The sequence below is a fragment of the Lentzea sp. NPDC020367 genome (assembly GCF_044387305.1).
GTDB lineage: Bacteria > Actinomycetota > Actinomycetes > Mycobacteriales > Pseudonocardiaceae > Lentzea.
On sequence record NZ_JBIRVV010000002.1, the window covers coordinates 1 to 57,671 of the forward strand.

Below are 57,671 nucleotides of genomic sequence, written 5' to 3' on the forward strand. Positions count from 1 at the left end.
CACACGCGCCGTTCTTTCTGAAGACATCTGATGTCTGGAGGCAGCGGGCGTCGTACGGCAGCCGGCAGTCCTATCCCTACGACACGATTAGGAGGTCGTGATGATCCACGACGGTGACCGGCCCGGACCGGCTGGTCAGGAAGACGAGCAGCGGCCGACGCCCGGCCCGCGATCCCCCTCGGGCGCGCGGCGCTACCAGACGCCGCCGACGCAGGCGCGCCGCAGGCCCGCCCTGCTGGCCAGCGCCGGGCTGGTCGCCGTCGCGGTGTTCGTGGCCGTGTTCGGCCTCATACTCACCCGGCCGACCGCCGACGAGCAGCACATCGACCCGCTCGGAGGGAACGACACCGCCAGCCCGACTTCCACCGTCGAGGCGGCGCCGGTCGTGGCACCGCGGGCAGTGAGCGCTGAGCAGCTCGCCGCGCTCCCGCAGGCCACCACTTTCACCACGACCCCGGCCGCGCCGCGCGACCCCGCGCCCGACCAGCCGCCAGGTGGGCTGGTCGCTCACCCGGCCATGACGGTGCCTGTGTTCGCCGCGCCCGGTGGTGACCCGGTCGCCGTCGTCCCGGCGACCCAGCCACTGGGCATCGAGCCGAACATCACCCGCACCGACACGTGGCTGTCCATCCTGGACACCCAGCCGGGGTGGGCGCTGGTAGCGCTTCCTTCGCGCCCCAACAACTCCGTCGCGTGGATGTACACCGACATCCCGGACGTCACCGTCGCCGCGAGCCCCAGCGTGATCACCGTGGACCGGGCCGCGTTCGAAGTCACGCTCACCACCCGCGGCACCGTCACCGGTCGCTGGAAGGCCGGGATCGGCAAGCCCGGCGCGATCACCCCGGCTGGCAGGACTTTCCTGCTGGCGGCGCTGCGCGACACCGGCTCCACGTTCTCCAAGGTCGTGCTGCCGCTGGGCACGCACTCCGACACCCATCAGACCTTCGGCGGCGGCCCCGGAACCGTCGGCCTGCACACATGGCCCACACCCGAGGTCTACGGCACGGCTTCTTCCGACGGCTGCGTCCGTATCCCGCCGGACGCGCTCTCCAGCCTCACCGAGGCGATGAATCGCGGCGACCTGCCGCTCGGCACCCCGGTGTTGATCAAGTGAATACCCATACCCGGCCCCAGGGCCACACCACATCAAGGGGGGACCACGTGGTCCGCACAACCACCCACTCCACATGCCTGTTCCTCGCCGCGGCCGGCATCGGCGCGCTCGCGGCGGCGGGCTCGGCGTCCGTGCTGGCACCGGCGAACGCGCAAGTCCACGGCCTCGCCGGTGCCCAGGCGAGTACGTCGACGGCGTACGGCGTTTCCGCGTCCGGCAACGAGAACAAGGCCGCGCAGCCCTCGATCACCTCCGATGGCGAAGTCAAGGCGGCGTCGGGCTCGGTGTCCGGCATGGGCTGGTCCGCGACCGGCATCACCGTCAAGGCCGGCAACGGGATCGCCGAGGCGACCGTCGGCAACGTGGTGGTCGCGGGCAAGACGATCGGGTCGGTGTCGGCCAAGTGCGCCGATGGCGCCGTCAGCTACGCCCACGGCGGCGGCGCGCCCAGCGACCCGAAACTCAAGGTCAGCTTCGGCGGCGGGGCGGGCGCGACCATCCAGATCCTCGGTGCGGGCGACAAGGTCGCCCAGACGATCACCGTCGCAGTCGTCAAGTGCGGCAAGGCCACCATGCCTCCCACCAACCCGCAGACCAACCCGCCCACGGGCCAGCCGACCGGCCGGCCGACGGGGCAGCCGCCGACCGGCACGCAGAAACCGACGCCCAAGCCCGGCACCACACCGCAGCCCGCGCCGACGCCGCAGCTGCAGGACGGCCACCACCCGGTCACGGGCTGACCGAGGCCAGGAGCGGTTCGCGGACCCAGATCCGGCGTCCCACCCCCACTTCCCCGGGGGTGGGACGCACCAGCCCCACACCACCAGCCCCAGCCACAAGCGATGTGAAAGAGGACCAGGTGATTCCCCTCAAATCCGGTGCGGCCGCCGATGAGCTCACCGATCGAGTCGCCCGGCTCGCACGCGGGATCCGGGTGGCACCGAAGTTCTCCACGATCCTGAGCTGGTGGACCGGTTACCCGCTCAAGCGGTTGCCGGTGGAAGCGGACCGGCTGGACGTGGTCGACGAGCACGAGGGCATGCTGCTCGGCCTGCCCACTGGGACAGAAGTGCTACGCCGCAACGGCGTCTTCGTTCCGCTCAACGCAGACGGTCCGCACCTGGCGTCGATCAAGGCGCTCATCCACGTGCCGCGCCTGGGTCTTACGCCCGAACAGCTCGTCTTGCTGCGCGACGGTGAGGTCCCGATCGGCGAACTCATCCCCGACGCGCCGCGCGGAACCCACTACGCCATCGAGATCGACGGCCCGCGTGAACCCCAGGCCGCGGCGATCATGTCGCGCGGCACGCTCTACCCCGGCGGCATGCCCGCTGTTCTCGCGGACGAGATCGTGTTCTGGCGGGTGCTGCGCGACCGCGCCCCGCAACACGGTGCCCTGTTCCCCCGCCCTGTTCCGACCTCTGTACCCGTGTGGTGATCACGAACATGCAAACGATCTTGACGCCCTCGCCTTCGGCCCCTTCGCCCTCGAGTTCAGGGTGGCTCGCGCGGCACCGCAACGGATCCAGACCAGCACGGCACACGCTGGTGGCGTTCCCCTGGTCCGGCGCTGGTCTGACCGCCTACAACTCGTGGATTCCGCTGCTGCCCCAAGGGATCGACCTGGTGACCGTGGCGCTGCCCGGCCGCGACGACCGCCGTGATGAGGCCCCGGTGACCAAGGTAACCACCGGGCTGGTGGACGCGATCACCGACGACCTGCTCGCGCACACCGACGACACCGCAACGGTGGCGTTGTTCGGCCACTCGTTCGGCGCGCTGCTCGCGCACGCTGTCGCAGTCCGGCTGCAGGAGCACCAACGCACCCCGCAGGCGGTCATCGTGTCCGGCAGCCGCGCGCCGATGGTGCGCCCACAGCAACCGCTGCACCTGCTCGGCGACCGGGAACTGCTGGCGAAGCTGATCGACATGGGTGGTCTCCCGGCCCGGTTGCAGCGCCACGAACAGTTCCTGCGCACATGGTTGCCGCGCGTGCGTGCGGACCTCACGGCGTGCGAAACCTACTGGCCCACCAAGCCCACTGTTCTCGACTGCCCGCTCTACGCGTGGTCTGGCGCGGCCGACTGGTACGCGCCGCCGTGCACCGCGCAACGGTGGCTGGAGCTCGCGACCGACGCGACGCACACAACGTTCCCCGGCGGGCACTTCTTCATCAGCGGCCAACGCGGCACGACCGCCCTGCTGCAGACGTTGCAGTGGCCCCGGCCTGTCGCGGCGCGTCCGTTGCGGCTGCTGCAGTCTCAGCCGCTGCTCGCGCGGAGGTGGGGAACGTGACCACCTTCGAGGTGTTCGACGTCCACTCCGACGACGACGCGGCCATGCGGGAATTGCGCGGATCGCTGGCCCGCTGCTCGGACTCGACGCTGCGGTCCCGCTGCCACGGCGGGACGCCCAGCGCGGCACGGCTACTGCTGGAGGCGCTGCCCTCGCGCGCCGATCAGCTCACCGTCGCCGCGTGGACCGAGCAAAGCATGGTCGGCGTCGGCTCCATGCTCTTCGACGCCGGCGGCATCGAGATCGCCGTGCTCGTCGAGGACGCCTGGCAACGCCACGGCGTCGGGACCGCGCTCACGACCCGTCTCGCTGAAGAAGCCGCCCGTGACGGCGCGCTCGCAGTCACCGCATCGGTCAGCACGACCAACACGGCCGGACTTGGGTTGCTGCGCAAGGTGTTCCCCGCGCTCGCGGTCGCGGCACCGCGCGACGGGCTGATCACCGCGGTGTGTCCGGTCGTGACGGGAGCGGGTCGATGATCACGAACGTGCCGGCGCGGACGTGCCGGCTGGGGTTGGGCACGTCCGCGTCCGGCGCCTCCGCCCACCAGTCCCCGGTCTCCAACCCGAGCTGGAGGGCCCGTATGCATGATTTCGGTCCTGCGCCATGAGTTTCGTTCCACGCGACGTGCTCTCGCCCCTCCCTGACGCGCCTGGTTGTACCGGGCCACAGCGAGATGTCACGCCGCACCGCCTCGGCGCGCCGCACCCGCCTCATCGGGTGATCCGGCCCGCCCCGTCCGTGATCTACCACCGTCAGGGAGACCTTGTGCATTTCTATACACGTCAGCTGCAGATCCACGCCGAGCACCTCGCGGGAACCGGTGCACGCACGGTTCGCGAGCGCATGGCACGGCCTGGGGCCACGGACGCGACCACCAAGAGCAGCGAGACCGACTACGTCACCGACTGCGACCCGGCCTCCGAAGCCGCGATGCGCCAGGAAGCCGCCGAGATCTGGGGCGACGCCCCGCACTCCTTCACCGGCGAGGAAAGCGGTGTGGCGCAGGCACGTCCAGGCGAGCTGCGACTGATCGCGGACGGCGTCGACGGCACCGCGAATCTGCACGCCGGTGCCCCGGAGTACGGGGTGTCGATCGCCATCGAGGTCGACGGCGTCGTGCTCGCAGGCGCGGTCGCCGAACCGGTCAGCGGCCGTGTCTACTCCGCCGGGCGCGGCAACGGAGCCCGCTTCTACGACCCGGCCGTGCGTCACCAGTGGATCCCGCTGGACGCCCGCAAGGACAAGCCGCTCGCACAGCGTCTGCTCGCCACCGGCTTCAGCTACCAGGCCGCCGAGCGCGGACCGCAGGCCGCCGTGGTCGCGCGGATGATCGAGCACGTCGAGGACATCCGCCGCGTCGGCAGCGCTGTCATCGACTTGTGCCGGGTCGCGCAAGGCACGTACGGCGGCTATTTCGAGCACTACCTCAACGAATGGGACTGGGCCGCCGGGCTGCTGATCTGTGAGGAGGCCGGGTCGGTCGTCAGCTGGCCGGGCACCGGCGGACCAGCCGCGCACCTGGGCGACCCGATCTTCGCGGCCGCGCCGGAGGTCGCCGAAGACCTGCTGGTGCTGCTGGAGAAGGCCGGGGCCGCCGCGCTCGACCGCCGCACGCCGGTGCAGCAGCGCGAGTGGGTGAGCGGTCATGCCCACTGATCCCGCACACGACCGCTCCGCCAAGGTCAGCGGGTCGCGGCCATTCGTGGTGAGGCTGGGCCAGGTCATCGTGGGCAACGCGCTCATGGGCGTCGCGGTGGGCATGCTCGTCGCCGCCGCCTTGGGGCTGCTGCCGCTCGACGTGTTCCACCGGGCTGTGAGCGACCGGTGCGGGTGGACGATCGGCGGCGCGATCATCGCCGTGCAGTCGACGTTGTTGGTGCTCAACCTCGCGCTGCGCGTCAAGCCCGGCATCGGCACCGTCTCCGCGGTTGTCATCCCCGCCGTCGTCGCCGACCTCACCCTCGCGGTGCTGCCCGCGCCGCAGGTGGTGTGGCTGCGGGTGATGGCGATGCTGCTCGGCGGCGTCATGTTCGCCGTCGGCACCGGCCTATACCTGTCCGCCGAACTCGGCGCGCTGCCTCGCGACGGCCTGATGGTCGCGATCGGCCGCCGTACGAACTGGAGCCCGGCACGCATCCGCATCGGCGCCGACGTGCTGTGCCTGCTCACGGGCGTACTCATGATCAACCCTGCGGTCGCCGTCGCGAACGGGTCGCTCGGGGCCGGGAGCGTGCTGCTCGCCGTCGCACTAGGCCCGTCGATCGCGACGCTCGTCGCGCTGTTCGCGCACCGTCCACAAGGGAACGCACGCGTGCGAGGTGAAGCCTGATGCCACGAAACACTTCCAGGCCCGAACGCATGATCACGCAGAACCGGTGGCTGCGGCCTCACGGCATCCACAACTTCTCAATTCCTGCGCTGGCAGGGAAATTGCCCGACGGCCGCCGGTACGTGACGTGCGAGCAGGCCGGCGTCTGTGCACGCGCGTGCTACGCCCGAACGGGAACGTTCCGGTTCCCGCAGGTGCTCGCCAAGCACGAACGCAACCTGGCACGCATCCTCGACGACCTCGAGCAGTGGACCGCCGACATCATCGACGAGCTCCGCGCACCGAAGTTCGACGGGGCGGCCGTGAGGGTGCACGACGCCGGCGACTACTTCAGTGATTCGTACCTGTCCGCCTGGCTGGACGCCGCGCGAGCGACACCGGGAACGCTGATCTACAGCTATACCAAGGAAATCTCCCGATTCGAACGCATCGCCGTGCCCAGTGCGCCGGAGAACTTCCGCTGGGTCTACAGCTACGGCGGCCGCGAGGACCACCTCATCGACCCTTCGCGGCACCGCGTCGCCGACGTCTTCCCGACCGAGGAAGCGATCGCGGCCGCCGGGTGGCACACCAACGCCGCCACGGACCTCGACGCCGTGCTGGGCCCGTCGCCGGTCGGCATGCGGCAGAACCACATCCCGCACATCCAACGGCTCATTGGCGACCGCACCTTCCGGGAGTGGCAGGCCTCCAAGCCGCGCGGCCGCGGTGCCGGCAACCGCGGCCCCGCCGACACCCGGCCGCCCAAGAGCGGCCCGCTGTGACCGAGCGGCGCGAGCAGAGAACGCAGCCCGGCGCGCGCCGTCCGCACCCGACCTGACCGATCGCACACCCGACTCTGAAAGGAGCAAGCCCATGCGCACCTGGAGCTTGACCGGCCTGGCCGCCGCACTCGCCGTGGTGGTGTGCGTGGGCTGCTCCTCCCCCGCGCCTGAGCGGGAGGCCCCGACACCGACCTGGCCGGCGCTGAGCGCGTCGACCGCGGCGACCAGCCCGTCACCGTCGCCCCGATCGGGTCTGCGGCTGCCGAGCGTCTCGCCGATCACGCCGTCCGCACCCGCCGGGACGCCGTCGACGGTGCCGCCGCCCCCGACCGCGCCGACCGCCGCGACCACAGACTTCACGGACCCGGTCGCGGTGACGCGAGCGTGGATGACGCAGTGGTGCGCCTCGGACTACCGCCAGCCCCGCAACAACAACGTCGAGCGAGCAACCGTGTTCGCCACCACGGCGGGCAAGACCGCGGACCTGCAAACCGGAGACAGCGAGGCCTCACACCGTGCGGTGGTCGAGCAGAAGCTGTCCACCCGCTGCGACCGGATCACCGCCGAGCTCATCCCCGAGGCGCCGCGCGGCGAGGACCAGGTCTACGTGCGGGCGACGGCGAGCCGCACGCTGCTCGCGGCCGACGTCGCCTTCCAAGCCGAGCAGGTGTTCACCACACGCACGGTGCTGCGCCAACCCGACGGCCGGTGGCTCGTCGACGTCCACGTCGAGGCCGGCTGATGGCGAAACTCCTGCTGATCCCCCTCGCCGCGCTCGCCGGCGCGTTGCTGCTCGTGCTGGTGCTGCTGCAACCCCGCCGCGCCGACGCCGGCGCGATCCTCCCGCCCGCAACCTGCCAGGTGCCCGGCACCGGGCCGAGCACTCCGGCGCCACCGCAGGGTGGCGGCTCGTTCGCCGGGGTGACCCTCTCGCCGACGCAGACCGCGACAGTGCAGCAGATCCTCGGGGTCGCCAAGGCCATGAACATCACCCGCCGCGGCGCGGTGATCGCGTTGCAGGCCGGGATGCAGGAATCGACGCTAAACCCGTTGGCGCACAACGGAAACGCTGTCGGCGTGTTCCAACAGATCGCGCCGGGACCCTGGAATGTATACGTCGGTTACGACCGCACCGACGCCGCCGCTGCGTCCAAGGGCTTCTTCACGGTGCTGCTCAAACGTGCACCGGGCTACGAGACCGACGCCCGGTCGAACCACGAGCTCGCCGAGGACGTCGAGCGCAGCGGTGAGGGCTGGCGCTACCAGCGGCACCAGCCGTTCGCCGAGGCGGTCGTGGCCGCGCTCTACGACAGTTCCGGGCCGCCGCTGGACTGCGCGGACAGGTCGTTCATGGGCCGGATCCAGGTCACCGTGACCGGCTCGGACGTCACCCTGCCGCCGGAGGCCGGTGTCGCTGGCGTCGTGCGCGCGACCTCCCCGCAGGTCGCCACCGCGATCGCGGCCGGTCTGTCGTGGCTCGGCATCACCTACTCCTGGGGCGGCGGCAATGCCGACGGCCCCACGAAAGGCGTGCGCGACGGCGGTGTCGCCGACACGCACGGCGACTACAACAAAGTCGGATTCGATTGTTCGGGATTGACGCTGTACGCGTACGCGCAGGCCGGAGTGCAGATCATCCGGCCCTCGGACGCTCAGCTCACCCGCGCGAAGCTCGTCGTCCCGTTCGCTCAGGCCAGAGCAGGTGACCTGCTGTTCTGGGGCACACATCACGTCGCAATGTACTTGGGGCAGATCAACGGACAGCACCTGATGCTGGAAGCCCCACAAAGCGGCGACGTCGTGAAGGTCTCCAAAGTCAGAACCGGCGGAGACTTCCGGAATGTCGGTGCCCGCCCAATTCCGTAGACGCCAGCCGAAGAAGGAGTTCGCGAATGAAAGCACAGAAAAAGTTCGAGCGACACGAGCTCAACACGAAGGGAGACGTGGAATGGAATTCCGCCCGATAGATAAGCCGGACTCCTGGACTGTTCACACGGCCCCGACTACGGCCATGGCACGGGACGCTGCCGAACAGGGCCATCAGCGCCGCTTGGTGCGCTGGGACCTACGCGGAACGAATTGGTACTTCACCAACACAGACACCTTGCTCCTGGGGGGTGGGCAGGCACGCGAGACACCCGATACGGCAGGGTCTCTTCGCGAGGTCACGAACGAGATCCTCGCGGCCGTGCGCCCGAAACGCGTGCCCGCCCAGGACATCGCGGGACCACGGCAAGGGCTCTCGCACGGGGGCCTGCAGTGGTGACCGGCAACGGCTACAACGCCGAGGAACCCGTCGATCTGCACGACGCTGCCCCGCCGCGCCCAGCCGCAGCGCCCAGTGCCGTGCTCACCGAACGCCCAGGGCCCGAGCAACTGGCGGCGGTGCAGCCGCCGGTGACGGCCGATCCGGCGACGTGGGGGTGGCGTGCCCGGCTGAGGAAGGTGACCGGCGGGCTGTTCAAACCCGGTCCCGGCCGCGAGGAGGCGCGGCACCGGCAAGCCGAGGTCGCGGTGCGCCAGCACCTCGGGGGCGGCCGGCTGGTGATGGTCGCCAACCCCAAGGGTGGCGCACAGGTCAGCACCACCACGTTGATGCTCACGCACACCTTCGCCGCGTTGCGCGGCGGACCGGTCGTGGCGTGGGACAACCACGAGGCGCGCGGCACCCTCGCGCAGCGCGCCGAGGTCGCCACGCCCAACACCCACGTGTGGCATCTGCTCGGCGCCGCCGAGCAACTCACCGCCGTCGGCACGGCGGGCGACCTCACCCACTACCTGCGCTCGCAACCCTCGCGCGCCGAGGTCTTGGCCAGCGACACCGACCCGGGCCGTGCACAGCAGATCAGGCCCGGCGAGTGCGGCCGGATCTGGTTGCTGCTCAGCCGGTACTTCGGGCTGACGGTGATGGACACCGGCGACAACGTCCGCGCGGGGAACTGGCAGTGGGCCGCGGGCATGGCCGACCAGCTGGTCGTACCGATCACGCTCGAGCCCGATGTCGCGCAGAGCGCGGCATGGATGCTCGACCACCTCGACGCCCGCCGACCGGACCTCGTCGCCGGCGCGGTCACCGTCGTCGGCCCCGCCACCGCCGCGGCGCCCCCGGCGTTGCGGCGGCAGATGCTCACCTACTTCGCCGCCCGCACCGCCCTGGTGGTCGAGGTGCCCTATGACCCGCAGCTCGCGGGCGGGCGGCCGATCGTGCACGCCCGGATCAGCGAGGCCTCCCGCCGTGCGTGGGTGGGCGCTGCGGCCGCAGTCGCCGACCGGCTCGCTGCCCAGCGGACCCCACGCCCGGACCAACTACCACCCCGGGCAGGCACCTCCGCTCCCGCACAGGAGCACCACGAATCCGAGCAGCCCGCCGGCACCGCAACACCGCCTCCCAGCGACGCGCACGGGTCGGTCACCGAGCTGCATCTGCGAAGGGCCACATGATGTTCCACCGCAACAACCCGGAGGTGAGTTTCCTCGCCCAGGACTCCGGCCCACCCGGTGCACCGACCGGCTCACCCAATCCCTTCGACGGCGTCCAGCCCGATCTCGGGGTGTGGGGAGATGCGTTCAACTCCACCTGGAAAACACTGCTCGGCGGCGTGTGGGGCATCGCGTTCCTGATCGTGGCGTTCGGGTTCATCCGGGCCACGGTCGAGCTTCAGCGCGCCAAAAAGGGTGGCTACTCCGCAGACGTGCACGAGCACACGGAATCCGCGAAGAAGTCGGTATTCGCTCTGCTCGCGCTGGCCGGTCTGGGCATGATCTTCGGTGCAGTGATCGCGATCTTCTAGCGGAATCGGAGAACACGTTGTCCCGCAACACGCCCACGAGCACGCAGGCCGGCCCCCGGTCTGGTGCCGTGCGCCCGCTTGTCCTGGTCCTCCTGCTCATCGTCGCGCTCGGCGGCGGCGTGCTGATTGGCCGCTTCGCGCTGCCCTCGTCCGGCGAGCAGGCACAGCCCGGCCAGACGCAGCCCAGCGACGTGCCCAGCGGTGCGGGGGCCCGCGAGCACGGGCCGACGAGGATCACAAAGGGGGTGCCGAACGGGTTCACCCGCGACCGTGAGGGCGCAGCGAGCGCGGCGATGATCGCTGTGCAGCTGCAGCCCGCCGTCGCGCACGGCCACGCCGACCCCGAGGTCGTGAAGACCACGTGGATCGCCAGCAGCGCCGACCAGGCCACGCGCCAGCTGTTCTCCCAGACCAAGGCGAGCAGCGCGGACGACCGAACCTCCAAGGCGCCGGCCGACTTCACGGTGAAGGACTTCACCGGCGACCAGGCGGTCATCGAGCTGTGGGTGTCCTCGGTAGGCATCGGCCCAGGTCTGGGCGGCCGAGGCGTTCTACGCGCGCAGCGGTGGTCGACGGTCACCTACCGGCTGGTCTGGGAGGCCGACACCTGGAAGGTCGCGACGGTCAAGACCGTCGACGGCCCCCAGCCCGGCACCGACGACACCGCCCCGGCGCCCGAGCGCAAGCAGGTCGCCTTCTACAGCTTCTTCATCACGATCGAGTAAGCAATAAACCTATGGGGGGAGCATGTTCCGACGCTTGACCGTCCTCTGTGGAACGGTTCTGGCGCTACTTCTCACACTCGCGCCCGCGGCGCTCGCGCAGCCACCGACGAACGGCAAAATCCCGCAAGGTTTCCCTCCCGACCTTGTGAAGTACGTCGGCGACACCAGCGAGTTCCGCAAAGGACCCTGGTTCAGCACACCGGAGTGCAAAGACAAAGGCGGCGACCTCAGCCTCTACCTCAACGAGGTCATGAAGGTCGAGTCGCGGCTGCTGTACTGGGCCACGCCGCCCAGCGAACGTGCCAAGTTTTGGCCTGACCAGAACACCGCCGACGTCAACCGGGAACCGCCGGAACTCCCGGCGACGTTCCCCGCGGTGTTCGGCCCCGACCACTCCTTCAACGTGGCGTTCCGCTACTGCGCCGACGAGATCCGCGAGTGGACCGCCCCCGTGCGCAACACGTGGAACCTCACGTGGGCGGCCAAACCGGACGCCGAGTCGCTGGAGCGGATGAAGCCGTACGCCGCCGGCGACAGCAACCTGATCAAGAACTTCAGCGACCCATGTGCTGATGCTGTGTCGTCCTACTGTCAGAAGGCGTTCTTCGTCGACTGCGGCCGGGCGGTCATGGTGCCGGACAAGAAGGAACGCTGCATCCAGTGGAACGAGTCCATCGCGAACTTCTTCCACGGGTTGTCGCAATTCATCTCGAACAACACCCACTGGCTCGACAAGATCGGCGCGTTCTTCAAGATCATAGGTGAGGCGCATCTTGCCGCCGGGCGCATGCAGATCGATGCGTTCGCCTCGATCCTGTCGGTCGCCGTCGACATCGCGAAGTTCGTCGCCAACCCGACCGGCGCGATGGACGAGCTGGCCAACTCTCTGCACGCCTCGGCCGTGGACTTCACGGTCCGGGTGCTACTCGAAGGCCTGGCCACCGTCGGGAACTTCGACCCCGGCTCGCCGTGGTTCCTGGCCACCTATGGCGCGTCGACCGGACTCGGGCTAATGGTCATGGCGCTGATGTCGGTGCTGATGATCTCCCGCGCCGCCTCCAGGGGCGGTGGCCGGGAGGACCTGCAGGAGGCACTGTTCAAACAGTTGCCGCTCGGGGTGTTCCTGGCTGTGTTCGCGCCCGCGATCGCCACGGTGCTGCACGCGACCGTGCGCAAGATGACCAGCGGGATCGCCGCGTGGCAGTCCGACTACATCGGCAGCGCCATCACGAAACTGGCCGCGCTGTCGCAGGTGACCGCCGTGATGATCCCCGGTGGCGCCGGGGTGGGCAGCATCGTGTTCGGGCTGCTGATCTTCGGTACCGGCGCGGTGTTCGTGGGTTTCGCGCTGCAGTCCGTCGCCCTCCCGTTGTCCGGGCTGGTGGCGGGGATCGCGTGGGGCATGCGTGTGCACCCGAAGTGGCGGCCGAAGGCGGCCCGGCCGGTCTACACCTACATCGGGCTGCTGCTGTCCAAGCCGCTGCTGTACTTCTTGCTCGGCGCGGTGTTCGCGCTCATCGACGGCAACCTCTCGATCCCGGCGATGAAGGTCGGCGGAATGCCGCTGCTCGGCCAGATCGTGGTCGTGATCGTCGCGTTGATCGTAGTCGGTTTCGCTCCGTTCGCGTTGTTGAAGTACGCGCCGTTGCTGCCGACCGCCGAGGACTCACACGACTCGCAGCCGTCCGCCGGGTTCGGCACTGCCGCGGTGGTCGGCGCGGGCATGGCCGCCTTCGAACGTCACCGGCACAGCCGCTCACAGAGCGAGGACAAGGACGGCGGGCCTGGGCAAGACGGCGCCCACTCCATCGCGCAGACCTACAGCGCAGGCCAGAAGCCGAAGCCACGGCAGCAACAGCCGTCATCGAAACCGCAGGCGTCCGGCAGCCAGGCCAGCGGCAGTTCTGGCGGCAAGTCCAGCTTCCCGCAAATGAAGGGCAGCCTGAACAGTCCTTTCTCCGCCGCAGGCTCGGGCGGCTCCGCGTCGGGCATCGGGGCGGGCAAGCCAGGAGCGGCGGCCGGTCCCGGTGGCCATGCTCCGGCGGGCACCACCGCGCAGGCCTCGCAGGCGGGATCGGCGGCCGGCGGCGCGATGGGACCGATCGGGATCGCCGCGCAGGCCGCGCTCGCGGCCGGAAACAAGATGCGCCAGGGCGCGCACCGGGCCGTCAAGGCCGACGAAGAGACAGTCCGGGGGGACGACAAATGAGGATTTCCGTACTGGGCGGCGAGATCAGCCGCCGGGGTCTGCTGGGCTCGCTGAGCACACCCGCCTACGTCGCGCTCGGCGCGGCCGGTGCAATCGCGTTCATCCTGTGGCTGACGGTCGGCGACCTCGCCGGGGCGATCAGCGGGTTCGCCGTGCTCGCCGGCACCTACGGGCTGGTGCGGCCGTGGGGCCGCCGCTCGATCGCCGCGCAGGTCCTGTGGTCGTGGAGGTGGCGCCGCCGCCGGATCCGCGGCGAGACCACGTTCATAGCACCGCAGCTCGCCCGCGAGTCCGATCCAAGCGACCTGTTCGGGCCACTGTGGACACTGCCAACGCCGCTGGGCCGGGTCGAACCGCTCGACCTGCGGGGCACACCGTGGGAGCACATGTTCATCCTGTGGCACCACAACCCCGGTGAATCGCCTTACCTGAGCGTTCTCATGGAGGTGCAGGGCCAGGCGTCAGGACTGCGCGCCGAACGCGCCTACGAGGTCGCGTCCGTCCGCTACGGCGTGCTGCTCTCGCAGCTGGCCAAGGCTGGGTCGTACCTGCGCGGCTTGCAGCAGATCAACAGGATCCTCCCGCATGACGCCACACCACACCGCGAGTTCATCTCCCAGCGGCTCTCGACCCGGCCCGGTCTGGAACCTCTGATCGAGTCCTATGAGGAACTCGTCGACCTGACCGCGAGCACTGCGGAGCAACACCGAAATTATCTCGTGGCCCGGTTCCCGCTGACCGGCGAGTTCTACGAGGAAGCACGCAGCCACGCCGATGGTCCCTCAGGGTGGGCGGGCCTGGTGCGCGACGAGCTGGCGCGGCTCGCGGACCTCGCGGTGCGCGCCGAACTCACCCGCCCGCAGGTCCTCGGCGAGCAACGCACCTGCGCCGTGCTGCGGTCGCTGCAAGATCCCAGGTGGCCGATCGACCAACACGAAGGCGTGCGGTGGGACACCTGCTGGCAGAGCTACACCACAGAGCCCGACCACATGGTCGTCAACGAGGAGTGGCACACGCGCACCGCGTTCCTTCCACGCGACGGGATCGCCCCGGCGCCGCTCGGGCCGCGGTGGCTGGCACCGCTGCTCACGGCGGTCACGCCGTCGGTCATTCGGACCTTGAGCGTCCGTATGGAGTTCGTGCCGGACAAACTCGCCCGCGCACGGGCGCGCGCCGACGTCGCCCAGGACGGCGCGTCGATTCTGGCGGACGCGAAGAAGGGCCGCGTCGACGACGGCACCGACAGCACGATGCTCTCAGCCTCGCAACGCCGCCTGCACGACCTCGCGCCCGGTTCGGGGCATCAGGGCGTCGACTGGTCAATGGCGATCTCGGTGACCGCTGCCGGCGCGGCCGAACTTCGGCGCGCGTGCATGCGGGTCGCGAACGAGGCCGCCCAGTCCGCGCTCACCGAGCTGGACTGGCAGGACCGTGCGCAGGACGCGGCCGTCATCGCGACCTACCCGCTCGCGCGCGGGATGGCGGTGGCGTGATGCGCAAGCCGACGATCTTTCACTATGCCCGAATCGCCGAAGCGCTGCGCCATGCCGGCACCGACTGGCAAGTGCTCGACGAGCTGATCGGTGCGGTGCCTGACCTTCCCTGCCGCAGCAGCGATCCGGATGTTTTCTTTCCTGGCGAAGGAGCTCGGTTCGCCGGAAGGCGAGCGATACAAGATGAACGAGCTCGCGTTGCCGGGCTGTGCAGTGGATGTCCGGTCCGCACGAAGTGCCTGGCAAGTGCGCTACTGCGAGGCGAGACCTACGGTTCCTGGGGCGGCGTGTGCCAGCCAGATTTTCAGCTGCTGCAACAACTCTGGGAGGAACGCGTTCCCCCGAGCGCTCGGCCGCTGGCGGGTAGTGCCGCGGTGAAAGAGACCCGATGATGTCTCGCCGAGCCAGCCAGTGGACACGTGCTTTTGGTCGCGCGCGGCCGGCTCCGCTGGTCGGATGGCGGCCGCCGGAGCCAGCCGCGCCACCACCGCGGCTGGACTTCCTGCCGCCGCCGTCCCGTCGGCGGTGGCTGGATCGGTGGGGCTGGTACGAACCGCGCAACGAGCCCATGTCGACGACGACCCGGCAGGCTGAGGCGCTCAATCTCGCGCTCAGCTCGCCACCGACGAGCAGCCGGGGACTGATCGTCGGCACAGATCTGTTGTCGGGCCAACTCGTTGTGCACGACCCGTTCGTCAGCTACGAGGACAAGCTGATCAGCTCGGTCAACGTGGTGGTGGTCGGGGACGTCGGCAAGGGCAAGAGCTCCCTGCTCAAGACTTGGGCCTGCACCCGGCAATTGCTGCTGCGTGGCCGGCGCGTCGTCGTGCTCGACAAGAAGCTGCAAGCCGGGCGTGGCGAATACACCGCTCTGGCCCAGTATCTGGGAGCGCCGAGCATCCGGTTCACGGTCGATGGCACCGGTAGTCGCCTCAATCTCCTTGATCCCGTCATCGCGCTGGGAAGCGAGCAGATCGATGACTCCGGTCAAACGATTGACCGCACCGATCGGCCGACCGGGCAGATGATGCTGCTGCGCGCTGTGCTGGCTGAAGCGCTCGCGCGGCCTGTCACCGAACGCGAGGGGAAGGCCCTGCGCCTAGCGCTGGTCAGCGCGACCCGCGATGCCCGCGAGCGCGACCGTGTGCCAGTGATCGGCGATGTCGTGCACCACCTGCTGCACCCTGGAACCGACGAGGCTCAGACACTGAACCGCACGGTGTCTGAACTGCAGGAGTGGGGTCTGGATCCGGCGTTCGGCTTGGAGCGGATGATCGAGGAGGACCTCGCGGGCCTGGTCGACGGCGAGACCAGCGCGGACGTCAACCTCGATCATCCCAGCGGCCTCACGCATTTCGACATCAGCGCTCTGCCCACCGAGGGGCCGGCTCTGCGGGTGGTCATGGCGCTGATCACGACGTGGCAGACCAACATGCTCGCGGCGCGTTCCGAACGCGCTGAGCAAACGGTCGACATCATCGAGGAGGCCTGGCACGTCGCGGAGGGCTCGACCGGCAGGATCCTTCGCCGCAACGCCAAGCTTTCCCGTGGACTTGGTCTGTCGACCGTTGCGGGATTCCAGCACCTCGTCGACCTCGACGCCGACAGCCCCGGTCGTGCGCTGCTACAGGAAGCAGAGACCAGGTTCATCTACTGCCAGGGAAGCTACGCGGACGCGGCTGCCTGCGTCGCGCTCTACAACCTCCCGCCCGGCACCGAAGAAACCATCATGACGATGGCTCAGGGCACCTGTCTGCTCCAGATCGGTTCCCGTGACCCGATCCTCGTGCGGCACGAGCGCTCACCTCGCGAGATCGCACTCACCGACACCGACAGCGCGTTGACCGGGATGCTCTGGCGCGAATGAGTGGGCCCGGTCAGCAGCACCAGATCCCGTCGTCGCCCAGGCCGCTCTACGGGGTCTTCTACCCCTTGCTCGGTGCGGCTCTGGCGACGACCCTGCTGGCTGGTCTGGTCGGCGCCGCCCTCTCGGGCTGGCTGGTCGGGCATGGCTGGGCCTGGCCGCCGCCCCGGCTCCTACCGTCCACGATCATCGGCTGGGCCACACACCTGTCCGACCCCGCTGCCGGCTGGCCCACAGATCCCCGGCCCGGGCCAGCAGTCCTCACCTACGGCGCGGTGCTTGTCGTGCTCGCCGCGGAGCTCGCGTTGTGGATGAGGGTGTTCGCCTGGCGAAACCGGATCTATCGGCGCCGCGCCGAACTCCGTTCCGGCCTGGCCGACCGCCACACCGTCCAAGAACGTCTCGGTGCCACGGCTGTCACCAAAGACGCACCGCGGCTGCGCCCTTCGCTGGCCAACTTCCTCGACATCAGCGCGGACGACGCGGGCGCGTTGTTCGCTCGCTGGCCGGGCACGGCCGAGGGGATCTACGGAACCCACGAAGATTCGAAGCTCGTTGTCGCTCCAGTCCGGATGGGCAAGACCGCACGGCAAGCGGTGTCCGACGTCCTGCGAGCCCCCGGCGCGCTCGTGGCCACCTCGACCCGGTTCGATCTGATCGAACTAACGATCATGGAACGCGCCAAGCGCGGTCTCGTCTGGGTTTTCGATCCGGAAGACCGCGTCCCCTGGCCGGACAAGCTGCGGTGGAACCCGATCCGGGGTTGTGACGACTTCGACGTCGCGCTGCGCCGAGCCGTCGCGATCTGCAGCGCCCGGCCGCTGGAGGACACCAAGAACGGCGGGTACTTCAGCGGCAAGAGCGAGGGCGTGCTCGCCGCCATGCTGCACGCGGCCGCGCTGAGCGGCTCCGACCTGAGCACGTTGTGGCTGTGGACCACCAGCCAGTCCTACCGACCCGCTCAGATCCTCGAGACCGACGACCGGGCCGCACCCGCGATCGCCGACGGACTCCGCAACCTGCTCGACAGTCTGAAAAGCACCTCAGACACCTCTGGCGCCGGCGGCATCTACTCAACACTCGAGCTCCTGCTGCGCCCGCTCACGTCGCCGACGATCATGCGGGCGCTCACGCCCCAGCCAGGCGACCAGCAGTTCGACATCGACGCATTCATCCGCAGCGGCCGAGACACGCTCTACATGGTGAGTCGCGGCAAAAAGAACTCCGCGGCGCCAATGGTCAACGCCTTGATGGTCGAGGTGCTGCACCGAGCGGACATCCTGTCTCAGCGTCCGACCGCAGAGCAGCTTCGTGCGCCCGCTTATGGAGACCTGAGGCTGGATCCGCCGCTTCGGATCGTGATGGACGAGGCCGCCAACATCACACCGGTCGACGACCTGAGCAGCCGCCTGGCCGACTCAGGCGGACGCGGGATCCAGGTCTACGTCTACGTGCAGAACTTCTCACAGCTGCGACAGCGCTGGGGCATCGAGGAGGCAACCGAGATCTGGGACTGCGCCTCGATCAAGCTCGTCCTCGGAGGCTTGAGCAACTCGAAAGACCTACTGGCCCTTTCCGACTTGCTGCCTGAACGCATAATCGACCAAACCAGCGTGTCGACCGGTTCCGCCGCACGCGACCAAGTCACGGTTTCCCCGTGGAGGCAGCGTGCCTTGACCATCGACGAGATCCGGGAACTCCGCGACGGCGAGGGCTTGCTGTTCTACCGCAACCTGCGTGCGGCGAAGGTCGATCTCCCAGGTTGGTGGGAGACCCCGGACCTGGCGGACCTCGTCACCCAGAGCCGAGCCGAAGTGCGCAAGGTGCTCGCTGCTTCCCTGTCGGGACGGGCTTCAGCTTCCGAGACGCCGGCCGACGATGGCTGAGAACCCCCTCGAGCCTCTCGAATCCGGCGACGACCTGCAGGCCCGCGCGGGCAGAACACGTCCGCCAGCCCAGGAGGTACCGGTCCTGGACGTGGAGTTCCTGCCAGAGGTGGTCTCGGATCTCGCCTCAACGAGCGAACTGCACGACCACCAGCTCGCCGAGCTCGCGGGCGTCGTCTCCGAGCTTGGGGGCTCCGTTGCGACGGTCCGCGACGAGACTCAGTCACTGCGCGAATTCCTGTTGGAGTTGCAGGAGAGCCTTGTCGAACGAGTGAACCTGAGGCGCCCCAACAGGTGGGCTTGGGGGTTCCTCGCGCGTGATGAGGCAGCGCAGCTGTGGAGTGAGCTGCGGTGGTTCGTTGACTACCTCATCGCGCGGTATCCCTTGTCGTCGGACATGAGAATCCCGCCGTGCTGGTACTGCCACACCGTCGCCGTCGACGAGCTCACTGCTCTGTACGCGGCATGGCGTCACGCCTACTGCTCGGGAGACCAGCCATCAGACGAGATGATCGCGTGGCGCAACCGATGGCTATGGCCGACCTTGCAGAACCTTCACGCCCACGCGGATTGGAGAGAATGCAAGGCACAACGCCAGCACGTAGCGCCAGCCGCACGCCAAGAGCTCACCGACGACAGCTTCCACGACTTCGTCACGCACGACCTCGACGAGCGGACAGACGAACGCAGCACACCGCTTCCTTGGTCAACCGATCGCTAGCCTCCTTCCAGCCGATCCAGAACGAGGCCTAGCCAGAACTGTTGTCCTCTCGAACATCCGCTTCCACGGCAACGGAGAGAGCGCGGTTAAGGCGGTACATGACCCAGCGCATGCGCAACCTGGCCCACTTGCTCGTCATCGCGCGCAGGGTTTCTGCCTCGAAGCTCTTGCAGCCAGCGATCAGTTCCATGTTGGTGCGGTCCACCAGAACTTGAATCGTGCGAAGGGAGATCACCGCGTGCGCCTGCCGTGGGTTGATACCGAACAAGACCAGGCTGGTCGTGCAGTGCTGCAAGAGCAGGAGGGCCAGATTGGCCGGTTCAACCAAGCTGGTCGTGTTGCCGCCTGTCGGCAGCAGCTGCTCGTCGACCGGGAGCAGCGCGGTCCGGATGCCCGCGGCGTCAGCGTGAATCTCATGGCTGGCTCGACGGTAATAGGGCTCCAGATGTCCCAGTTCGGCGAGCCTGGTCAGGTCCGCGAACTCCATCCGGTTCTGGCTTTCGCCCCGGAGGTCGTGGGCCCAGCCGTAACTACCTCGATAATGTGGACCGAACCGGCTCACCAACGCATCGTGTTCGGAACGCAGGCTGTCAAGCTCGTCGGCGGCAATGGGTGTTTGTCCCAGCGTCGTCGCATGCTTCTGGTGGCGTAGCGCGTCGTTGTAGGCGAGCACCTTCTCGTGCAGCACATAGCGCTCAGCTAGATCCGGATGCTCCGGATCGCGGCCGTACTCGCCGATCACTCGCGCGATCACCGCCAACTCGTGCAGTGTGCGGCAGCGTCCAAGCGCAGCACCAAAAGCTCCACCGCGTACGTCGGCGTACACCTCGTACGCCACACGACACGCTCGGGTCTGCAGTCGCAGCAACGCCTCTAGTACGTGATCGATTTTTGTAGTCGCATCCGCTTCACGCTGCTGGAGAGTGCGCACCATCAGCGTGTTCGTCTCATGCCACGCGAGCAAGTAGAGCGTGAGTGCCCTTCCCCAGTGCCGCTGCAGCCACTTGCGGAAGCGCTTTTCTTCTCGGGCGTAGCCGGCGGCAAGCCGACCAGCGGTGGGGAGCAAGCTGGCGGCGCGGCGGGCTGCTACAGCATCCACATCTACGGTGATCCGGGAGCCATCGGCGGTCTCGATGACGGCGGTCATGACACTCCAAGTGCAAGATGAAAGGTGCGGGCCTGAACCGCGGAGGAAGAAGGAAACGAGCACGCTGCGGGGAGCCGAAGTCGGCTACCTACCCGCGGTGTTTCAGCACCGACGCGCACGGCAACGTTGCCTGCATCGCGTCGTTCTGGAGGCGCTTCACGTCGGCAATCTTGGCACAGGTGATCTCGGTCCACGACGAACAGGGACATTGATCGGCTTTGCATTCTCCGGAGTTCACCCAGCCAGGCGACTCCATGCGAACCTCAGCGCTCGCCCGTCCTGTGGTCTACAAGCCTGGTCGTGGTCCAGGACGCGGATCACGCGGCTGGTGATCGAGCTCGCGACGACGTCGAGCGGCGGACTCCCGCTGTTGCTGCTCGACGAGCCTTAGTCGATCCACTGTCTCCTTCGGATCGATCGGCCCAGCAGGTGCTCGGCTCTGCAGATCAGTCGCTGAGCTGGATTCGATTGCCATGGCGGCCCTAGACGCTGTGGCATGGCGAGCCTGCTCTTCAGCGCTCCGAGCTGCCTCATGTTCGGGACGGATCTGATCGTTGCGGTTCGCTTCTCCGAGAGGTTCAGGGGTGGTGATTCCGTGTTGTTCTCGGTAGGCGGCGAGGATCGCCAATGCTGCGAGGTAGCGGGCTGTCTGGGCGGCGCCTTCGGGTGCGGGTCCGAGTTGTTCGACCCATTCTGGCCGGTCTCGGGCGGCGTCGCGGGTGAGCGTGACGACGCGTGCCTGGATTCGTTTGGCGTCTGCGGTTGCCGCTGCGGCGAGCGCTCGGTCGCGTCCTTCCAACGCGGCTGGTTGTGGAGGACGTGGCAACCACGATGGCCACATGCCGTAGGTCTTGACTGGCTGAGGTGGGTCTATGTTCGCACTTGGGTCATCCTTGGTGACCGATTCGAGGCGCGCCATCGTACGTTGGTAGCTCGGGATCAGAAGGTTCAGGCGTGGTGCAGCGCCCAAGAAGGCGCTCTCCTGGTCATCGGTGGTCGCGCGAGTGCTGGCGATCGTTGAGGTGCGGATGCGCCATGCGACGAACGCAGCTGGGTTCTCTTCTTCTTTGAGTGTTTGGGGATCGATCGCCGCGAGCACGTCCCGCGGATCGTGGCCCGCGTCGGCGGCGCGGGCGAGGTTCTGTGCGAGCGCGCCGAAGGCTGAGCCGGTGATGACGAGTTCGGCGCCTGGATGGTCGTTCCATGTTTCGCGTAGCAGGTCTGCCGTTTGGTCCCGCAGCTGCGCTTCCTGCGTGAGAGCTGGTGCACCGTCTCCTTGGTCTGCGGCCTTGGACGCCTTGGCTACTCGTTTGAGGGCAGCACAGACGATGCGACTGGCATCTCGTACGGCGGGGCGAACCATGATGGTGGGGTTGATGCGCACGAGTGCGTCGCGGGGATCGGTTGAGCTCGAGCTCAACCGATCGATCAGGCGGGCTATGGAGTCGAAGGCGCTCCCGTTCGTCACGGCGTCGACAGCCGTGTGGTTTTGCCAGACATCACGGAGCAGCTCTTCGGCTGTTGCTCGTTGTTCTGCGCTGGCTGCGTGGCGTCCGGCTTGGGGCGTGTCGAAGCCGGACGGCTCCGACTTGGGTAGGGGATCCTTGAGTTGCTTCAGGTCGACCAGTACGGGCCGGTCGTTGGCATTGATCTCGGTGGCTACGGCCCGCTCCACCATTTTGGTGATGACGCGGCGTCTGCGTGTGAAGGCGGAGTCAGGTTCGCCGAGCATGTACGTGTCATGTGGAGTCTCGAAGTCTTGCAGGGATGCGAACGTCCACACGGCTTGTGCGTGACGCGAGGTGGCGACCAGGAAGCTTCGGTTGTCGGCGCCTGGGGCGTGGAAGAGCACGGCGCCGCCGCGTTGTTCGTCGTCCTCCCCTGTCCAGGTCTTGTTGATGTTGAGGCCTTGGCTCTTGTGGGCGGTGAGGGCGTAGCCGTGCGTCAGGCCGCCTTTGGCGACGTAGCCGGGGTCGAAGGTGCGGCTCTCGCGCACGTGTCCGCCGGGGATGGCGCGTGTCCAGGTGACGTCCAGGTGGCCGGTGTCGTCGATGTGGGTGATGACTCCGCGGTAGCCGTTGAGCGCGTCGGGGTCGTCGGTGTGGCGTTCGTTGATGCGGACGAGGACGTGATCGTTCTCGTGGAGGTGGATGGTGTGGCCGCCGGGCAGGTCGTAGGTTCGGCCGTGCCCGAGTTCGCCTTGCACTTCGCGGATGGCTTGGGCGCCGGCGTTGAGGCGGTCTACTTGTTCGTTCGTGCTGGCGACCATGAGCAGGCCGAGCATCTCGGTGTGCGGGTCGGGTGCACCGATTCGCTGGTCGATCCAGGTGGCGAGCATGGCGGCGGTGGTGTCCTGACTTGTCTTGCCGACGATGAGGCGGTCGCGGTCGGCCCATGAGGTGAGTGCGTCGACGTAGTTCCCCTTGCGCCAGGCCGCGACTGCGGCGCGTTCGTCTTCGTCGGCTTGGCGGCGGTTGTCCAGCAGAGCTCCGCCTTCGACCATCTCGTGCACGACCGCGACCATTGAGCCGCAGCCGACGCCGCGCAGTTGCTTGGGGTCGAAGATCTCCACGATCTTGGTGCCGCTGTCCTCGGCGGCTTGGTAGAGGGCTGCGCGGTCGCGGTCGTGGGTCATGCCAGCCTCGTCGAGGATCAGGACGTCGATTCCGCTCAGGCCGTTCCCGTTGTCGATGCGCCACCTCCATTGCGCCACGGTTCGGCTGGAGATGTTGGACGCGGCTTGAAGGTTCTGTGCGGCAACGCCTTGCGTGGAGGCTCCGGCAACGACGAAACCTTCGGCTTCGTAGGCGATGCGGGCCGCTTCCATGAGGGTCGTCTTGCCGGAGCCGGGTCCGCCGATCAGTGCGTCGATGGCCTGGCCGGAGGTGACGATGTTGAGCAGTTCGCGGCGTTGTTCGGTGGAGAGGGTGAAGCCGTTGGTGGCCTCGATGGTGTCGGCGGCCATCTCCGCGGTGGTTCGGGGAACGCGGATCGGGGTTTGGTCTTCGTGGCTTGCTTGGGCGGCGGAGACGATGGTCTTCTCGGCCGTGACGATGTCTTGGGTGGTGTACAGCTGGGCGTTGGTCATGTGGTCGGCGCCGAGTTGGTGGCGCTCCCCCATGCTGGCCGCAGGGTCGTCGTCGTTGTCGATGCTGATCAGTGGCACGAAGCCGTTGTGGCGCAGGACGTCGTCGGTGAGGGTCTCGACGGTGTGGTGTTGAGCGCCGTTGGGAAGCTGGTCGACGACGGCTGCGAGCGCGTCGACACGGGAGAATCTGCGGGAGTGTCCGGTGAGGCCGCGCTCGACGTCCTGCAGTGCGGTTGCGAGCTCGTTGAGGGTTGGTTGGCGGGTTGTTTCTTCTGGCATCACGGGGATGTGCGCGTTTTGGGCCATCGCGTCGGGGTCGAGGCCGGCGTCGATGGCTCGCTGGCGGTTCTGCTCGCGGCGCGTCAACTCCGGTTCGGGGGTGTCGTTTTTCGCCTGGCGGGTTTCTTGCTGGACCATGCTTTTGAGCGATCGTGAGGCGTCCTGTTCGGTGAAGCCGAGGTCGAGGAGCATGGCGTGGATGTCGGCGCCGCGCTGGGAGAACTCCTTGATGGCGGCGTCCGGGATAGAGGCGACTTCCCATTGTCCGGTGCGTTCGGAGCGGCGCCAGGCGATGCCGTATCGCTGGGTGAAGACGTGTCGGACGCTGCCGTGCAGGAGCTTCGCGGCGGCTGGGATGTGGCGCATGAGGTCACGGCCGCCGGCCGCTACGGTGCTCCACTTGCCGTCGGGGCCCTTGGTCATGTTGGTGATCGTGTAGTGGACGTGCCAGTGCGGGTCGCCGCAGCACTTGCCGGCTGCGGGTCGGGCCGCGGGGTGGATCATGGCCCAGCCCGCGAAGCCGTTGCCTGGAACCGTTTCCGCCTTTGAGCCGTCGCCGTGATGTCCGCGCATTCCGTATGCGGTGTTGGTTTCCAGCCAGGCGAAGGTGGCGCCGCCTTGCTCGAGGTAGATGGCGTCGAGGGCATTGCCTGTCTCCTCATCGACGAACTCGCGCAGGAGGGAGAAGCTTTTCGGCAGGGTGAGGGTGATGTCGTAGCCGCGGTTGCCGGTGATGACCCGGTTGTCGACCACCGCGTCGGACTGGGTTCCGTCCTCAGCTGTGATCGTGATGGTCTTGGTGAGATTGGCTGCCGCGCCCTCGAATACGCCGGGGTCCCAGACCGCGGTGAGGCGTAGTTCGGCGGCGTCGGCGAGCTGGCCGGCGTGGTCGGCGCGGAGCATCGCCGTTTCGCCGTGGCGCACGACCGAGCGCTTGGCGCGGTCGAACATGTCGAGCATGCGTTTGGATGTTGTTCCGGACCATCTGCCTTGGCGGTGCCGGAGGACTTCGGAGACGTCCACTTTGGCCTCGCGGGCGACGCCTTCGATCATGCGAACCAGTTGCGCGATGGGGACTTTGGCCTCGATCGGCACGCCTAGCTTGTGCTCGACGAGCTGCTCACCGGAGCGCGGGTGGTAGCCGTCCATCATGGCTCGAGCGAGCGGAAACTGCTCCGGGGTCAGCTCGGTGCCCGCTTCGACACCCAGATCTGCCAGTGCCTGGCCGATCCAGATGAGGGGGCGTTCCGCGTCGGTGCGGTACTCGAGCTGTGCGTCTCCGGAGATGCCTGCGACACAGCCGTGTTGCTGTCCGAGCCGGTAGTCGACCTGTTCCGGCGCGCTACCAATCGATGTCACCCAGGACACCGGGCATACCTCTCCCCCGCGTTGCGCGTGGGAGGGTTTGAAGATCATCTTCTTCGTATCGCGATAGCGATACCTTAGTCCAAAGCTGTTGTCCTTCGCAGGCGCAAAGCCTGCCCTGATCGCGCAGCGATCAGCACAAGAACTGCCGGCCCGCAGGGCCGTCGATGTCCGGCCGCTTTGCGACTTCCTCGGGTTGTCAGCTGCTGTGTGTCGGTTGACCTGGTGGGGCAGATTGGTCGAGCGCTGGAATGTGTGCGTGCATTAGCGTCCACGGAGGGGTCCGTCCACTCGGGAGGGGTTGACGTGAAGACGGCTGCACAGATCAGAGATGAGGTTCGCGCCGAGGAGCGGCAGCGACGGAAGCTGCGCGAGCGGGCGGTGTTGACGATCGCGGCGGCAGCGGCGGCGGCCGTGAAGGAGCTGGAAGACGTCGAACGTCGCAAGCAGGCGTTGCGCGATCAGCTGGAGCGGGACCTTGCGGCTGAGGACGCGAAGCTGGATACGAAGGAGCTGGCTGCCGGGCGGGCGGTGATCGAGGCGTTGAGCGGCGCCGAGCTCAGTGCTATCGGTGCGACGTTCCGAGACGCGGAGCTTCATCGGCACACTGGTATCCAGGTCGCCTCGTTCCGAAGGTGGGCTCGTCGGGCGCGAGACGCCGAGGACCAGGCGCTCGATCACGTTGATGATGCGCGGGCGCCAAACCCGCGAGCATCCAGAGATTCCCTCAAGGTCCGCACTGGTGTTCGGGGTGACCTGAACGTGGTCGGCGCTCTGGGGGCACCAACCACTGTGTCCGAACCGCCCGACGATGGCTTGGGTTAGGCAAGTTCCCGAGCGCGGGTGCCGCGTTGACTCCTGCCCTTGGGTATGCGCGCACGTGGTTGTCGCGCCGGTGTCAGCAGGCTTCGGACCGAGGTCGCGTGAGTTACGCCGCCGCAGGCGGTCCTATTCGCCGAAGGCGGCGGGTGTGCGAGGGCGGCAGCCTTCGCTCGGGGTGTGTCGGGCTCGATGCCCGGCGCACCCCGGCTTCGCGCGCGGCGCCCACCAGGGATGCACGTCCTTGTCGGGCTGTGCATCCCTGGTGTGTGGTTGTGCGGCCTAGGCGGCCATTGCGTAGTGCGTCTCCCGCGCTTCGGACTTCTTCGGTTCGTTGCTCCAACCGAAGTTGTTGTGTACCAGCCGCTTCATGTCCCACTGGTCGGCCGGGCTGTACGCGTCGGCTTCCTTGCGGAGGATGGCCAGTGCGGTCGAGCGCGGGAAAGTCGTGGCGATGAACTTGCACCTGGCGGCGATGATTTCGTCTCGCCACGCGGTGGCGGGCAGGGACGGGAGCCCTGGGCGGTCAAGGCTGCGGCACCGGTCGCAGAGTCCATCGGTGTGGTAGCGGTTGTCCTTTGCGCTGCGTTCCTGCCAGCAGTGGACGCACGCGAGCCCTTGTAGCGCGGGAACGGCCGTCTCGTCGTAGTCGTTCTCGTAGTTGAACGGCCTCTCCTCGATCGGAGGCTGGTCGTCGACACCGGCGCGGCTCCACTGGTAGCGGTGGACAGTCTTGGCGCACTTGATGGCCGTCTGGATCTGCTTCTTGGTCCTGCGCGCGATGCGGGCGGCCGGGTCGACCTTCCGGCGGACAGGGCTGAACTCGACGACGTCCCTGCGGCAGCTCGTGCGCAACTCCGGCGCTTCGGCTCGGGTGGTGGGAATGTGCACGTCGGCGCGCAGGACCTCGGGCTCAGCCGGAGTTGCTTCGTCGACGGGCGGGGTGATCGGGTCGACGTACAGGACGACGCACGTTTCGATGAGTTCGCGGTGCTCCGGGGTGCTGCGCTTCCATGCGTCCCGCATCCGGGCGTTGACGGTCTTGGTGTTGTTCTCGCGAACCCAGGCGATGTGAGCGAGTACCTCAAGGGTTTCGGGGTCTGCGGTGTCAAGAATCTGTGCGGCCAGCTCGCGTGCCTCGGCCATTCCGCCAAGGTCAAGGAGCAGGTCAATGTCTTCCAGCATTTCCGAAACAGACGTTTCATTCGTCATGAGACTCAACCTTTGGTGGTGTTTTCCGGCCGCCGGGGGTCGCGGTCCTCGGCGTGTTCTTGCACTTCGATCCTATTAAGAATAGGGCTGCAATGCAAGTCTTTCCCGACCAAAAAGGGTAATTCTTTGGACTCTTTTTCTTTCTCGGTGCCACAAAGTCCGGGCACGCAGAGGAAGTGATGAGAGGGGCGGCGCGCCATGAAAGGGCAGGCCAGGGGCCTGCCCTTGTCTTCCTGACCGCGGGTCGGTGGCGGTCTGTCAATTCGCCATCTTTGGCCGGTGATTTTTTGGCGCCCGAATTGCGTGGCGGTAGGGGCCCCGCGCCATTCGGGCGCCAAAAAATCATTGGACAGGCGAATTGACAGGCCGTCACCGACCCATACAATGCGCCGCCCCTCTCATCACTTCCGTAGGTGAGCCGAATTTCGGAATCAGCCACAGTTTTCGGAACTGCTGATTATGTCCGCGGCTCAGGTTCCAGTCGGGCAGTCGGGGCAGTTCGGCATGTCGCTCGGAAACCCGCAGGTCCCGCACCTCTCGCCGTTCGCTACCTCTATCGCGTTCTGGCGCTGGCGCCTGTGCTCGATGGCGTACCGCTCACGTGCGGTCGCCGGCGCCCACGGGGCTTGGGTTGATCGTTTGGCCTGAAGAAGCCTGCGGATGGTCCTGCTCGCCATTCGGCAACCCCCGACGCGCTGTGTTGCTCCGACACGAACAGGGCTGGTCCAGCTATGAGCTGTGCCAGCTCTCCCGGCCGATGTACTTACTCGTCTGGTCGTCGCGACCAGGCCCGCGACGTGCGGCGCATTCGTAGTCGCGCTCACCGTGACTCCCGCGGTCATGCCTCGCGGGAGCATCACGCGCAACGCCAGGCGCAAGGTCGACGGTGCTCCACACCTCAGATCCACGAACGGTAGGGTGTGAAGGTCTTCAGCAAATCAGGCATGGTGTGCCTCCGGCGCTGAAGCACCGTGCTGGCGGCTGACTGTCGCGGTTCCGTCCTCGGGCGGTGGGCCTCGTGCCTAAGCCGCCAGCACACCCATCTCCTGCGTTCGCAGGGTTCCGTGGCCTTGTACGGCTCCCAGCGCGTGTCAGGCGACTCATCGCTCAGCCAGGAGCTGAGGCCTCACTCCTGATCCGGCACGGAACGTGTCGGCGAGTTCGCCTTGTCCGAAGTGAGATTGTGGAGCGCGTTGTCGTCGCCTCGCAGCCACTCGGCAATCTCTGCCAGGCGATGAGCACCAAGCACTTCGAGGTCATCCAGTTCGACGATGTCCTCAAGGCACGTCGCCGGCACGATGACCCGGCTGATGCCGTGGGCGCGGGCTGCCCGGACTGCGGCGCAGATGTCGCCCGTTGCGCGGAGGCCGCCGTCGAGGCTCACGTCGCCGATCACGGCGGTGTTGGTGATCCGCCGCGTCGAGATTCCTGCAGCAACCGCGATAGCGGCCACGGCGATGGCCGCCGACGTGACAGAGGGAAGCTTCCGGTGTGGGTCGACGCGCACCGTGATGCTGCGATGGATGACGGGGAGGCCAGAATTGGCCGTCGCCGCCCGCAACCGCTCGCGCAGCTCGTTCGTGCTGCCATTGCTTCCAGCCAGAGCCAGTGAGGTGGGACCGTCGGTCGCCGTGGCGCTGAAGGTGAGAACTTCGCCCGGCTGGCGTTCCACGGACACCGAAGCGACGGTCGCGGCGAGGCCAACTGCCAGATGGCCATCTGTTCCGTACTTGTGGTCGACGTCCTGGCAGCAGTGCCGGCAGGCGACGTTGGTCTCGGAATAAGAAACGCCCTTTCCCGTGGCGTGGCAGCAGGGTGTCAGCGGAACAAGGCGTTCGGTGCCGTCGGCACGCTTGATGTCCTCGTCGCACACGAGAACGTCGCCGTCAGCGTCAACTCCTCGGACCCGGCCGGCGATCACGGGAGCGACGTGCAGCAGGCGGCCGTTGGCGAGCCTTAGTTGGAAGGTGCGGCTGGGAGATGTGCGGTAGCTCATTGGACGTCCAGTCAGCTCCTGGCGACGTCAAACTCTGCGCCAGGAGGCTCGTGTTGATCGTTGCGAGTCGTGTCTCGGTCGGTTCGCAGTCGGTGGTTCACGCCGCGGCCAGCGTCTCGGCGGCAGGCGCGGTGCGCCGCCGCTGCATCTCTTCAAGAGCTCGGGCGACCTGGGGGAACATGTCGCCGGCGCGGACTGGTTCGTAACGAGCTTTCCGCTCCCTGATCGCTGTGACCGGACCGCGCCGCGCGCTGGGCCCGGCGTGGATCGCCTTGAACGTGAACGCTGGGATGGTCTTGCCGATCTCGTGGTCGAACGAGTCGTTGTTGGTCAGGTGGCCGTAGACCATGATCTTCAGGCCGGTGGTCCAGTTGCTCTCCAACACGTTCTTGGCGAGCGTGCCGGAGCAGACGACGTCCAGGAAGGTCGCGGTTCCGTCGTCCCAGCGACCGGTGTCCTTGATGAAGCGGCGGTCGTTGTTGAAACCAAGGATGAACTTGACCTCGAACCGGTCGGGGTGTCCGACGTCTCGGGGCACACCGCACAGGTCGCCGATCTGCAGGAAGAGGTTTTCGGGCATGGAAGATCTCCTTTGTAGTGCTCGATGAGTCGGTTCAGAAGCGCGGCGGCTTGGGGAGTGAGCGCGGCCCTCTGGCGGCTTGATGCGACGAGCTGAGCCGGTAGCGCGGATCGACTTCGCGCGAGTGCCGACAGCGGCTCAGTGGAGACGATGCGATCGGCTCGTGGCGGGGTTTGATCGTGCACCGCGTACAGCTGGCAGCGGGTGGCGCTGGTCATTCCTCCGGCATGCGAAGAGAGATGAAGCGGAGTTCGACATCGCCTCGCGGTCCGGACAGGTCTGAGGTCCGTTCGTGCTGGGCGATGGGGCGACGGTTGTGCCGGCTTGTGCCCCTCGGATCGCTCGCGTAGTCCACGTACATGCGCCGTGCGCCTGGTGAGACTGCGGGCAGAATCAGGTGTCCGAGGCCTACACCGTGTTTGATGATCGGTTCGCGAGTGCGTGGGCTGATGACCGCGACGATGGCCGCGATCGCGCGGAGTCCGACGTTGGCGAAGGCGAGGACCTGTACGCGCTCGCCGAGGTTGATGTCGACGTGGGTATCCCAGACCTCGTTCGTGAAGTCTGTCCACTCGCCAACCGTGAACGAGACTCGGACTATCGCGTCGCGCCGGTAGAACTCGCGGGTCATCTGGTCGACGAGGCCGTAGCCGGGATACTTGCGCTCCAAGGGCCTGTCTGGTTGCTGTCGATGGGAAGTGGACGCTCATCTGTCTTCCTCATCGGTGTGCCGAGAGCAGGTGCGCAGGCATGCCCCGCCGGCCCGGGATCCCTAGTCGAGGTACAGCCGGCCGAGGAGGTCGCCCAGGCGGACCACGCCCGTCAACGGCGGGGCCTGGCACTCAACGGTTGATATGGAGGAGTTCCACCTGTCGGCTCGCGCGATTCGCGCCCACACGACGAGCTGGCCTCCCAGACAAGACACCACCCGAGGGCATGTCGTTTGTGGAGCGGGCTGCTGAGTGTTCGCCAGCACGTCCGTGGCAGTAAGTTCGTCGACTCGGCCGTGATGAAGGCACGTCGAATGGCTCAGGCACGGCGACCCTCAAGAGTCGGCGGTGCTCCGTTGCTGCGGTGGAGTGGCCCAGCTGTCTTCAGGCATCTCGATGTACCGGCTGATGCCCAGCTTGCCGGTGGCTTCGCGTGCTGCCCTGGCAGTGCCGCCGTGTTGTGTGCGGGCACAGTCCCAGCACAAAGGGGTGTCGTCGCCGCTGTCACGCACGTAGCGCGTGGCGAGGTTGGCGCAGTAGTCACATCGGGGTTGAAGCCTTACCCATTTCACCGCGGCCCGCGGCGCGTGCTCAGCCGCGAGAACCAGTTCCACCGCCGAGCGCGGAGAGCTAGCGAGTCCGACAGTGAAGGTGATGGTGCCGCGGTCGTGGCGCAGCCGCACCGCGTAGACGTTGTCGACGGAAGAAGCTGCCGACGTGTGCTCGGCGCCTGTCTGTTCCGAGCCGTTCGGTCCGGGATCGCTGGGCGCAGTCATTGCGCCGACTTCAGATCCGACGACGCGGTGGTGTCGATCGGCAAGAGTGTCTCTCCAGTGTGGATTGTCGTCTGGTTCTTGAGGGTCTCCCAGCCTGAGGTGGCGAAGTCGAGCAACTTCGCAGCGGCGGGTGTGAACTCTTCGAGTTCCACCGTGCCGCGGTCCCAGCTGTGCTCTCCGCATTGCAGGATCGCTGCCATGCGCACCACGGCCATCGGGAGAGACGGGAGTTCTTCGAACCACTCGTTCGCCACTTGGTCGGACCAGCCCAACTCGTACCGGTCGGATGCCTGCTTGGTGATCTCGATGTAGATCGAGTCATCGACGTAGGTCAGGCAGACGTCACCGATCTTGTGACCGGCCTCGTCCGCTGTCCCGCTCTCCACGGGCATGAGGTTCTCCTCGCAGAACGTGATTGAGGTGGGCCAGCCGGATTCAGCTGGGCGGACCGTTGAGCGCCAGCGGAGTGGCGCAGTTCCCGCAAACGCGGGGCTTCGGCGGTATGGACTTCTCCTCGTCCTTCTCCTGCTGGAGGTTCGCAGAGACATTGAGGGGCTTGGGGAAATCGGCTGAGTCGTAGCTGGACTCGTCGCTGAGATCGATGCCGCGCAGCACGGCCTCGTAGTGCCAGGCCGCGTGGTGCAGGCGCCGCAGATCGTCGCCGGCTGGCACCAGGCCAGCTACCGCACGCACGCAGCCAATGCAGAACTCATCAGCGCGATACTGGTACGCCAGGGCATGGGGGACGTCCTCCCATCGCCAGCCCAGGTTGTCGGCGTAGGCGTCGAGGTCGACGTCAGTCGGGTTGCGGATCCGAGTGACGGCGTTCATGTATCGGCCGTGGGCGAACTGTTCCCAGGTGTGGCCGGCCGCCAGGGTGTGCAGGTCGTCGGTCTCGGTTCCGGCGGGCAGCGGCGTGTAGGCGCACGGCCACGCAGACGTAGCGATGCCGATCACCCGCGCAGGTGGGACGTAGAGGATGTCGCCGTCGTGGATCTCTTCGTGTGATTGCACCGCACCGTAAGCTTCGCCGCGGCTGTAGAACACCCACACACGCGGGTTGGGGTTCGAGGGGATGTGCGGGTCGTCAAACGGATGGATGTAGCCGGCCACGAGGTCTCCTATCGCCTTCTGTTGAGGAAAGGAGGTGGGTGTGCCGCGCACCCGCACCCGCCTTGGGGGGCAGGAGGCAGGGGGCTGCGCGGCACACCCGGCAGGTGGCGCCCGGTTATCGCGTCCGTGGCGCCACAAAGCCTTGTCGTGAAATGGTTTCTCGTTGCTGAGTGAGAAGGTCCTCTGCAGCACCGCAGGTGTGGGCGCGACCTGCTCGCAGGCGTTCTGGGAGTCGTCAGCCCGATGAAACGCCGGGCAATGTCCCGTCACAGGTCGCTGAGGTGGTGATGTGTGCGGAGTCGCTCGTCAGGTACGACTCGTCGTTGCCGCGGATGCGAAGCTGCCCGATGCGGTAGCGGAAGGCGGGAGCGGTCAAAATTCCGCTCGCCATCTCGGCACGCAGCAGGTGAGCGTCAGCTTCGACGTGGCGGTTGCTTGCCAGCAGACTCAGCACGTGTGTCGACAGCTGTTCGTCATCTGCAATGTCGATCGTGACGCCTTCCTCGGCGCATCGTCGGAGTACAGCCTCGATGCGTTCCACCGGATTGAGCACGCGATGGACGTGTCCGAAGGGGATCGTGGCGATCGAGCGGCAACTGACGCGCCGCAGCACCACGAAGTCGTCCTGGTAGGTGGAGAGCGAGTAGCGATCTCCCGACGGGTTTTCGGTGATCTCGACGACTCGGTAACGACCCCACGCTTCGAGGACGCTTCCCTCGTAGACGACGTAGTCACCGAAAGCAGGTGACACAGCGCCGAACTCGCCGATGCTGGGGCTTGGCAGGCCGTACATGGTTACCTCCGGCCGGGCCCTCCCGCGAACCACTCGTCGGTCAACGCGGGTCAAGGGCCGATGCGCGAAACGGAAAGGGTGTGCGATCGCGGAGGTCGTGACGCTCCAGCGCCTCTGAACAAGAGGGCGCGGGTTTGTCTTTACGTACCAGGCGATAGGTAGACCAGCGCGTAGCTAGACGTGCTCACACGCCAGCGAGTCGAGGCCGCCGATACTGGTCGGCCGGCCGAAGTACGCGCCTCAAGCGTCGTGAACTCGGCACCGAGTGGCAGCTAGGCGATGTCGAGGACTTCGCGTGGTTCCCGGACTCCGCGTGCGATCCCGTTCATGATGTGGTGCAGGGACTCTGCGTACGTCCAGCCACTCACGCCTTCGTGGCCCGAAGCGGCAATGAGCAGTGCGTCAACGGCATCCTGCTCGTCGAGCCACCGAGCTCCGACGATCTGCCCGAGTTTGATCGCGGCGACGAACAGTGTGTGAGCGCGGGTTCCAGGCCTGGCCTCCCGCACTTTCGTGGTTTCTCCGCGTACCGCGGCCGCCGCGTAGGCGGTCGCACGGCGTGCGGGCAAGATCACGCCTCCGGACGTGCGAGCAGGAAGATCGGCTGCTCGAGGCGGCGTGAGTGCTGTGACAATCCAGAGGGGTAGCGGTGCGACGGGCAGAAGAGGTTGAGCGAGGCGATACAGGCGTCGTTTCCCCGCCACTCGGAGGGCCGACCCGGCCGCGATGATGCAGCCGTGCTGGGCGCGCGTGTCGATGTGCCAGCCGAGTGCCCCGACCGTGTTGCGCAGTGCGACATCCTGGGGAGCCTGAAAGTAGCGGTGCTCCCCTCCAGACGGGGTCCACACGCGGTAGGTGTGGACTGGGTCTGGTTCACCGAGGTCGTGAGCGAGCAGCCTCAGCACGTCACGCCCGTGACGAACGCCCCGGCGTGCCCATTGGGCGGGTGGGAGTTCGCCGTGGGCGGCGTCGAGGTCGAGGACGACCAGCTCAGCTGCCCGGCACGAAATGGCGATGTTGTAGGGGGCTCTCGCCCACCAGACTGAGATCTTCTCCTGGCTGGTGGTTGCCACCGAGTCCCAGCCCTCGAACAGAGGGATCTTGCTGTCGACCCCGGCCGGCACAACTGGCCACCCTCGGGCCGCCGCAGCACGCGCTGCCGCGAGTTGCCGGGAGCTCACGATCCGGCTCATTTCTGTCGGGCGGGTAGGGGCCACCCACGCGGCGGCCCCTACCCGAGGACTAGGCGGCTACCGGCTCAGACGAACTCGCCGGGGTGGAGGCCTCGACCTGCTCGGCGGCGTCTGCCGTGCCAGCGGTGCCGTCGAGTGGACGGCCGTCTTCGTCGAGGCCGAGGATGTAGTTCTCGACGGGGCTGAGCCCCATGCCGAGCTCCTTGAGAATGGTCATCAGCAGAACCGTCTCGGGACCGGCGTTCTTCCACGGGCTCTTCTGCTTGGAGATCCTGGCCTCGACCGCGAACGCCCAAAGTCCCAGAGTGAGCATGGCGGCGTGCTCCTCGCTCGCGCCGTCGATCCGCTTCTGAAGTGCGTCCTGACTCAGAGCCGGCTTCACGCCTTCGCCGCTCGCTGCGGCTCCGGCCAGGCACTCCCTCAGCAGCGGGTGAGAGTGCTCGATCGCCCTTTTGAACTCGTAGCCGGCGACGACCGCGAGCTGCGCGGTCCGGCGGTGGATCCGGAAGCCCTTCGGGTACTTCACTTCGCGGAACTTCTCCGCCATCCAGGCCTGGCGCGGCTCGATCGAGAGAGGCCATTCCCCGTTGAACTTGATCGTCAGTCGTCGATCGGCCAGTTCCTCCGGGGTCATCTTGCCGGCCGGTTTGAGAGCCGCCACGCCCTTCGGGGCATCGAGCATGGCGTGGCCAAACCCCCGGAAATCCCGGCACAGGTGCACGGGAACCGCCTTGCGGGTCTCGCCGTGGCCCTCGAAATCGATCAGCACGACGTTTCCGGGGCAGTTCTTGTGCGCCGCAGGAGTGAGGGCGGTGCCGGGCTCGTGAGCGGGGCTGGGACGCAGCACCGTCAGAGCAGCGGAGTCGTTGTCGGCCGCGAGCTCCATCGCCGTCACGATCGGAGTCTTGCTCTTGGCGAATTTCGCCTGCAGCGGCCGAAGCAGATCGACGTCCCGCCTTTGCTGCATGAGCTCGTACGCCTTGTTCCTCAAGCCGTACCGGTTGGTCTGTGCCGTCTGAGTGAGGGCCTCGACAGCCTCGGGATCATGGTCGACCTCGGCTTCGAAACCCGCGATCAGCAGCATGTCGTCGAGGGTCAGGTTCTCGTTGTTCTGGGACGCCTGGACTGCGGCTTTCGACTGCACCGCGGTGTGGAGCTTCTTCGCGTCCTTCAGCGGCATGTGCCGCTGCGTGGCCAGCTCCTGAGGCGTCACGTCGAGAAGGACGAGCTGATGAAGCGCGGCCATCTTGTCGCCCGTGGTGATGTCAGCGCGGCGCTCGTTGATGCGCAGCTGGCTGAAGATCCTGGCCTTGACGGCATCGCGCTCATCATCATCGTCGTTGCTCGGCCGCACGAGCACGAGCAACTTGTCCAAGCCGGCCTTGAGCGCGGCGAGGGTGCGCATCTTGCCGTCGTGAACGGCCAGGCGGCCGTGGTGGTCACGGCGTGCTTCGATGACGATGTCGACGCCGAACTGTTCGACGCTGCTGGAGAAGACCTCGTCCTCGATGACGGTCTGCCTGGTGTTCTCCGTGACGTCCTTGCCGAGGTACAGCGCACGCGGGTGGGCGAAGAGCAGCTCGTAGCCGTCCCGCTCCATGATCACCTGGATGGAGTCTTCAGGAACGTCGGGCGTGGTCTCGGCCGCGGCCGCGGGGGTGCCCTCGTCGGCAGGCTGGTCGAGACGATCGTCGGTCTTGGTGCTCACGTGGTTTTCTCCTTGGAATAGAGGGGGAACGCTGATCGTGTGAAGGCGCGCCGAGTGTGTGGTCGCACGAAAATGCGGACTCGGCTCGACCGAATCCGCTGCGCACGAAAGAGATACGAGAACTGGCGTGTGTCCTTCAGTCCACGGCGAGCGGACTGATGTGCAGAAGCGCGGCGGCGATCCGCAGGAACCCCTATGCCCGTATCGACCTGAAGCCGACCGGGCGGCGCCGTCCACATCGCTGTCGTAGAACGCGAGCCCGGCCAGCTCATCACTGAATGCTGGGGGGCTTTCGCCCGCAGCAAAGGGAGATCGGAAGCAGGCAGGAGCCACGACAACGTGGCGCGGTCATCTGCCTTCGTCCCACTGACGTAGGGCAGACCGGAGTCGAGGTCTGTTGGCTGAGCCACGCCGAACCCCGCACTGGAAGTCACTCCACCGCTGACGAAGCGGAACAGGTGAGCGGAATCGGCTCATGCTCAAGGCGTGCCGGACATGTCGTCGACTTGCTCACGAGTTGGTAAACGTTCAACTCACCGCGGCGAACACTCGCTTTCGTGTCTCCGCGTTGCCCGACGAGTTGATAGCCACGCCACGAGCTATAGGCGGTCGACCGCAGTAGCCGCCTGCCGGCTGGTGACGACTCGCGCCCACTCCGCTGTGAGGCGGGCGTACTCGGCGTCGCAGCTACATCCGTGATCCACGCTCACGCAGTGCGCGTAGAAGCCGTGGCTTTGACTGGTCTCCCTGGTGATTCCAAGGGCATCGATGCCGTTGTAGTGGCTGCCGAAGATCTGTCCGAGCAGGTCGTCCGTCGTGCTCTGCAGGTCAAGCTCGGTGACGTCGACGCGCATAGCCCATCCCGGCTGCGCACAGTCGAGCCGGGCGGCTCCGCGCGCCACCCTCACGGGGATGCTGTCAGCTCCTCCGCTGGTCATCTCTACCGTCCTTCGAGTCTGCCTCTCACGAAGCCTTCCGGCTCCGTAGGCGGATGAACGTGGTTTCGCGTGGCGCGATGGCGAGGCCACACCGTGGAGTGGATGGGCGCCAATCCCGCTCGAGGATCGCAAGTTGGTAGTCCTCCCCCGTGCCTGCACCAGACCAGCCGTACCGCCACTGTCAACACGTGATGACGGTGCGTTCTTCGATGGCAGCAAGCTCGGTGGCGATGGTGCCGGGGCCTCTGCTGCACGACACCGGCTCGTCGTCGCGGAAGGTCAAGGCCTGGAACAAGATCTGTGCGAACTGCAGAATGCGGCCGAGTCCCCGCCGATGACACCGACCGCGGCGCTTGACAGACCACCCGCGGAGCTGTGAGCCGGACTGCGTCACCAGCAATCCGCATTCTTCCGACCTGACCGTCCTCACAGGACGGAGATCTGCACCTCAATGAGTTCGAGGAGTGGACGAGACAGCGCAAGCCACGCCTGATCCGACGCGTCGCTCAGCCGATGACGTCGGTACTTCTCGCGGACACGTTGGGGATCTCCTCCTGGTGCAACACCCAGTCACCGCCCGGAACCTCGTTTTCCGGGGTGAGTTCGCGCGCGACCGTATCGCCGGCCTCGTACAGCCAGGCGGAAACCGGGCCGGCGTTCGAGTGGACCGTGGCAAGCACTCGCACGTAGATGCACGTCGGGTCGGCAGGGTCGTAGCCTTCGAGCTCGTCGAGCTGGCGGAGAATGTCTTCGTACTGGTCCTGCCAGACGCTCATGAGTTCACCGACGACACCGTTGGAGTCGCCAGTCCTTCCGACAACAAGGGGAAGCCCGCCGGCGTCGTAAAGGCAGTACCCGTCCAAGCGACCCCGTTCCTCCGCAGCGGTGCGGCCCTCAAGGTGCTTCTGGTAATTGAACAACCCGCGCCTGAGGGTCCCGTAGACGAAGAACGGAGGCTGGATCAGCTCGGTCGGCACGTGGTACCTACTTTCCCTGTGGGCAGGCTGGGAGGACGAGGAGTAGTCATCAGCGCGGGAACCGTGCTCCCGGCGGCAAAGCGTCTGGGTGTTCGACGAGAGTTGGCGTCCAGACGCGGCGATCGGGCCTACTGGTCCGCTACGAAGAGCCGGTGCTGTCTGGCGCAGCGGCTGTGTCGGCGCAAGACAGCACAACACCTCGTTGTGGATGCGACGCGTCGGTCAATCCGATGTCGCAGAGAATCCTGAACTGTTACTAACAGCAAAGACTTTCTTGTCCTTGCAGAGCCAGACTCGAATTATCGGGCCCTCAACACCGGAACTTTCGTTCATCGCTAGCAAGACGGTGAACCAACAGCTAGAGGCGCCCTGAGAAGCTCTCTGATCCGACAACAGCAAGTACGTTGTCAGCCGCTTCGAGCGCGGTCGCGAGAGGACGGCGCATGAGAGGAAGGCAGTAGATCCCTTGCACACTGATGCGCGCGGCCTCGCACCACGGTGTGCGATCTGAGTCGACTGCGGTGACGAGCAGGATGCCGGTGCGGGCGGGCAGATTCCGCTGAAGGCAGAGCGTCACGGTCTGTTCGTCGAGCAGTACGACCGACGCCGCGGCCCAGGCACGAAGGGAAGGTGCTTCTGCTCGAACGACTTGCAAGCCGCGTTGTGGCCGTTGACAACTGAAGGTCGCCGAGATGAAGTCGAGCAGAAGCCGAGAAGATGATGTTCGGACCGCGGCGAAAGTGCCTTTGGTGGAGGGAAACTCACGCATGGCTCCTTCTTTCGGAGAGACGAGCAACCACCACCACCGCCGTCACGCGGGTGGCGGCCAGAACGGCGGGCAGTGCTGCGAATCGGACCGTGGGGTTCGGGTGGAGCGAGGTTGCTCGATACGGCCAGCTGCATGCCGTAGTGCGATGCGCAGTGTCAGCTGACTTGGGTGGTAGCCGTTCCAGCGCTCCGGGTTGTCGATCGCGTAGCCGGCTATCGGCGAGTTGGGGCAGCGGGGATCCACGGATCGCACGAAGCTCAGCAGTGTCCGTCGAGAGCCTGAGTTGCTCAGGCATGTCGAGTACGCGGCGTTCCACGTGTCTGGCCCAGGATCCGCGTCCAAAGCGCCGATCCGATCCCGGACGAGACCTTCCAGGGGCTGCCCGAGGCCATCGACCAACCTGTCGAGCAGCCTCGCCAGGTGGCGTGTCATGCCTGAACCCCGAACACATCCGAAAAGCCGCATTCATGGGCTTCCTCTGCCTCCTGGCTGAACTGCGCAGGAGTCACACGGATCGTCTCCCAGCCTTGGTCGCCTAAGTCTGTTAGGGCGCGTTGGACCTCAGTCCATGTGCACGCATCTTCAAGCAGGAGTGCGTACTCTCCACGGCCGATTTTCCGGACGCCGCTGATCCTGTACATCTGGCTGTCCTCATCAATGTGTTGCCGATCCCAGACTTCACGTAGTCATGGTGGGCGTCGCTCACGTGTTGTCGATGCGTGGACGTGATCTGACAGAAGTTCGGGCCCGCCGACATGCCGGCGGGCCCGAAGGGTGAATCAGAGTTCAGAACGAGGGCTCGTCGCCGAAACCAACGGCGTCGGCCGCCGGATCAGGTCCCCACGATCCGCCAGGCGACTCACCGCCACCGTCACCACCAGATTGCTGGCCGCCGCCGCTTCCACGGCTGACCTTGTTGACCTTCGCGGTCGCGTAGCGCAGCGAGGGGCCGATCTCGTCGACCTCCAGCTCCACGACAGTGCGCTTCTCGCCTTCCTTCGTCTCGAAGGAACGCTGGCGCAACCGTCCGGAGACGAGCACTCGCGAACCGCGGGTGAGCGACTCGGCCACGTTCTCGGCGACCTGCCGCCACACGTTGCACCGCAGGAACAGCGCTTCGCCGTCCTTCCAGTCGCCCGAATTCCTGTCGAACTTGCGGGGTGTGGAAGCGACCGTGAAGGACGCCACGGCTGCACCGCTCTGGGTGAAGCGCAGTTCAGGGTCGGCAGTCAGGTTCCCGACCACCGTGATCGTCGTTTCTCCAGCCATGGCTGATCCTCTCGTGAGAGCTCGTATCGTTCCGTGCGGATCTGTTGTGGACAGTTGCAGGCGTCAACCCGTCGAATTCCCAAACCTGAGGAGACGGAAGGCCCGCCTACGTGTCGGCATGCTCCGCGAAGATCGCTGCCGCATCGATGTCCGCCTGGAGCGCGAGGAAACCAAGCTCTGCAGGCGGGATAGCTGCCGTGAATGCGGCGCGTAGCAGCCTGGACAACTGATGTTCCGGGCGAACCTCAACCGCGACGTCCAGCGCCACCGAGGCAAGCGCTCCTTCTCCCCGTAGATAGGCGTAAAACGCTGCCAAGGCTGCAGGCTCAGCACGGTACGGAGCTGGGCACTCCCGGGTGAGCGTGAAGAACAGATGCTCAGCGGCCACGGCCTGCTCGTCCTTGGCGAAGAACAACGAGGCGTCACGGACCCGAACATCGTCCAACGCCAGTGCCATCCGTGCGACGAAGGCGTCGTCCACCTGGAGATCGCCTCGTGCTGATGAGTCGACGGCGTCCCGGATCATGGTGAGTCCATCTCGGGAGGAACAAGCCCATGTCGTGGACATGCCGCCGAGCAGTTCGGCCCTTCGGGCGAGGTCCCGTTCGGAGGCTGCCTCGACGTAGCTCGCCAGCTCATCCCGGCTGGCGTGTGTCACCTTCCCAGCCGCGACGCTCGCGGCGGCCAACTCGGTTGCCGATGGATCTGGGAGCATGCCGGACATGCCGCATTCGCCGCAGTAGCAGCACCAACGCGCACCTTCCACGCAGGCCTCGGCCCAGAGCGCGACTCCGTCCGGCAGGTGAACGTCGCCCAGGATTCGGTGAAGCGCGGTGATCACCTCGGTGTGCGGAGGTTGCCCGGTGGCAGTGAGTTCGCCGCCTCCGAACATCAACACGATCGCGACGACGTTGTCGCCCTGTCCGCGGACCATCTGCGCGATCTGTTCAGCGAAGGCATCGGATTGGGATGGCTCCGGAAGGTCAGCCCTCATGGTCATGACCACGTTCCCCTCGCTGCAGACCAAGCAGACCAGGGAGTTCTCCGGAGTGAACCCGATCAAGGGCGGCACGCTGGCAAGCAGCGCCCCGGCGTCCTTGCAGTTGATCTTTACCATCAGCTGTCCTTTTCGAGAGAGCCGCCACTCGTTCGTAGGCGCGCTCGGTGTGATGTCGATCCGAATGACTGGCAAGCGATTGCGCGGGTTCGGTGCCGCATGCGGCGGCGTTCTGGACCTACCGCCGCAACCGAGGCCTGTGCGGCGCGGATCACCCAGTCGCTGGCGTTCGAAGAGCAGACTCGTGCTGCACGAGAGTCCGCTAGATCCAAAGTGCAGTCCGGTCAATCAGGTGGTTCGTGTTGGCACGAAAGAGATGCGCACCACGGCCGGGACGCGGACGTCGCAGCGCAGGACGAGCTGGGCCGGCTCCCTGACGATCTCATTGAGGTCGGTGAGCAACTGGACATGAGCGGTGCCTGGAGATCGAACGCACCGAGCCGGACGAAGGCGCCACCTAGTGGCGCCGCACCGCACAGCCACGAGAACAGTCCTGATCGAGCGGTAGCCGTCGATCGAACTTCCAGTTGGCCGCATGCTCGCCGCGGATCATCATCAGTGCGGTGCAAAGCGCAGTTCGTGTCGGGAACGGTGGCGTCCAGCGCTCCGCACCGATGATCAGTGCGAGCCAGTAGCCGGGTGACCCGATGATGCGGCCGATCGACCAGCGAGTCTTAAGGAACGTGTCGTGGAGCTCGATGACGTACACGCGTTCAGAGTCCGCGCGCTGTGGAAAGGACTGTGAGCAGTCGCGGAGGTGGACGTGCAGGTCCAGGCCGCACCTCATGACGTCGCCTCCGGAGGGACCGTTTGAGAAGCCGACACTGTTTGACTGTCGCTCTCGCCGTCAGTGCGGCTCTGCAGGGTCTTCAGGACGTCTGCGGTGGAACCGACAGGGATCGCACGTCCGTCCCGCATCAGGTCAAGACAGCCAACCGAGGTCGCGGAGGTGATCGGTCCCGGCACTGCCATTACAACTCGTCCCACAGCGGCCGCGATCCTAGCGGTGTACGAGGTTCCACTGCGCCTGCCGGCCTCAACGACAACGAGGCCATCGCTACAAGCGGCAACGATTCGGTTCCGCGCCAGGAAGCGGTGTCGTGCGGGCACGACTCCGGGTGGGTACTCGCTGATCAACAGCCCCTCGCGTGAGATCCGTCCCAGCAGAACGGAATTGCCCGCGGGATACGCCACGTCAACTCCACACGGCAGCACCGCGACGGTTCGGCCATCGCTCGTGAGCGCTCCGCGATGTGCCGCCTCGTCAATGCCGTAGGCACCACCAGCAACGACGGTGACGCCATTCGCAGCGAGGTCAGATCCGAACTCACTCGCTACCTGGACGCCGTAGGGGCTAGCTGCGCGTGCTCCGGTTACAGCCACTGCCTTGCTCAGGAACTCTGACAGGCAGTGAGGCCCACGGACCCAGAGCGCGAGTGGCTCACCACTGCGACGATCACGACGGTCGCCCTCAGACAGCGGCGCCAGCTTCTCCCCAGGCCACTCAGCGTCCTCGGGGACTACAAGTCTCCCACCGCAGCGTCCGATCTCTTCCAGGTGCCGGCGAGCGAGCGCTACAGCTCCGTCGCCAGACATCGTGTTTTTCGAGGCGGACAGGACGTCACCGGAACTGAGCCTGTTCGACGCCTCGACCGGACCGACTTCAGTAACCAGGGCAGACAATGCGGTCAGGGGTGCCTGTTCGCCGACGCAGAATCCAGCCATCAGGGACAGGTGCGCCCTGGCCAGGCGGACAGCGTTGGTCGGCTGACTTGTTGAAATCACCTTGACTCCATTGGGTTTGGTGCGATTGATGTACATCGTTCGACGAGCGACCAGCACACGCTTACGGCGTCGAACTGGAGCGCAAGGTCGTGCCTCACGCCGGCTGGCCCTGAACCTGATCGCCAGGCTCGAACTGGAGTCCCTTGCCAGCAACAGAGCGGCGTTCACCCGTTGTCACAGCGCCCGATCGACGATCGTCGGCACCGGCCAGCAGTAAGTCCCGCTATGCCTTGTAGCGCACTGTTTGGGCGATGTCCGGTGGCCCGACTGTGACGCCCAGCAGGAAGGTGAGCGTCGTCGTTCGCCTACGGATCTCGAACTCAACCTCGTCACGAACCTGGCCGCGACTGAGCAGATGTGGCTGCGTGTTGCCGACGAACCGAAGGCCGATTCCGTCGCCTGGACGAACGATCTGCGCCACGGTCTTCCAGCGAGAGTCGCTCTGTGCACACGACAGCGCCAGATGTCCCGTCGCATCGGGATGATCGATCAGCGACCACGAGGCGAGACCTTCGTGCTCAGCTCCGAACATCTCCCCTACGGCCGCAATGACGCGTACCCGCTGTCCCTGTTCGCTCAGACGAAGGTTGAACAACTGCTCCTCTCGTGCTGTCACTCCCCTGGCCGCGTTGCGGAGATCCAGCTCTACGGCGAGCTGCAGGTAGAAGCGGCGTCCTTGTCTCTTCAGCAGCACGGTTTCAGCCGCGCCGAACGCCTCGACGTCGTCATGGTTCAGCACAACGGGAAGCATGATTTGCCTTGTCTTCCATGAAGTGTTGCAGGACTGGGGTTCTCGTCGACACAAGGAGCTTGACACTTCTGCCGTTCGCGCCGCTCACGCAGTTGCAACCGCGTGTAGCCGGAGTTCAGCAGTCCAGCCTGCGGCCAGTTGGTACTTATGGGACTGTCCACAAGAGGACAATGTGAGGACTGCGCGGCAGGGAGAGGCGATGTCACCGACGTTGGCTCGTAAGCACTTGGCCTAACGAGCGAGCCGAGCAAGACGCGCGGGGTCGCGGATCAACACGCTCTTGTGGCTGACTTCCAACCAGCCGCGTCGGGCGAAGTTCGAGAGCACCTTGTTGACGGTCTCCCGCCGGGCGCCGATGTACTGGGCGATCTCCTCCTGAGACAGCTCGTGGTCAAGCTGTGTACCGGACTTGCCAGACTCACCGAACCGCATCGCGAGCTCCAGCAGCACCCTGGCCACACGTCGAGGAACATCCGCAAAGATCACGTCGCCAACCATGTTGTTGGAGCGCCGGATCCGGCGCGCGACAACGCGCAGCATGTATTCCCCGAGTTCGGGATGAGCGTTGATCTGCTTGCGCAACGCAGTGCGCCCCACGCTCACAGCACTCACGTTGGTCACTGCCGTTGCAGTGGAGGCACGAGGTCCTGGATCGAACACCGACAGCTCGCCGAACATGTCGGCCGGTCCGCAGATCGACAGCAGGTGTTCCCTGCCGTCCGCGGTGCAGCGGCCGATCTTCACCTTGCCCGACTGGATGATGTAGAGCTGATGTCCGGCATCTCCTTGCGTGAAGATCTTCTGACCGCAAATGAATGAGCCCTGCTCTCCGACGGACGCGGCGAGTTTGGCGAGAACCGGGTCGGCCTTGGGTACGACGATGCTCATCTTGGTTCCCCTACGAGCGTGAGATGGATATGCGACGGGTGCGGGTGCTACGCCCCGCGTTGAGACCGCAAGCACAAGGACTAAGTGGACTGTCGCCGGATGCGACGAAGCTGGAGTCGGCGCCTTGGAGGACATCGGACGCCTTGGCACCTCACGGCCCTGCGGGCCTGCTACGGCCTACATGAATGAGATGCAAAAGGCCGGAGCGAACGAGAATCAGTCGCGGCGATGTTCCAAGCTGCAACGACGTTTGGGACGATCACCGGGTGTCTGCACAACGCGAGGCTGACCAGTCACATCTGGTCGATTGGCTCTCGACTCAGGTTGAGATCCATGTCGCCCTCGCCAACACCAGGACATGGCTGTTCACCTGCGTTGAGGAACTGGTGCTAGAAAGCGGGTACTGGGGAAACCCAACCGAGCTTCCACCTGGTCACATCCGCGGAGCCGCGGGAAGGTGCTTCGCGAACGCATCGGCGTACGCGACCGTTCACCGCCTGACCTATGTTGAAGGCTTCGCACTGTCGACCGCCGGTATCGCCTATCCGCACGCGTGGCCCGTCGATGACGCTGGCAACGTCCACGACAGCACCTGGCCCGCCACGCGCGGCCTGGCGTACCTGGGCATCCCGTTCTCGGCCGCCTACGTCGAAGCGTTCAACAGGACCCTTGGCGACGCGCGCCTCGTCCACGACGCTCACCTCGACGACTACCGGACACTCCGAGACGGCCTACCCGATGGGGCAGTCCTTCCGCTTGGCGAACCAATTAACGCAGGAGCAGCTAGCTCGAGTCGTCGAGGCGGCATGTTTTAGTCCTGCCTGGCTTGTCCCCGACGCAAGGCGGCGGTCTGACTTCAGTAAACACTGAAGAAATCATGATAAATGATAGATTGCCGCACTCACTCCTCGACTGCCAGTTCCTCGGAGCTCGATTGACGCCGTGGCGTAGCGGCGCCTGCGCGCCCACAGCCCTGGCAACTGCCTGGGTGAACGCACACGCCGGCGCGACGCACTTCGTCCAACAGCCGCTCCGTTTGCCCGAGCGGCCGACAGCCTTCGACTCCTAACCTCGGGCTTCGACCGAGACGAGACGGGAGTCAACAGGTGAACACAGGCCACAACCCCACTTCGAAGAGCGGGAGTCGACCGGGCAGCGAGACAACGGCGATTCGATCACTGAAGTACGCCGAGCCGCTATGGGATCCCAACGAGGTCGCAGCTTTCTTGAACATACCCAAGAAGACACTTCAAAAGTGGCGTAGCGATAACACTGGGCCACCGTGGCGACGGTATGGCAAGCATGTTCGATACGAACCTCATCTGGTCAGAGAGTGGCTGTCCAACCAGTAGCCGTCGATTGACGTGATCACATCTGCAATCAACGAAATCGAGCAGAATGAGTATCAAAGTTGTGACACTTGCCTGGGAGTACGCCCCCGTGGCAGGCAACGAGCTTCTCCTGCTTCTGGCGATCGCCGATCAAGCGAATGATCTTGGCACGGATGCATGGCCTTCGATCGACACCCTCGCCCGCAAGACCAGGCTGAACAAGCGAACAGTCCAGCGACTACTCCAGCGCCTCAGCTCAGCAGGTCTTGTCACCATCGAGCCAGGCGGCGGCCGGCGCAGCAACCGGTACGCCATCGACCTGGACCTTCTTGTCAGCCCCTCATCGAGAACCGCCGATGACGAAGACACACTCCCGGCAGAACGCCACCCCGGACAATCTGTCACCCGTGACATCTGCGCCACCCCAGGGGCGACAGCGCTCGACCACCTCTGCCACGACACAGCTGTGTCGCCCAACCCATCCTGCACAGCCCTCTCCCCGTCCCCAGCATCTCGCGCTCACCCTGGCGACGCAGACGACGCGGCCACGACTGAGACAGCAAGGGCAACAACGGGAATCATCGACGAAATCCGAGCCGTTGCACCGATGTCGCATCAGGACCATCGCGCCCTGGAGCTCAAAGTCCGGGATTCCCTGGCGGCAGGACACGATCCCGACCAGATCCTCCGGCACCTCACGGAGAACCTTCGCAGCGCCCGTTCCCCGATAGCCGTGATCCATTCGCGACTTCGGAACCTGCCACCCAAGCCCACGCACGGCCGGACTTCCATCGCCCGGCCCGAATGGTGTGGAACCTGCGACGGCCCTGAACCGCACCGCAGGTTGATCCAACGCGACGACGGTCGCGTACAGGCATGCCCCAACTGTCACCCCAAGCACAACGCAAGATCAGCGGGAACAAGCCGCTGACAGGCCGACGACAGCGATATCGACAAGGCAGCGCTCAGCAAGGTCGAACTCGGTCACCCCTCCCTCCGTCAGGCAGCGCGATGCCACAACCCTCAGGACTACTCAAGGCTGGTACATCTATGTACCATTGGTACTTAGATGTACCAGAGGTGGCCTCGCAAGGCCGCCTACGAGGCATACCGCCAGAATAGGAGGGGTTCACATGCTCGATCACCCACGGGAGGGCCAGGTGCCACGACGCAGCGGCGACCAACCGCCCGCCGTCTACGTGATCGAAGGGACGTTCCCTGACGTCAGGCTCCGCGACGATGCTCCGGTCAGTGCACATTTCGCTGTTGCGTTCGCCAAGGCACTGAAAGCCGCGGTGGAGGCGAGCACCGGAAGCCTGCGATCGATCGCCAAGGATGCCGGCGTGACACACCCGACCGTGACGAGGATCCTGGACGGGCAGACGTTGCCCGATCTGCGGTCGATATCCGGCCTGGAAGTCGCACTGCGCACGAGCCTCTATCCCGCCGAGCTGCATCGGCAGTTCTCGGAGACGCATTCAGGTGCGGACGAAGCTTCAGGCGAAGCCGAGCAGAGTCACTGACCTGACCGCAACACTTAGCGGTAACTGTCAGGCATTCGTGCGCCGCCGGTTTCATACACCGCTGCATTCAATCGCGATTTCCCATTTAGAGCAGCGTTGAGCGCACGTTAAATTGCCAGCAAGCCACGCTGGCGTTCTCCTTGGGCAAAAATGGTCAACAGGCGACCGCTCCCCTGTCGCCAGGCTGTGCGCCCACCGTTCAAGAAGCTCGACTTGCAGAAGGCATAATGGCGTACATCGACGATCGTTGGTGGCAAGAGAAGAAGGATCCGGTCACCAAAGAAGTCATCCGGGACGCGAAGGGCCGTCCCATACTGGAAAAGAGTTCACGCTACGGCAAGGGTGACCGCTACCGCGTGCGCTGGAAGCTTCCCGGAGGCAAGGAGGACAACAAGAGCTTCCCCGACAAGCAACACAAGGAAGCCAAGGCGTTCAAGACCCAGATCGAAAACTCTCTGAGGACCAAGAGCTACGTCTCGCCCAAGGCCGGAGACATGAAGGTCCGCGAGTACGCGGAGAGCTACAAGAACGGCAGGTCACCTGACGAACGCAGCCGAGCTTCGCTCGACAGCCTGTTCGCCTGCCAGGTCTACCCGTTCATGGGCGACATGTCGCTGAACGAGGTCGCGCTTGATGGGACCGTGATCAGGAACTGGCTGGCCTGGATGAACAACGTCTCTGGGATAGCGGTGAACTACCAGTACCAGGTCTGGATCAACCTGTCCGCGATGCTGGACGCAGCGGTCGTGGACGAAAAGATCCACCGAAACCCGTGCAAGCTCGGCACCATCTCAGCACCCAAACCGGTGCAGAAACTGATCACGCCTTGGACGGACGAGAAGCTCCAAGGGATCCACGAGTCCCTTCCGCCTGAACATCAGGTGGTGGTGCCAATCGGCGGCGGGCTAGGGCTCCGACAGGGCGAGATTCTTGCTTTTAACAGGGAGGACATCAACCGCAAGGACATGACCTATCACTGCAGACTGCAGGTTACTTACATCAACGGGAAGTTGAAGTTCAAGCTCCCGAAAGGCCACAAGACCCGCATCGTTCCAATCTCGGGCGGAACGCTGCACCACATCGACTATCATTGCGAGCTTTATCCGTCAGTGGAAGTCACACTTCCCTGGGGAGAGAACGACAGCAAGGAGACCCACACCGCCAACCTCATCCTGCCGTACCGCGGCGTCACCGCATGGCGCGGATCGATGTTTCTCAACCAGATCTGGAAGCCAACCTTCTCAATCGCCGGAATCCCCTACATCAAGGGCGACGACGGGATGCACGCCCTGAGGCACCTGTACGCATCGCACATGCTCGCCTCGAACGTCAGCATCAAGGAACTGTCGGTGTTCCTCGGTCACTCAAGCGAGGCCTTCACTCTGAAGACCTACGCTCATCTCATGCCGTCGAGCTACGGACGAGCCAGGCTGGCCGCAGATACACTGTTCGCACCGCCTGCTTGAGAACCGGTCTCAGGACCTCCTCGCGGGCGCGAGATCTCGAATTCGCGATCTCGACCTCTCGGCCAGGGGCCCCAGAGGGGCCCCATGATCATCAACTAGCGCCAAGCTCTCACAAACCGCCAGGTCAGGCCGCCCGTCCGGCGTGCCGCCGAATCATGTGCGACATGATCCCCAACGCGGAGCACTGGCGGGTGTCGGTCGCGGAAGCCCAGGAACTCCAGCACTCGATCATGGGCTACCTGCCTGGGTACGCGACTCCTCGCATCGTGTGCGACGTGCCTTACGTCGGTAAGCGGTGGGTGCATCAGCTCGCTGAATATGACCGCGAGCTCGGGATTTCCTACTGGACCAAGAACTACCGGACCGGGATCGAGCTCGAAGACCCGGAGGCGTTGGACCGCCGCTACCCGTACTACGACCCGATTTCGACGTTGGGCGAGGCCGGCCAGAAGTGGTGGACCGACCAGGCCTGACTGGTCCCGATGGGGCCGTTCTCGGAGCACCTTCCGAGGGCGGCCCCATCGGCATGTTTGCCTGTTCAGACCCACCGCCCCTCACCGGGTTCCGACTTCGTCCGGGCCAGGACACGTCCTTCGAGCCCGGTGTCCACCAGGTCGGCCACGACGTACCGGCCGGGGTTGTCCAGCGTCGTGATGCGCACGCCGAACTCGTGCTCCCAGTCGCCGTCGCAGTGCGCCACGTACCACCGCTGGAAGAACTCGAAGGGCTCTCGGCGTCCGGCATTCCGGTCCTCCCATCAGGACTTGTCATCTGCGGCGAGCACACTCCTGCTCACCACGCGCCGTCATGGGAAACAGGGGAACAGGTGAGCCGCGGGCTCCTCGATCCTCATCACCACGATCCTTTCCCGCGGACCGGTCCGGCACGGAAAAGGCCGGCTCCCGCCCGTGGGCGAGGAGCCGGCCTTTTCTCATGCCGTCAGACCGTGGAGAACCCTTCGGTCCACTTGTCTTCGTCCAGCGCGTACTCCTCGATGTAGAAGCACTCCGGGTCGTCGCGGAACCCTGGAAGCTCCTTGGCGCGTTCGATCCAGGCCATCGCGTTCTCCCGTGAGGAGTAGACGCCGAGCACCTTCACGTCGTCGCCTTCCTCCTCGTCGGCCCAGAACTCGCCGCCAGGATCGAAGTGCCTGACCGCCCCGCTCTCGTCCTCGGCCACGTGATGCACGTGCCAGAGCAGAAAAACCCGGACACTCATTCCGAATCGCCCCGTCAGTTGCGCTCGAAGTACTTCTTGATCTTATTGTGTTCAGAGCCGGGCCCGTGTCGTACTTTCCGTCGGGGAATGTCGCTGCCCGGAGGCGTTGGACCGCCGCTACCCGTACTACGACCCGATTTCGACGTTGGGCGAGTCCGGCCAGAAGTGGTGGCGAGGACATGCGGCTGCTTCAGGCACGGCTGGCCCGTCCGGCCATCCAACCCGCACGTACACCGTGGTCGGCTAGCCGTAAAACGCGAGCCATCGCTTGGCAGCCGACACGTCAGTATGTGCCGACGTTCCAGTAGGCGGGTGCGTCGGCGGGCGACAGGATGAAGGCCGTGGCCGATGGCGTGAAGCTCATGGGAAACCCCGTTGTGGACGGACGTGGGTGCGGCCGCTACGCGTAGGGCGCGTGGGCGATGGAGTCCACCGCGATGGTGAGCAGCAAGCGGGTCTCGGGTTTGCCGCTGAAGTTGGGGTGTGGTGTGCCGAGGTACTTGTGGGAGAGCTCCTCGATGTTCTCGGCCGCGCCGTCGGTGGTGGAGTCGATGACGTGCCCGCGGAGCGCGTAGTAGCGGGAGATGTCGTCGGGGTCGGCCACGCTGATGGCCACGCGGGGGTCGCGGGCGATGTTCTTGGCCTTGCGGTAGCCCACCACGGTGTTGATCAGGACGTGGCGGCCGTCGGTGCCGACCCAGGTCTGGGTCATCTGGGGTGATCCGTCGGGCATGACGGTGGAGAGGAAGCACGGGCTGGGCCGGCGGAGCAGGGCGATCAGGTCGTCGGGCAGCGGGACGGTCTGGGTGCTGGACACGGGAGGTCTCCTGGGGATGAGGGCGGTGGGGCTCAGCGCAGGGTGGCGAAGGTCGCGCGGATGCTGTCGATGAGCGCCTCGGGGTTCTCGAGCGCGGTGAAGTGGCCGCCGGGGCCCTCGGCGAAGTGGACGAGGTCGGTGTAGCGGCGCTCGATCCAGCGCCGGGACTTGCGGACGTGTTCGCCGGTGAGCTGGATGAACCCGGTGGGCACGGTGATCGGCGAGGCGGTCGTGACAGGCGCGGGTGCGCCGCCGTTGAGCATGTCCCAGTAGATCCGCGCGGATGACGCGCCGGCGTTGGGCAGCCAATACATCATGATCGCGTCGAGCAGTTCGTCGTAGGTGAACGACGCCGGCGCGTCACCGGGGGTGGCGCAGGTGTCCTGGAACATCGCGTAGATCCAGGAGGCCAGGCCGACGGGTGAGTCGGCGAGGGAGTAGCCGATGGTCTGCGGGCGGGTGCCCTGTTCCTTCGCGTAGCCCGAGAGCTTGTCCCAGAAGTGGCCGGCGCTCGCGAGCATGGCCTGCTCCTCGGGGGTCGCGTCGGCGATCTCGTCGGGATCGGGGCCGAACATGCCCATGCCGAGGTGGATGCCGGCCAGCTGCGGGATGCCCTTCGCGGCGATGGTGTTGGTCACCGCGGTGCCCAGGTCACCGCCGTGCGCGCCCCAGCGGTCGTAGCCGAGCCGGTCCATGAGGGTGATCCAGGCGTCGGCGATCCGGGGGAAGCCCCAGCCGGTGGTGTCGGGCTGGGCGGAGAACCCGAAGCCCGGCAGGGACGGGATCACCAGGTGGAACGCCTGCCGGGGGTCGCCGCCGTGGGCGGCGGGGTCGGTGAGCGGCCCGACCGTCTTGGCGAAGTCGAGCACGGAGCTGGGCCAGCCGTGGGTCATCAGCAGCGGCAGCGCGTCGGTTTCGGGTGAACGCACGTGCAGGAAGTGGATGTCCAGGCCGTCGATGGTGGTGCGGTGGGAACCCATGCCGTTGAGCAGGGCCTCGGCGCGGCGCCAGTCGTAGGTCTCGGCCCAGTAACCGGTCAGCGCCCGGATCGCGCCGGTGGTGGGGCCCTGGCTGGTGTCGGTGACGGTCTCGACGCCCGGCCACCGGGTGAGGGCGAGCCGGGTGCGCAGGTCGTCGAGGTCGTCCTGCGGGACGTGGATCGGGAACTGCTCGATGTCGGTGCTGTGCATGACGATTCTCTTTCAGCCGCCGGCGGGATCAGTGGCGAGGAGCGGGAGCAGGACCTCGTCGACGAGCTCCTCCTGCGTGGCCTCGTCGAGCGGCACGCCTCGCAGGAGGGCGAGCAGGAGGACCCTCGCGATGGCCACCTCCAACGCCAGGAGAACCCGCTCGGTCGCGACGGTCTCGCCACGGGCACACGCGCGGGCGGAGATCATCTCGGCGTCGACGCGGCCGCGTCGGCCGATCTGGTCGGCGATGAGCTCGCGGAGGGCGGGATCCGAGCGGATGCCCTCGACCAGTCCCAGCAGCGCCGGCCCGCCCGCGCCGGTCACGCCCCTGGTGATGCCGGCCACGGCGTGGAGGAGATCGCCACGCACCGTTCCGGTGTCCGGCGACGCCGCGCTCGAGCCCTCAGCCGACCGCCGCAACGCCTCGGCGACCAGCTCGGCCTTGCCCGCCCAGCGCCGGTACATCGTGGCCTTCGAAGACTTGGCGCGGGCCGCGATCGCGTCGACGGTCACGCGCTCGTAGCCGATCTCGGTGATCAGCTCGGCCGCCGCCGCCAGGATGGCGTCCTCCCGCCCCACTCCTCGAGACGGCGGTGCAAGCCGCTCGGCATCCATGGATCCCTCTCCCCTGTCGATGTGAACGAAACGGTACCGTACACCTCCCCGCCATGACGTGTGACCTGAGCGACGGCCAGACGTGCCACCGCATTACTGGACACAGTGCACCGTTATCCGCTAGCGTTTCGGTACACGGTGCCTCGCAATTGCGGGACGCCCGAACACTGGCCCGAGAGGGCGGAAGGAGGTCGCGCGATGCGCGTCTTCGTAACAGGTGCCACCGGCTGGATCGGATCGGCCGCGGTCGACGAACTGCTCCAGGCAGGCCACGACGTGATCGGCCTGGCCCGGTCGGACAAGTCGTCCGCGGCACTGACGGCCAAGGGCGCCAAGGCATGGGCCGGTGACCTCGACGACCTCGACTCGCTGCGCCGCGGCGCCGCCGAGGCCGAGGCCGTGGTGCACCTGGCCAACAAGCACGACTGGGCCGACCCCCAGGGCAACGACCGCACCGAGCGGCTCGCCGTGGAGGCGCTTCTGGAAGGGCTGGAGGGCAGCGGATCCCCGTTCGTCATCGCCAACGGGCTGTCCGGGATCGTCACCGGCCGTCCCGTGCTCGAGTCGGACGCGTCACCGGCGGTCGGTCCGGACTCCGACCGCGGGGGTTCCGAGAACCTCGTGCTCGGTTCTCCCGGCATTCGCGGTATCGCGGTCCGGTTCTCCCCCACCACCCACGGTCAGGGCGACTGGGGGTTCGTGAACTGGCTGACCGCCGCGGCTCGCAAGCAGGGCGTTTCCGGCTACGTCGGGGAAGGCGATGCCGAGTGGTCCGCGGTCCACGTCACCGACGCCGCCCGTCTCATCCGGCTCGGCCTGGAGAGCGCACTGGCGGGCACCCGCCTGCACGCGGTGGGCGAACAGAGCATCTCGACGAAGGCGATCGCCGAAGCACTCGGCAAGGTGCTCGACCTGCCGACGGTCTCGATCGATCCGGCCGACGCCAAGGACCACTTCGGGGTCGTCGGTCACTTCCTCGGCTCGACCATGACCGCGTCCAGTGAGGCCACTCGCGCCCTTCTCGACTGGGAACCCACCGGTCCCGGTCTGATCGAGGACATCCTCGCCGGCGCGTACACGACCGACTGAGTCCTGGATCGCCTCGGCGCTGTTCGCCCGAGGAGCTTCACCTTCGACACCCGCAACGGGATCCGTCCGGTTGCGGGTATCGGCATGAGCGCCGGGCCTGGGACCGCCGGCCAACATCTTGTCTGTCCACACTGGACTGGCATTTCACCCGGATCAGGAACGAGTAGACGATTCCGTGCGGCGTAGGCAGTACTGGCGCCGCCCGGGACAGCCGAATTTCCGGCAGGTGCGTTGCGCCGATTGCTTCGTCGGCGCCAAGTTCGAGGCTCAGGCACCGACGCCACATCCAGGAGAAGACCTCAGGCGGCGGACGCCGCGTCCTCGCTGTTGCCAGCGGGGTTTCCGCGGACGGTCGACCCTGGTTCTTCACAGCTCGGCCGACCTGGAAGCAGTTGTGGCAGCGGCGCTGCGGAGCCGACCGCATCGACGTGGAGTTCATCGGCCGGCTCAGCAGAACAACGACCTGGACGTGTCGGCCCGGTCCCCAAGCCGGGTCGACGACATCAAAATGATCAACCAACTGATGTTCCGACCGCGGCCCGCGTCACGCTCCTGCACAACGAGTCCCCTCATGAACGCGGACAGCAGAACCCTGTCGAGCTGCAGTGATGTCAGCGAGCTTCTCCGGTTCGGTGGGTCACTCGGCCTTGGCAGCGGCTCTGACCGCGACAGTGATGACGGCGAGTCCGGCGGCGACGGTCAGGACACCCGCCCACCGCAGGCCGGTGGCGGCGGCGTCGGCGAAGGCGTCCAGGACGGCTCGGTGGTCGATGAAGGACGCGGCCAGCGCTTCGGCGACCGTGTGCGGGACGGGTTCGTGACTCCGCAGAGAGCCTGCGAGGTTCGCGGTGAAGCTGCTGGTCACGATCGTGCCCACGACGGCGACACCGAGGGCGCTGCCGAGCTCGCGAGTGATGGACTGCAGTCCTCCCGCGATTCCCGCCTGGTGCGGTGGCAGAGCGACAGCGAGCTCGGCGCTCAGACATGGCAGGGCCAGGGCGAATCCGGTTCCGATGATCACCAGCCAAGCGGCGTAGGCGAGGTACGGGTGGTGCATGGCGGTGGACAGTCCGATCAGGCCGCTGCCGATGGCGGCGAAGGCGATCGTGAGGACGGTCGGGATGCCGAACCGGGAGACGAGTCCCGGCACGAAGCGGGAGCCGAGCAGGAGCGGCGCGGCGAGGGGCAGGACGGACAGACCGGCCTGCAGAACGGAATAGCCGCGGACGTACTGGAGCAGTGAGGCGTTGAGGTAGAACAGGCCGAAGCTGCCGAAGAACATGACGAACATGCCGAGACTGCTCGCGCTGAGCAGAGGAATCCGGAACAGGCGGGGATCCAGCAGCGGGTGGTCCGAGCGCAGCCCGGACCACGTCCACGCGGCGACGAGCACGACGCCGCAGCCGAACGCCGTCACGACGATGCCGTTGTCCCACCCCAGTTCGGGTCCTTCGATGACGCCGATCAGCACGGCGACCGTGGCGAGGATCAGCAGCACCGTGCCGAGAGGGTCGAGGTGACGGGGAGTGCGGGTGCTGCGGGGTACCACCCTGCTCACCCAGATCGCGCCCGCCAATGCGATCGGCACGGTGGCGATGAACAGGCTCTGCCAGGTGCCGGTGACGGCCAGCAGTGCGGCACCGGCGGTGTTGCCGATGAGGCCTCCCATTCCCGACACGACGCCCCACGTGCCCAGGGTGCGGGCACGGCGCTCCGGTGGTGTCGCGTGGACCAGCACTCCGACGCAGTTGGGCAGCACCAGCGCCGCTCCGATCCCGGTGATCGCGCGGGCGGCCAGGAGAAGGCCGATGGAGGGCGCCGCGGCGCAGGCGGCGGCTCCGAGTGCGACGACGACCAGTCCGGCCGTCAGCACGCCTTTCCGCCCGAACCGGTCTCCCGCGGCGCCCCCTGGGATGACCAGGCAGGCGAAGGCGACCACGTAGGCGTCCACGATCCACAACAGCTGGGACGCGCCGGGGTGCAGATCACTCGCGGCGAACATGGGCACCGCGAGGTTGATCGCCGCGACCAGGCCGACCACGAGCACGGTCGCGAAAGACACGCACGCCAGCACAGCACCGGATCGGACCGGCCTCGCGTCCGTGCTCGTGTCAACCGGCGAGGACGGCTCGCTGGACAGGTTCTTCATTGTTGTTCTCCATCTTTCACGGGCTGAGGAAGCGGAAGGTCAGGCCGGGACGCCGCCGTAGTCGGTGCGCTTGTCACGCCAGACGGAGTGCGGATGCGGGCCGGCACAGACGATGCCGTCGTGCAGGGAGTACTCGATCCACACGCTCGGGCCGTCGATGCGGACGTAGTCACCCGCCGAACCCAGAGCCACCGAGCCGCCGAACGCCAGACAGGTGGCGTCGAGTTCGTCGGTGTAGCGGGACAGGATGCGATCCGCGCTCGCCTCGTCCACGTCCCGCACGAAGGCGGCGATCGCCTCGAGCAGCAGGGTCCGTTGCCAGGAGTCGAGTGCGGCACCGGCGATGCCCGCGGCGGACCGGGGGAACCGCCTGTCGCGACCGGGCCCCATGACGATGTCGGGGTGCCGTCCGCTCACCCGCGCGGTCACGACATGGCTTTCGCGCAGGCTGGAGAGAACGGCGGCCAAGGCGGCGTGCTTGCGCCGGCCCGGCTGACAGACGACCCCGTCGTGAACGAAGGGCGTGAACGGCTCGATCCCGCGGAAGGCAGGCGTGGCTCCGACGAGGAGGCCGTCGCCGTAGGTCAGGGAGATCGCCAGGTGATGCCCGCCGAACTGCAGCCGCCACCGGCCCGAGTCCGACGGCTCCCCGAGGTAGGCGACGCGGAAGTTGCCTCGGCCGTAACCGTGTCGGCCGCCGAGAGCGAGGAGGTGGTCGTCCGCGGCCAGGTGCTGGCGGACCTCGTCGTGCCCCTGGTCCTCGCCCGCGCCCATCGCCACGGCCAGCAGGGCGTGCAACGCGGCCCACTGCCGCTCGGACAGGGTCGCCGTGCTCAGGCCGACCCTGCCGTTCGGCGCCAGCACCGCTTCCGGGTAGTTCGACCACCTGCGCGCGTCGGCCACCGAGTAGTCCCGCACCAGCTCCGAACGCTGCCGGCCCGACAGCGTTGCCGCGAAAGCCAGTGCATGTCCGGCCACGGAGACGTCGGCCCGATTTCTGATCACCATGTCTCGATATTAATCATTACGGTGCACAGTGTCCAGCATTTAGGGCGGAGTGCCGCCGACGCAGTTCAGCGGCACTCCGGTCTACTACGAGCGGGTGCCGCCGTAGTCGCTCACCTTGTCCCGCCAGAGGCTGTGCGGAGCCGTCTCGTCGGTGGAGTAGGGCTCGTCCATCCTGAGTTCGATCCACACCCTGGGGCCGTCGATCCGCACGTAGTCCCCGGTGTTCGTGAGGGATTTCGAGCCGGCGAAGCTGACGTACGTGTCGTTCAGGTCGCACGCGTAGGCAGACATGAACGCCGCAGCCTCCGCCGCGGGCATGTCGTCGACGTACCTGCTGATGGCGTTGAGCACGAGCTTGCGCTGCTGAGGCGTCAGCGCGGCACCGCGGACACCTTCCGGCTTGCTCGGGAACGACCAGTTCGCCGCCCCTGGGAACATCACCAGGTCCTCGAACGAGCGATGCAGGTCGGCCGCGCGCAGCTGGCGCTGGTCGAGGGAACCCAGCAGAGCGACGAAGGCGCTCCACTCCTGACGCTCGGGCTCGTAGGTGACCCCGTCGAGCGTGAAGGTCTGCGGCTCGATCCCCCGGAAGGAGGGCGTCGCACCCACGAGCCTGCCGTCCTGGTAGGTGTTCGCGATGGCGAGCTGGTGCCCGCCGAACTGCAACTCCCACTTGCCCTTGGCCGCCGGCGCGTCGAGGAACGCGATCTTGTAGTTGTTCCTGCCGTAGCCCTCCCGCGTGCCGCCGAAGCTCAGGTAGTCGTCGTTGAGCAGGTGCTGGCGCACCTCGTCGTACCCCTCGTTCGCCGTGCGACCGAGGGCCGCGGACAGCAGCGAGTGGAGGGCCTTCCACTG

54 protein-coding genes and 2 pseudogenes (1 of these 56 running past the window's edge) are annotated in these 57,671 nt (G+C 66.5%); 27 read left to right on the plus strand and 29 right to left on the minus strand.

What is annotated here, in order from left to right; all coding sequences use genetic code 11:
• The first annotated feature begins 100 nt into the window (after positions 1-100).
• From ACH413_RS07185 to ACH413_RS07275, 19 genes are all read left to right on the plus strand, one after another.
• Positions 101-1,117 (plus strand): L,D-transpeptidase, encoded by a 1,017-nt coding sequence (locus ACH413_RS07185; protein ID WP_360048986.1) that lies wholly within the window; start codon positions 101-103, stop codon positions 1,115-1,117.
• 47 nt (positions 1,118-1,164) lie between these two features.
• Positions 1,165-1,857, plus strand: coding sequence for a hypothetical protein (locus tag ACH413_RS07190; RefSeq protein ID WP_360048987.1), 693 nt, complete (start codon positions 1,165-1,167; stop codon positions 1,855-1,857).
• A gap of 119 nt (positions 1,858-1,976) precedes the next feature.
• A complete protein-coding gene (locus ACH413_RS07195; protein ID WP_360048988.1) occupies positions 1,977-2,555 on the plus strand; it encodes a hypothetical protein in 579 nt (192 codons plus the stop codon).
• A 110-nt stretch (positions 2,556-2,665) separates the two neighbouring features.
• Positions 2,666-3,412 (plus strand): alpha/beta fold hydrolase, encoded by a 747-nt coding sequence (locus tag ACH413_RS07200; RefSeq protein WP_360048990.1) that lies wholly within the window; start codon positions 2,666-2,668, stop codon positions 3,410-3,412.
• Complete coding sequence (locus tag ACH413_RS07205; protein WP_360048991.1) at positions 3,409-3,891, plus strand: GNAT family N-acetyltransferase; 483 nt, start codon at positions 3,409-3,411, stop codon at positions 3,889-3,891. The genes ACH413_RS07200 and ACH413_RS07205 overlap by 4 nt, the downstream gene beginning before the upstream one ends.
• Before the next feature lie 289 nt (positions 3,892-4,180).
• Positions 4,181-5,071: an inositol monophosphatase family protein gene (locus ACH413_RS07210; RefSeq protein WP_360048993.1), complete on the plus strand. Its 891-nt coding sequence runs from the start codon at positions 4,181-4,183 to the stop codon at positions 5,069-5,071.
• Positions 5,061-5,744, plus strand: coding sequence for a hypothetical protein (locus ACH413_RS07215; protein ID WP_360048995.1), 684 nt, complete (start codon positions 5,061-5,063; stop codon positions 5,742-5,744). Before ACH413_RS07210 ends, ACH413_RS07215 begins: the two co-directional genes overlap by 11 nt.
• Positions 5,744-6,508 (plus strand): hypothetical protein, encoded by a 765-nt coding sequence (locus ACH413_RS07220; protein ID WP_360048997.1) that lies wholly within the window; start codon positions 5,744-5,746, stop codon positions 6,506-6,508. The genes ACH413_RS07215 and ACH413_RS07220 overlap by 1 nt, the downstream gene beginning before the upstream one ends.
• Before the next feature lie 91 nt (positions 6,509-6,599).
• A complete protein-coding gene (locus ACH413_RS07225; protein ID WP_360048999.1) occupies positions 6,600-7,250 on the plus strand; it encodes a hypothetical protein in 651 nt (216 codons plus the stop codon).
• Positions 7,250-8,374, plus strand: a complete 1,125-nt coding sequence (locus ACH413_RS07230; RefSeq protein WP_360049000.1) for a C40 family peptidase — start codon at positions 7,250-7,252, stop codon at positions 8,372-8,374. The genes ACH413_RS07225 and ACH413_RS07230 overlap by 1 nt, the downstream gene beginning before the upstream one ends.
• A gap of 393 nt (positions 8,375-8,767) precedes the next feature.
• On the plus strand, positions 8,768-9,949 hold the full coding sequence (locus ACH413_RS07235; RefSeq protein ID WP_360049001.1) for a hypothetical protein: 1,182 nt from the start codon (positions 8,768-8,770) through the stop codon (positions 9,947-9,949).
• Positions 9,949-10,299 (plus strand): hypothetical protein, encoded by a 351-nt coding sequence (locus tag ACH413_RS07240; protein WP_396424918.1) that lies wholly within the window; start codon positions 9,949-9,951, stop codon positions 10,297-10,299. The genes ACH413_RS07235 and ACH413_RS07240 overlap by 1 nt, the downstream gene beginning before the upstream one ends.
• A 68-nt stretch (positions 10,300-10,367) precedes the next feature.
• Positions 10,368-11,024, plus strand: coding sequence for a hypothetical protein (locus ACH413_RS07245; RefSeq protein WP_360049004.1), 657 nt, complete (start codon positions 10,368-10,370; stop codon positions 11,022-11,024).
• 145 nt (positions 11,025-11,169) lie between these two features.
• Positions 11,170-13,233: a hypothetical protein gene (locus ACH413_RS07250; RefSeq protein WP_360049006.1), complete on the plus strand. Its 2,064-nt coding sequence runs from the start codon at positions 11,170-11,172 to the stop codon at positions 13,231-13,233.
• Entirely contained in the window at positions 13,230-14,726 is a 1,497-nt protein-coding gene (locus ACH413_RS07255; protein ID WP_360049008.1) for an SCO6880 family protein, read from the plus strand. Before ACH413_RS07250 ends, ACH413_RS07255 begins: the two co-directional genes overlap by 4 nt.
• Positions 14,726-15,118 (plus strand): WhiB family transcriptional regulator, encoded by a 393-nt coding sequence (locus tag ACH413_RS07260; protein ID WP_360049010.1) that lies wholly within the window; start codon positions 14,726-14,728, stop codon positions 15,116-15,118. Before ACH413_RS07255 ends, ACH413_RS07260 begins: the two co-directional genes overlap by 1 nt.
• 176 nt (positions 15,119-15,294) lie before the next feature.
• Positions 15,295-16,593 (plus strand): ATP/GTP-binding protein, encoded by a 1,299-nt coding sequence (locus tag ACH413_RS07265; RefSeq protein ID WP_360049011.1) that lies wholly within the window; start codon positions 15,295-15,297, stop codon positions 16,591-16,593.
• Positions 16,590-18,476, plus strand: coding sequence for a TraM recognition domain-containing protein (locus tag ACH413_RS07270; protein WP_360049013.1), 1,887 nt, complete (start codon positions 16,590-16,592; stop codon positions 18,474-18,476). The genes ACH413_RS07265 and ACH413_RS07270 overlap by 4 nt, the downstream gene beginning before the upstream one ends.
• Positions 18,469-19,197: a hypothetical protein gene (locus tag ACH413_RS07275; RefSeq protein WP_360049014.1), complete on the plus strand. Its 729-nt coding sequence runs from the start codon at positions 18,469-18,471 to the stop codon at positions 19,195-19,197. Before ACH413_RS07270 ends, ACH413_RS07275 begins: the two co-directional genes overlap by 8 nt.
• Positions 19,198-19,225: 28 nt before the next feature.
• Here ACH413_RS07275 and ACH413_RS07280 read toward each other — a convergent pair whose 3' ends face one another.
• Both ACH413_RS07280 and mobF read right to left on the minus strand, forming a co-directional pair.
• Positions 19,226-20,344 carry a DUF5677 domain-containing protein gene (locus ACH413_RS07280; protein ID WP_360049015.1) on the minus strand — a complete coding sequence of 373 codons (1,119 nt, stop codon included), beginning with the start codon at positions 20,342-20,344 and terminating at the stop codon, positions 19,226-19,228.
• Positions 20,345-20,630: 286 nt separating this feature from the next.
• Complete coding sequence (gene mobF, locus ACH413_RS07285; RefSeq protein ID WP_360049016.1) at positions 20,631-25,079, minus strand: MobF family relaxase; 4,449 nt, start codon at positions 25,077-25,079, stop codon at positions 20,631-20,633.
• Positions 25,080-25,382: 303 nt separating this feature from the next.
• Between mobF and ACH413_RS07290 the strand changes: the two genes are divergently transcribed.
• Complete coding sequence (locus ACH413_RS07290) at positions 25,383-25,901, plus strand: hypothetical protein (RefSeq protein ID WP_360049017.1); 519 nt, start codon at positions 25,383-25,385, stop codon at positions 25,899-25,901.
• A gap of 276 nt (positions 25,902-26,177) precedes the next feature.
• On the opposite strand, the gene ACH413_RS07295 is transcribed toward ACH413_RS07290, so the two are convergent.
• From ACH413_RS07295 to ACH413_RS07385, 19 genes are all read right to left on the minus strand, one after another.
• Positions 26,178-27,116 carry a hypothetical protein gene (locus tag ACH413_RS07295; RefSeq protein ID WP_360049018.1) on the minus strand — a complete coding sequence of 313 codons (939 nt, stop codon included), beginning with the start codon at positions 27,114-27,116 and terminating at the stop codon, positions 26,178-26,180.
• Positions 27,117-28,233: 1,117 nt separating this feature from the next.
• Entirely contained in the window at positions 28,234-29,103 is an 870-nt protein-coding gene (locus ACH413_RS07300; RefSeq protein WP_360049019.1) for a magnesium chelatase domain-containing protein, read from the minus strand.
• Positions 29,104-29,200: 97 nt separating this feature from the next.
• Positions 29,201-29,683 (minus strand): hypothetical protein, encoded by a 483-nt coding sequence (locus ACH413_RS07305; RefSeq protein WP_360049020.1) that lies wholly within the window; start codon positions 29,681-29,683, stop codon positions 29,201-29,203.
• A gap of 214 nt (positions 29,684-29,897) precedes the next feature.
• A complete protein-coding gene (locus ACH413_RS07310) occupies positions 29,898-30,353 on the minus strand; it encodes a hypothetical protein (RefSeq protein WP_360049022.1) in 456 nt (151 codons plus the stop codon).
• A gap of 375 nt (positions 30,354-30,728) precedes the next feature.
• Positions 30,729-31,169 carry a hypothetical protein gene (locus ACH413_RS07315; protein ID WP_360049023.1) on the minus strand — a complete coding sequence of 147 codons (441 nt, stop codon included), beginning with the start codon at positions 31,167-31,169 and terminating at the stop codon, positions 30,729-30,731.
• Positions 31,166-31,561, minus strand: coding sequence for a hypothetical protein (locus ACH413_RS07320; protein ID WP_360049025.1), 396 nt, complete (start codon positions 31,559-31,561; stop codon positions 31,166-31,168). Before ACH413_RS07320 ends, ACH413_RS07315 begins: the two co-directional genes overlap by 4 nt.
• A gap of 43 nt (positions 31,562-31,604) precedes the next feature.
• On the minus strand, positions 31,605-32,282 hold the full coding sequence (locus ACH413_RS07325; RefSeq protein WP_360049027.1) for a hypothetical protein: 678 nt from the start codon (positions 32,280-32,282) through the stop codon (positions 31,605-31,607).
• Positions 32,283-32,517: 235 nt separating this feature from the next.
• Positions 32,518-33,075 (minus strand): hypothetical protein, encoded by a 558-nt coding sequence (locus ACH413_RS07330; protein ID WP_360049029.1) that lies wholly within the window; start codon positions 33,073-33,075, stop codon positions 32,518-32,520.
• 272 nt (positions 33,076-33,347) lie between these two features.
• Positions 33,348-34,268 (minus strand): bifunctional DNA primase/polymerase, encoded by a 921-nt coding sequence (locus ACH413_RS07335; RefSeq protein ID WP_360049030.1) that lies wholly within the window; start codon positions 34,266-34,268, stop codon positions 33,348-33,350.
• 49 nt (positions 34,269-34,317) lie between these two features.
• The gene (locus ACH413_RS07340; RefSeq protein ID WP_360049032.1) at positions 34,318-36,309 is read right to left on the minus strand and encodes a hypothetical protein; all 1,992 of its coding nucleotides are present in this window, start codon (positions 36,307-36,309) and stop codon (positions 34,318-34,320) included.
• Positions 36,310-36,575: 266 nt separating this feature from the next.
• Positions 36,576-36,830: a hypothetical protein gene (locus ACH413_RS07345; RefSeq protein ID WP_360049033.1), complete on the minus strand. Its 255-nt coding sequence runs from the start codon at positions 36,828-36,830 to the stop codon at positions 36,576-36,578.
• 590 nt (positions 36,831-37,420) lie between these two features.
• Positions 37,421-37,891 (minus strand): gamma-glutamylcyclotransferase family protein, encoded by a 471-nt coding sequence (locus ACH413_RS07350; RefSeq protein WP_360049035.1) that lies wholly within the window; start codon positions 37,889-37,891, stop codon positions 37,421-37,423.
• 358 nt (positions 37,892-38,249) lie between these two features.
• Positions 38,250-38,660 carry a hypothetical protein gene (locus tag ACH413_RS07355; RefSeq protein ID WP_360049036.1) on the minus strand — a complete coding sequence of 137 codons (411 nt, stop codon included), beginning with the start codon at positions 38,658-38,660 and terminating at the stop codon, positions 38,250-38,252.
• Between the two features lie 786 nt (positions 38,661-39,446).
• Positions 39,447-39,929, minus strand: coding sequence for a single-stranded DNA-binding protein (locus ACH413_RS07360; RefSeq protein ID WP_396424919.1), 483 nt, complete (start codon positions 39,927-39,929; stop codon positions 39,447-39,449).
• A gap of 106 nt (positions 39,930-40,035) precedes the next feature.
• Positions 40,036-41,046 (minus strand): DUF4192 domain-containing protein, encoded by a 1,011-nt coding sequence (locus tag ACH413_RS07365; protein ID WP_360033799.1) that lies wholly within the window; start codon positions 41,044-41,046, stop codon positions 40,036-40,038.
• Between the two features lie 397 nt (positions 41,047-41,443).
• Positions 41,444-41,695, minus strand: coding sequence for a hypothetical protein (locus ACH413_RS07370; RefSeq protein WP_360033796.1), 252 nt, complete (start codon positions 41,693-41,695; stop codon positions 41,444-41,446).
• 74 nt (positions 41,696-41,769) lie between these two features.
• Complete coding sequence (dprA, locus tag ACH413_RS07375; RefSeq protein ID WP_396424920.1) at positions 41,770-42,807, minus strand: DNA-processing protein DprA; 1,038 nt, start codon at positions 42,805-42,807, stop codon at positions 41,770-41,772.
• A 187-nt stretch (positions 42,808-42,994) separates the two neighbouring features.
• Complete coding sequence (locus ACH413_RS07380; RefSeq protein ID WP_360033793.1) at positions 42,995-43,510, minus strand: hypothetical protein; 516 nt, start codon at positions 43,508-43,510, stop codon at positions 42,995-42,997.
• A gap of 243 nt (positions 43,511-43,753) precedes the next feature.
• Positions 43,754-44,410 carry a Crp/Fnr family transcriptional regulator gene (locus tag ACH413_RS07385; RefSeq protein WP_360033790.1) on the minus strand — a complete coding sequence of 219 codons (657 nt, stop codon included), beginning with the start codon at positions 44,408-44,410 and terminating at the stop codon, positions 43,754-43,756.
• Positions 44,411-44,676: 266 nt separating this feature from the next.
• On the opposite strand from ACH413_RS07385, the gene ACH413_RS07390 reads away from it, so the two are divergent.
• From ACH413_RS07390 to ACH413_RS07415, 6 genes and pseudogenes are all read left to right on the plus strand, one after another.
• The gene (locus ACH413_RS07390) at positions 44,677-45,225 is read left to right on the plus strand and encodes a hypothetical protein (protein WP_360033787.1); all 549 of its coding nucleotides are present in this window, start codon (positions 44,677-44,679) and stop codon (positions 45,223-45,225) included.
• A gap of 291 nt (positions 45,226-45,516) precedes the next feature.
• Positions 45,517-45,762 (plus strand): helix-turn-helix domain-containing protein, encoded by a 246-nt coding sequence (locus tag ACH413_RS07395; RefSeq protein WP_360033784.1) that lies wholly within the window; start codon positions 45,517-45,519, stop codon positions 45,760-45,762.
• Positions 45,763-45,808: 46 nt separating this feature from the next.
• Positions 45,809-46,672, plus strand: a complete 864-nt coding sequence (locus tag ACH413_RS07400) for a helix-turn-helix domain-containing protein (protein ID WP_360033781.1) — start codon at positions 45,809-45,811, stop codon at positions 46,670-46,672.
• A gap of 202 nt (positions 46,673-46,874) precedes the next feature.
• Positions 46,875-47,264 carry a helix-turn-helix transcriptional regulator gene (locus ACH413_RS07405; protein WP_360033778.1) on the plus strand — a complete coding sequence of 130 codons (390 nt, stop codon included), beginning with the start codon at positions 46,875-46,877 and terminating at the stop codon, positions 47,262-47,264.
• A gap of 227 nt (positions 47,265-47,491) precedes the next feature.
• Positions 47,492-48,730 carry a tyrosine-type recombinase/integrase gene (locus ACH413_RS07410; protein WP_360033775.1) on the plus strand — a complete coding sequence of 413 codons (1,239 nt, stop codon included), beginning with the start codon at positions 47,492-47,494 and terminating at the stop codon, positions 48,728-48,730.
• A gap of 155 nt (positions 48,731-48,885) precedes the next feature.
• Positions 48,886-49,203, plus strand: a pseudogene (locus tag ACH413_RS07415) (lysine 2,3-aminomutase); the annotation flags it as partial.
• A 65-nt stretch (positions 49,204-49,268) separates the two neighbouring features.
• Here the strand turns inward: ACH413_RS07415 and ACH413_RS07420 are convergent.
• From ACH413_RS07420 to ACH413_RS07440, 5 genes and pseudogenes are all read right to left on the minus strand, one after another.
• A pseudogene (locus ACH413_RS07420) lies at positions 49,269-49,439 on the minus strand (Imm53 family immunity protein); the annotation flags it as partial.
• Between the two features lie 230 nt (positions 49,440-49,669).
• Positions 49,670-49,909, minus strand: coding sequence for a hypothetical protein (locus ACH413_RS07425; RefSeq protein WP_360033772.1), 240 nt, complete (start codon positions 49,907-49,909; stop codon positions 49,670-49,672).
• A gap of 439 nt (positions 49,910-50,348) precedes the next feature.
• Positions 50,349-50,765 (minus strand): TIGR03618 family F420-dependent PPOX class oxidoreductase, encoded by a 417-nt coding sequence (locus ACH413_RS07430; protein ID WP_360033770.1) that lies wholly within the window; start codon positions 50,763-50,765, stop codon positions 50,349-50,351.
• A gap of 32 nt (positions 50,766-50,797) precedes the next feature.
• The gene (locus ACH413_RS07435) at positions 50,798-51,955 is read right to left on the minus strand and encodes an epoxide hydrolase family protein (RefSeq protein WP_360033767.1); all 1,158 of its coding nucleotides are present in this window, start codon (positions 51,953-51,955) and stop codon (positions 50,798-50,800) included.
• A gap of 12 nt (positions 51,956-51,967) precedes the next feature.
• A complete protein-coding gene (locus ACH413_RS07440) occupies positions 51,968-52,570 on the minus strand; it encodes a TetR/AcrR family transcriptional regulator (RefSeq protein ID WP_360033764.1) in 603 nt (200 codons plus the stop codon).
• A gap of 198 nt (positions 52,571-52,768) precedes the next feature.
• On the opposite strand from ACH413_RS07440, the gene ACH413_RS07445 reads away from it, so the two are divergent.
• A complete protein-coding gene (locus ACH413_RS07445; protein ID WP_360033761.1) occupies positions 52,769-53,659 on the plus strand; it encodes an SDR family oxidoreductase in 891 nt (296 codons plus the stop codon).
• 637 nt (positions 53,660-54,296) lie between these two features.
• On the opposite strand, the gene ACH413_RS07450 is transcribed toward ACH413_RS07445, so the two are convergent.
• The 3 genes from ACH413_RS07450 to ACH413_RS07460 all read right to left on the minus strand — a co-directional run.
• Positions 54,297-55,808, minus strand: coding sequence for an MFS transporter (locus tag ACH413_RS07450; protein WP_360033759.1), 1,512 nt, complete (start codon positions 55,806-55,808; stop codon positions 54,297-54,299).
• Positions 55,809-55,847: 39 nt separating this feature from the next.
• A complete protein-coding gene (locus ACH413_RS07455) occupies positions 55,848-56,816 on the minus strand; it encodes a DUF3500 domain-containing protein (protein WP_360033756.1) in 969 nt (322 codons plus the stop codon).
• Positions 56,817-56,900: 84 nt separating this feature from the next.
• Positions 56,901-57,671, minus strand: partial view of a DUF3500 domain-containing protein gene (locus tag ACH413_RS07460; protein WP_360033753.1) — the 3' portion only. Its footprint extends 345 nt past the window's final position; 771 of the gene's 1,116 nt are visible here — the last part of the coding sequence; its start codon lies beyond the right edge, outside the window — the gene reads right to left on this strand; its stop codon occupies positions 56,901-56,903.

Bases quoted from the DNA above. Each gene is read 5' to 3' on its own strand.
- ACH413_RS07185 (WP_360048986.1), top strand. From the start codon at position 101: ATGATCCACGACGGTGACCGGCCCGGACCGGCTGGTCAGGAAGACGAG.
- ACH413_RS07215 (WP_360048995.1), top strand. From the start codon at position 5,061: ATGCCCACTGATCCCGCACACGACCGCTCCGCCAAGGTCAGCGGGTCG.
- ACH413_RS07220 (WP_360048997.1), top strand. From the start codon at position 5,744: ATGCCACGAAACACTTCCAGGCCCGAACGCATGATCACGCAGAACCGG.
- ACH413_RS07225 (WP_360048999.1), top strand. From the start codon at position 6,600: ATGCGCACCTGGAGCTTGACCGGCCTGGCCGCCGCACTCGCCGTGGTG.
- ACH413_RS07230 (WP_360049000.1), top strand. From the start codon at position 7,250: ATGGCGAAACTCCTGCTGATCCCCCTCGCCGCGCTCGCCGGCGCGTTG.
- ACH413_RS07240 (WP_396424918.1), top strand. From the start codon at position 9,949: ATGTTCCACCGCAACAACCCGGAGGTGAGTTTCCTCGCCCAGGACTCC.
- ACH413_RS07255 (WP_360049008.1), top strand. From the start codon at position 13,230: ATGAGGATTTCCGTACTGGGCGGCGAGATCAGCCGCCGGGGTCTGCTG.
- ACH413_RS07260 (WP_360049010.1), top strand. From the start codon at position 14,726: ATGCGCAAGCCGACGATCTTTCACTATGCCCGAATCGCCGAAGCGCTG.
- ACH413_RS07265 (WP_360049011.1), top strand. From the start codon at position 15,295: ATGTCGACGACGACCCGGCAGGCTGAGGCGCTCAATCTCGCGCTCAGC.
- ACH413_RS07270 (WP_360049013.1), top strand. From the start codon at position 16,590: ATGAGTGGGCCCGGTCAGCAGCACCAGATCCCGTCGTCGCCCAGGCCG.
- ACH413_RS07275 (WP_360049014.1), top strand. From the start codon at position 18,469: ATGGCTGAGAACCCCCTCGAGCCTCTCGAATCCGGCGACGACCTGCAG.
- ACH413_RS07280 (WP_360049015.1), bottom strand. From the start codon at position 20,344: ATGACCGCCGTCATCGAGACCGCCGATGGCTCCCGGATCACCGTAGAT.
- ACH413_RS07300 (WP_360049019.1), bottom strand. From the start codon at position 29,103: ATGAGCTACCGCACATCTCCCAGCCGCACCTTCCAACTAAGGCTCGCC.
- ACH413_RS07305 (WP_360049020.1), bottom strand. From the start codon at position 29,683: ATGCCCGAAAACCTCTTCCTGCAGATCGGCGACCTGTGCGGTGTGCCC.
- ACH413_RS07315 (WP_360049023.1), bottom strand. From the start codon at position 31,169: ATGACTGCGCCCAGCGATCCCGGACCGAACGGCTCGGAACAGACAGGC.
- ACH413_RS07320 (WP_360049025.1), bottom strand. From the start codon at position 31,561: ATGCCCGTGGAGAGCGGGACAGCGGACGAGGCCGGTCACAAGATCGGT.
- ACH413_RS07330 (WP_360049029.1), bottom strand. From the start codon at position 33,075: ATGTACGGCCTGCCAAGCCCCAGCATCGGCGAGTTCGGCGCTGTGTCA.
- ACH413_RS07335 (WP_360049030.1), bottom strand. From the start codon at position 34,268: ATGAGCCGGATCGTGAGCTCCCGGCAACTCGCGGCAGCGCGTGCTGCG.
- ACH413_RS07345 (WP_360049033.1), bottom strand. From the start codon at position 36,830: ATGCGCGTCGACGTCACCGAGCTTGACCTGCAGAGCACGACGGACGAC.
- ACH413_RS07355 (WP_360049036.1), bottom strand. From the start codon at position 38,660: ATGCGTGAGTTTCCCTCCACCAAAGGCACTTTCGCCGCGGTCCGAACA.
- ACH413_RS07360 (WP_396424919.1), bottom strand. From the start codon at position 39,929: ATGGCTGGAGAAACGACGATCACGGTGGTCGGGAACCTGACTGCCGAC.
- ACH413_RS07365 (WP_360033799.1), bottom strand. From the start codon at position 41,046: ATGGTAAAGATCAACTGCAAGGACGCCGGGGCGCTGCTTGCCAGCGTG.
- dprA (WP_396424920.1), bottom strand. From the start codon at position 42,807: ATGTACATCAATCGCACCAAACCCAATGGAGTCAAGGTGATTTCAACA.
- ACH413_RS07385 (WP_360033790.1), bottom strand. From the start codon at position 44,410: ATGAGCATCGTCGTACCCAAGGCCGACCCGGTTCTCGCCAAACTCGCC.
- ACH413_RS07400 (WP_360033781.1), top strand. From the start codon at position 45,809: ATGAGTATCAAAGTTGTGACACTTGCCTGGGAGTACGCCCCCGTGGCA.
- ACH413_RS07405 (WP_360033778.1), top strand. From the start codon at position 46,875: ATGCTCGATCACCCACGGGAGGGCCAGGTGCCACGACGCAGCGGCGAC.
- ACH413_RS07410 (WP_360033775.1), top strand. From the start codon at position 47,492: ATGGCGTACATCGACGATCGTTGGTGGCAAGAGAAGAAGGATCCGGTC.
- ACH413_RS07435 (WP_360033767.1), bottom strand. From the start codon at position 51,955: ATGCACAGCACCGACATCGAGCAGTTCCCGATCCACGTCCCGCAGGAC.
- ACH413_RS07440 (WP_360033764.1), bottom strand. From the start codon at position 52,570: ATGGATGCCGAGCGGCTTGCACCGCCGTCTCGAGGAGTGGGGCGGGAG.
- ACH413_RS07445 (WP_360033761.1), top strand. From the start codon at position 52,769: ATGCGCGTCTTCGTAACAGGTGCCACCGGCTGGATCGGATCGGCCGCG.
- ACH413_RS07450 (WP_360033759.1), bottom strand. From the start codon at position 55,808: ATGAAGAACCTGTCCAGCGAGCCGTCCTCGCCGGTTGACACGAGCACG.
- ACH413_RS07455 (WP_360033756.1), bottom strand. From the start codon at position 56,816: ATGGTGATCAGAAATCGGGCCGACGTCTCCGTGGCCGGACATGCACTG.